Raw genomic sequence first — 56199 nt, 5'->3', positions numbered from 1 at the left:
AATTCTTCAAACTTCTTAGGCTTTGGACGGTTAAGCAGCTGAATAGGTCCTCCGATATTCGTAGAAGAACGCGAGAACAGTTTATCTACACCAGGGTGAGCCATGTCATCTGTTTTAAAGATCTTAATTGCTTCATTTTTTTGATCAACTTTATAGATACTAGTCGCATCCAGTATAGCATATATCACATCATCATCTTCACCAACAAGTGCTACTTGCTCGTCGATAGTGATGGAAGCTGCAACTTCAGGGTCAATAGATAAGGTAACTGGAATGCTCCATACGATTCCATCAGTTAGGCGCATTGTCTCCACAACTGAAGTATAGTTTTTCTCGTCGAGGAATCCAACTAATGGTGAAAATGCACCTACCCCAATCAGATCCAGGTCAGAAATAGTCCAAGAATTGACACGTATTTGTTTCAATAATGCTGCACGTTTCAGAAGCTCTTCTCTTTGTTCTGCTGGAACCAAGCGGTTAATTAACTTCCCACCATGAGGTTTAATCGTTGTCATTACGGAGCACCTCCATAATATCTATTTCTAATTATTATTTATGAAGTCCGCATTCTGTTTTTTCAATACTAGCCCAACGACCCGCACGTGGGTCTTCACCTTCAGCTACAGGACGCGTACAATGTGTACAGCCGATACTCGGGAAGTTACGATCATGTAAAGGATTGTAGATAACATCATTTTCACGAATGTAATTCCACACATCTTCCGAAGTCCAACCAGCAAGAGGATTAAATTTGATCAATCCAAATTTCACGTCATATTCCACTTTTTTAGCATTTGCACGAGTAGGGGCTTGGTCGCGGCGAATTCCTGTGATCCAAGCATCATAATTTTTAAGGATATCCGTTAATGGATCAACTTTTCGAATGTTACAGCATTGGTTAGCATCGCTTTTCCATAGCTCATCGCCGAATTTATCAGCTTGTTCATCAAGTGTAAGCTTTGGCAATACCTGAACAAATTTAGTACCATAATGCTGTTCTAGGCGATCTCTTGTCTCATAGGTTTCAGCGAAATGAACGTTTGTATCCAAGTAAAAGATATCAACATTCGGATTAATTTTTTGCAGCATATCAACAAGCACAACATCTTCTGCACCAAAACTGCATGCAAGTGTTAAGCTTGAGAATGTGTCAACGGCAAGTTTCAAAATCGCTTCTGGTGATTGATTTTCGAATTCTTCAGCGGCTTTCGTTACAAAAGCTTCTTTTTCAAAGAGATTCATATTAAATACCTCCTAAAGTTTATAATCCCGACTGTTATTGTATGATTTATATTTAATTATAGCTGAGTTCTTCTTTGTGTCAATTACTTTTTATCATTTTGGTATTAACTTCGTTAAAATCCATATATTTTATTGGTCTAACTCTTGCAATGACACAAAAATAAAAAGCCTTTCCAGCAAAATGCAGGAAAGGCTTCTCTTGAGCGCCAAAGGCGCACAATCTTAACGTTTGGAGAATTGAGGAGCGCGACGAGCGGCTTTCAATCCATATTTTTTACGCTCTTTCATACGGGAATCACGTGTTAAGAAACCTGCTTTTTTCAGGGATCCACGGTATTCCGGATCAGCTTTCAGCAATGCACGGGAAATCCCGTGACGAATCGCTCCAGCTTGTCCGCTGATTCCACCACCATTTGCAAGAACTAGAACATCGTATTTACCGACAGTCTCAGTTAATGTCAAAGGTTGTTTAACGATCAGCTTCAAAGTTTCTAGACCGAAATACTCGTCTAGATCACGTTTATTGATAATGATGCGTCCTTCACCCGGTACTAAGCGCACGCGCGCTACCGAGTGTTTACGACGACCCGTTCCATAATATTGAACTTGTGCCACGAAACAGTCCTCCTTATATTATCCGCGAAGATTCCAGACTTCTGGTAGTTGTGCTTGATGTGGATGCTCTGCTCCACCGTAGACTTTAAGCTTAGTTTTCAAGCTGTCGCCAAGACGGTTCTTAGGAAGCATACCGTGTACGGCAAACTCGATCATGCGATCAGGTTTGCTGTTCAGCAAATCCTGAGCAGAAGTCACTTTTAAACCACCTTGGTATAAAGAGTGACGGTAGTACATTTTGTTTTGCATTTTCTTACCAGTTAGCTTAATTTGGGAAGCATTGATAACAACAACGAAATCGCCAGTATCTACGTGTGGAGTGAACTCCGGTTTGTGCTTACCGCGGATAATGCTAGCAACTTCACTTGCAAGACGGCCAAGTGTTTGGCCTGCAGCGTCAACAATGTACCATTTACGCTCTACTTCATTTGGCTTAGCCATATATGTGGTGCGCATGCTTAATCCTCCTAAAATATATCTCAATACATAATTATTATTGTTAATTTACATAAATGATGGATGGTTGACGGCCATTTGTGATCAGGGGCTGTGGGGTAGCCGATCACGAAACGCCAAGTTATATTTTACACGAAACATCGATAAGAAGCAAGTAGTGTTTTAAGCTTTTTAATAGTCGACTCTCCATAACGTTAAACCCATAGCTTCGGCCGTAGGACCTGCCTGAGATCGGTCTCTAGCTTCAAGAATTCGCTGCATATCGCTGCTAGGTCTCTTACCTTCTCCAATCTGAATCAGCGTTCCTGCGATGATCCTAACCATGTTATAAAGGAATCCATTACCCGTTACGATTAATCGGATTCGGGCAATTTTCCCCGTCGTAGACAACTCGTCAGCTTCCGTCTCCAGACGAACCTCGTAGAGGGTTCTCACCTTTACTTCCTTATCTGTTCTCACCGTACAAAACGAAGTAAAATCATGCTCACCTAGCAAGCAAGGGAGCGCCTCTCTCATGGCTTCCACATTCAAATGCGTAGGATGATGGTATTCATAGTTGCGGTGAAAGACATCAGGGAAGCGCGCCGAGCGAATTGAAAAGCAGTAAGTTTTGCGTTTCGCGGCTTTGCGAGAATGAAAGGAAGGAAGGACTTCTTCCGCGGTATGAGCGACGATATCTCTGGGTAATCTAGCATTTAGAGCTAAACACCAACGTTCCACTGGAATCTTTGAATTCGTGCTAAAATTAATAACTTGTGCTTTCGCGTGTACACCGGCATCTGTACGCCCGGATGAGATGACTTTTACCTTCTCACCAGTCAACATGAAAACAGCCTGCTCTAAACGGTATTGAATCGTGTCAGCTTTCGGCTGAATCTGAAAACCTGAATAAGCGGTCCCATCATAACTTATGGTAAAGCGTAGATTTCTCAAGGCTTGTTCCTCCATGAGTCATCCTTCCTATCTAGGTGATTAGCCTTTAGCTAAATTCACTTCTAGAGAGCGTACTAAGACTGCAAAAAAAGGGCTTCACCAGAATCAGCGATTCCGTCCACCCTTTCCCAACCGTCTTTATGCGCGATCTACTAGCTCTAGGTAAACCATTGGTGCTGCGTCACCGCGGCGTGGTCCCAGTTTAAGGATACGAGTGTATCCACCTGGACGCTCGGAGTAACGAGTAGCCAAATCGGAGAACAGTTTTTGAATCGCATCTTGATTCTCGTCTGCAGCTTCTCTACGAACAAAAGCAGCAACCTGACGGCGTGCATGAAGATCTCCGCGCTTCGCAAGAGTGATTAACTTCTCAGCGATGGAACGAATTTCTTTTGCTTTTGCTTCTGTAGTTTGGATGCGTTCATGTATGAACAGATCTGTTACCAGATCACGGAATAATGCTTTACGATTACTGGAATCGCGGTTCAACTTTCTGTAGTTCATTGAATTAACCTCCTTCTGACAAGATTATTCCTCAGTACGTAGTCCCAAACCCAGCTCTTCGAGCTTCTCTTGAACTTCTTCAAGTGATTTGCGTCCTAAGTTCCGAACTTTCATCATGTCTTCTTCTGTTTTGGTAATCAGCTCTTGTACGGTGTTAATCCCTGCACGCTTGAGACAGTTGTAAGAACGAACAGATAGATCAAGTTCCTCAATAGTCATCTCCAGAACTTTCTCTTTCTTATCTTCTTCTTTCTCTACCATAATCTCTGCATCTTTCGCTTCATCCGTCAAACCGACGAACAAGTTCAGATGTTCTGTTAAGATTTTGGCACCCAAGCTCACTGCTTCTTCTGGTCGAATACTTCCATCGGTCCACACTTCGAGGGTCAACTTATCATAGTTAGTCACTTGGCCGACGCGAGTATTCTCAATCGCATAGTTTACTCGGGTAATAGGCGTGTAGATCGAATCAATTGGAATCACACCAATTGGTTGTTCTTCATGCTTATTTTTGTCCGATTGGACGTAACCGCGACCTCTGCCCGCATGAATCCTCATATGAAGACGCGCATCAGGAGATAAGGTAGCGATATGCAGATCCGGGTTAAGAATCTCCACATCACTATCACCACGAATATCTGCCGCAGTAATATTACCTTCCCCTTCTGCATCAATTTCAAGCACTTTCTCCTCATCGGAGTGAATTTTCAACGATAGGCCTTTCAAGTTGAGAATAATTTCCGTTACATCCTCAAGCACGCCAGGAATCGTTGAAAACTCATGTAAAACGCCATCGATTTGGACAGAGGTTACTGCTGCCCCCGGTAAAGAGGACAGTAAGATACGACGTAGTGAGTTACCTAAGGTTGTACCATAGCCACGCTCCAACGGCTCGATGATAAATCTACCATAAGCGCCATCTTCACTTAATGCTACGGTTTCTATTTTTGGCTTTTCGATTTCGATCATGAAATGTACCCTCCATTCAATACGTCGTTTCCCTCTGGATACTTCGCCTGAAAATTTCATAGTATTCCTATCCTTCAAACCATTATTCACGATTTTAGAATAATTATACTACAAAGTGATCCTGAATTATACGCGACGACGTTTTGGAGGACGGCAGCCATTATGAGGAACCGGAGTCACGTCTTTAATCAGGTTTACTTCAAGACCTGCTGCTTGCAAAGAACGAATTGCTGCTTCACGGCCAGCACCTGGACCTTTAACCATTACTTCAACAGTTTTCAAGCCATGCTCCATAGCTGCTTTAGCTGCTTTTTCAGCTGCCATTTGCGCCGCAAAAGGTGTGCTTTTACGGGAACCTTTGAATCCAAGGTTTCCTGAACTTGCCCAAGAAATTGCGTTACCATGCGGATCCGTGATCGTTACGATCGTGTTGTTAAATGTTGAACGGATGTGTGCTACACCGCTCTCAATATTTTTCCGGTCACGACGTTTCGTACGGACTACTTTTTTAGGTTTTGCCATTAGCTCTAACCCCCTTTATTATTTCTTCTTATTAGCTACCGTACGACGAGGACCTTTACGTGTACGAGCATTAGTTTTAGTACGTTGTCCACGAACAGGAAGACCACGGCGGTGACGAAGACCACGGTAGGATCCGATTTCGATTAGACGTTTGATGTTTAGAGAAATTTCGCGACGAAGGTCGCCTTCTACTTTAAGGGTTTTGTCAATTACATCACGGATCTTGCTCACTTCATCTTCAGTCAAGTCGCGAACGCGAGTACTAGCGTCGATACCTGTGGAAGCAATGATTTTCTGAGCAGTTGTAGTGCCGATACCGAAAATGTAAGTTAACGCGATTACAACTCGTTTGTCACGAGGTAAGTCAACTCCAGCTAAACGTGCCATCTACAGATTGCACCTCCTTTTAACCTTGTTTTTGTTTGTGCTTAGGATTTTCACAAATAACCATTACATTACCTTTACGGCGAATAACTTTGCATTTCTCGCAAATCGGTTTAACCGACGGTCTAACTTTCATTTTTAAGCCCTCCTTATCATCGTAAGCAACCATGTTGCGTTTTCTGTTAGAAAACTTGCTTCGTAAGCATACGCCTTGAGAGAGTAACTTACATGTAAGCCGAACATTTATTTGAAACGGTAGGTTATACGGCCTCTCGTTAAATCATAAGGCGATAATTCTACGGTAACCTTATCTCCAGGCAAAATGCGGATAAAATGCATTCTGATCTTACCGGATACATGGGCTAGGATTTTATGACCATTTTCCAATTCAACCTTAAACATTGCATTCGGAAGAGGTTCAATCACTGTACCTTCTACTTCAATTACATCTTCTTTGGCCACAGTCATTCTCCTTTCTCTATTGTGCTTCATCTTGCATAAGTTCAACGAATTTGGCAATTGCGAAGCGCAACTTTCCATTAGTAACACGACCTGTTTCCCTAATGCTTGACTCCACTTCACTGCTAATCGTTTCTTGTAACTGAAGATGATTCAGGTTCTTCTTCTTCGGTTGATCGAATTTGCGATTATCACCGTCGGCAAGCCAGACAAATCGATGATCGACAATTCCAATTACGACCGCATATTCTCCGGGATCTCGACCGCGAAGCACCTTTACGATTTGACCCACCTTTGGAATCTTGCTATCCATTCATCATCACCTACGATCTAGGCAAAGTTAATATTTCATAACCAGCTGCCGTAATTGCAATCGTATGTTCAAAATGAGCACATAGGGTACGATCCGCAGTGACAACAGTCCAATCGTCTTCGAGTGTTTGGACAAATCTTTCGCCAACGACCACCATCGGTTCAATGGCTAGGACCATGCCTGGTTTGAGACGAGGACCTTTATCAGGTACACCATAATTCGGAATTTGTGGTTCTTCGTGAAGATCCGTTCCGATACCGTGACCGACATACTCTATAACCACGGAGAAGCCTGCGTCTTCAATACAAGTTTGGATTGCATGCGACAACGTGTAGAGTCTAGCATCCGGTTTAGCTTCTGCTATGCCTCGATACAGTGATTGTTCTGTCACAGCTAACAAACGCCCAGCTGTTTCAGAAATTTCACCGACAGGATACGTCCAAGCAGAATCTCCATGATAACCTTTATACTGAGCACCAATATCTATACTGATAATATCGCCCTCAGTCAGCTTTCTTGGACCAGGAATACCATGAACTAATTCTTCGTTGACTGAAGCACAAATGCTTCCAGGAAAACCGTTGTAACCTTTAAAAGATGGAATCGCTCCCTGACTGCGAATGAATTCCTCTGCGATCTGATCAAGTTCTTTCGTTGTAATGTTCGGACGAATCGCCCTTGCCAATAAGCGGTGCGTTTCGGCTACGATACGACCAGCTTCTCGCATTAGGTCTAGTTCAACCTCGGACTTACAAATGATCATTACGCTAGACCTCGTAGCAGTGAGCTAATTTGTTCGGTTACCGCATGAATGTCTTGTTCCCCGTTAACCTCACGCAATAATTCCCTCTTTTGGTAGTAATCCAGCAGCGGAGCCGTTTTATTGATGTATTCATCCAAACGAGTTCCGACTTTCTCTTCCGTATCATCAGATCGTTGGTACAACTCACCCGAACATTTATCGCATACGCCTTCTTGCTTTGGTGGGTTGAAGATTACATGATACGTAGAACCACAGGATTTACAAATTCTTCGGCCAGTTAGTCTTGCAAGCAAGAAACTGCGATCAACGGAAAGATTGATAACTACTTCAATCTTCTTACCTAATGAATCTACGATTTCAGACAACGCATCTGCTTGAGCAACAGTTCTAGGGAACCCGTCAAGCAAAAACCCTTTATCGCAATCCGGTTGGGCAAGACGCTCTCTCACAATACCGTTCGTTATTTCATCAGGAACCAGAAGTCCCTTATCCACATAACCTTTGGCCTCAACACCAAGCGGTGTTCCTTGACTCATCGCCAAACGAAAAGCATCTCCAGTCGATATATGAGGAATTTGAAATTCGTTTACGATCTTTTCAGCTTGCGTACCTTTGCCTGCACCAGGAGGCCCCATAAAAATTACGTTCACACTTAAAACCTCCCATCGCACTCGGCATTACGAACAGCACAATAGGTGCCGATGTCGCAGATATTGCCCCATCAGAACCTATTAGCTATTTATTGATAAATCCTTTGTAATGACGCTTAATCAATTGGCTCTCGATCTGTTTCATCGTCTCAAGACCAACGCCTACTACGATAAGTAAAGATGTACCACCTATCTGAACCGAACTAGGCAAACCGGCAAGTCCTCCAAATAACATTGGAAGAATTGAGATCGCTGAGAGAAACAGTGCTCCAGAAAGAGTAATTCTAGTCATTACGCGAGTCAGATAAGTCGATGTTGTTTTACCGGGTCTAATACCAGGTATGTAGCCACCATTTTTCTTCATCTGGTCAGCCATTTGAACTGGATTAATTTGTACGAAGGTGTAAAAGTAAGTGAATCCAATAATCAGCAGTACGTATAGTACAATCGCTAGTGGTGCGGTTTGGTTCAAACTAAGATTAGTTATGATCCATTCTGCAACAACATTACCTCTCCAGTAACTAGCAATGGTAGGAGGGAACATCAATAACGAAAGTGCAAAGATTACAGGGATTACACCAGCTGCATTCACTTTAAGAGGAATGTGAGTGGTTTGACCACCATACATTTTACGACCAACTACCCGTTTCGCATATTGTACAGGTATCTTACGAACACCTTGCTGTACGAATATGACCCCGGCAATAATCAGTATAACAACCAAAGCAATAATGATCAGTTTCACGATATTAAGGAACAAAACTCCTTCGGTCGCAAAAAGTGATTTGTAAATTTGTTGAATGGTTGTAGGAATCGCCGCGACGATACCTGCAAAGATGATAATGGAAATACCGTTTCCAATCCCATATTCCGTAATTTGCTCACCGAGCCACATCAAGAAAGCTGTACCAGCAGTCAGTACGAGAGCGATTAGAGCAAAGGTTGTGACACCTGGATCAATCACGAGTCCGCTATACAAACGGTTAAACCCAATGGAAAGACCAAAAGCTTGAATCACGCCTAGAATAATCGTACCGTAACGAGTAACTTGTGTCATTTTCTTTCTTCCGACATCGCCTTCTTTTGCCCATTGCGCAAAGCGTGGAATTACATCCATGGACAAAAGCTGAACAATGATAGAAGCCGTGATGTAAGGCATAATTCCCATCGCAAAGATGGAGAATTGGAAAAGCGCACCGCCAGAAAACGTGTTAAGCAAACCAAAGACATCACTCTGATTCGCTTGGTCTTGAAGTTTCAGAACATCCGTATTAATGTTAGGTACCGGAATAAAGGCACCTAAGCGGTAGACGATTAGCAAGATGAGCGTAAATAGAATTCTTCTGCGTAAATCTTCTACTTTGAAGATGTTGGCTATGGTATTGAACATTAAATCACCTCGGTTTGACCGCCGGCAGCTTGGATTTTCTCAATCGCTGATTGAGAGAACTTATTCGCTTTAACGGTTAATTTTACTGTGATTTCACCGTTTCCTAAAATCTTGATACCATCTTTAGGAGCTTTAACAATACCAGTCTCCATTAATACTTGTGGAGTAACTTCGGTACCAGCTGCGAAATTGTTCAAATCTTCAAGGTTTACGATTGCGTATTCCGTACGGAAACGATTCGTGAAACCACGTTTAGGTAAACGACGGTATAACGGGTTTTGTCCACCCTCGAATCCAGGACGAACGCCTCCACCAGAACGTGCGTTTTGACCTTTATGTCCGCGAGTTGATGTTTTACCCATGCCGCTACTTGTACCACGGCCAACACGTTTACGAGTGTGACGAGAACCAGTAGCAGAACTTAGCTCATGTAACTTCATCGTTGCACACCTCCTCTAGATCTTAATATCTTGCTACTATGCTTCGATTTCTTTAACTTCTACCAAATGGCTCACTTGATTAACCATGCCTCTGATCGCAGCATTATCTTGATGAAGAACAGTTTGGTGCATCTTGCGAAGACCAAGTGTTTTCACTGTAATGCGTTGTGTTTCAGGGCGGCCAATCAGGCTGCGTTTTAGGGTAATTTGTAATTGTTTCGCCATGTTTACCCCTCCTAACCTAATAGCTCTTGAACTGTTTTACCACGAAGCTTTGCAACTTCTTCCGCTTTTTTCAAGCGGCTTAAGCCTTCAAGCGTTGCGTTAACCATGTTCATGGAGTTCGATGAACCAAGGGATTTTGTCAAGATATCGCCGATACCAGCAAGTTCAAGTACTGCACGAACTGGTCCTCCAGCGATAACTCCTGTACCTTGGGAAGCTGGTTTTAACAGAACGCGTCCTGCACCAAACTTACCTGTTACAAGGTGAGGAATCGAAGTGCCTACGATAGGAACATGAATCAAGTTCTTTTTCGCATCTTCAATGCCTTTGCGGATTGCATCAGGAACTTCGGAAGCTTTACCGATTCCTGCGCCAACCCAGCCATTGCCATCGCCAACGACAACAAGTGCGCTGAAGCTGAAACGACGTCCGCCTTTTACTACTTTAGCTACGCGATTAATATTAACAACTTTTTCTGTTAGCTCTAAAGTATTAGGATCTACACGCAAGTCTTTTACCTCCTTATATATGTTTTTCCTAGAATTCAAGTCCAGCTTCACGAGCTGCGTCAGCTAATGCTTGAACACGTCCATGATAAAGGTAGCCACCGCGGTCAAATACCACTCTGTCTAAACCTTTTTCTTTCGCGCGTTGAGCGATTAATGCGCCAACTTTACGAGCAGCTTCAACGTTACCGCCATTACCAATTTCACTTTTCAGTTCTTTATCTTGAGTCGATGCAGCAACGATTGTAATACCCGTTGTATCATCGATAAGTTGAGCATACATGTGTTTGGAAGAGCGGAAAATGTTTAAGCGCGGACGAACAGTTGTACCTTCGATTTTCTTACGAACACGAAGATGTCTTTTCAAACGAGCTTTATTTTTATCGCTTTTAGTAATCATCTATACTTACACTCCTTTCATCATCTTATGATGCGAGGCTTATGCTTACGTAGCAAGTTTTCATTCGAAAACTCTTAGCTATTACCCGCGATCTAACGATCTTATTTCTTCTTACCAGCTTTACCTTCTTTACGAAGAATACGTTCGCCTTCATACTTGATACCTTTACCTTTATACGGCTCTGGCTCACGTACGGAACGAACTTTAGCTGCCATAGCGCCTACTAATTCTTTATCAATACCTTTAACGATGATTTTCGTGTTCGTAGGAACATCGAACTCAATGCCGTTTTCAGGAGTGATTTCAACTGGATGGGAGTACCCAACGTTGAGAACTAATTTGTCGCCGCTCTTGTTAGCACGGTAACCAACGCCAACTAGATCCAAAGATTTCGTGAAACCTTCCGTTACGCCACTTACCATGTTGGCAACAACACTACGTGTTGTACCATGCAGGGAACGGTGGAGTTTGTTATCGGAAGGACGCTCAACGGAAATCTCGTTTTCTAGAACATTTACTTTCATATCTTTATGAAGTTCACGGGACAAAGAACCTTTAGGGCCTTTAACCGTGATTTGAGTATTGTCTAGTGTTACATTTACACCACTTGGAATGGTGATTGGCTTACGACCAATACGAGACATGTTTGCACCTCCATTCAATTACAATTGTATTACCAAACGTAGCAGATAACCTCTCCGCCAGCTTTGGATTGACGAGCATCTTTATCCGTCATAACTCCTTTAGATGTGGAGATGATGGCAATCCCTAATCCGCCCAATACACGAGGGATTTCTTGTGATTTAGTGTAAACGCGTAGACCTGGTTTGGAAATTCTTTTCAAACCGGAGATAACACGCTCATTGTTTGAACCGTATTTCAGGAACAAACGAATGATACCTTGTTTGCTATCTTCAACGTACTCAGCATCACGGATAAATCCCTCTTTTTTAAGGATTTCAGCGATTTCCCTCTTCACTTTTGATGCAGGAATTTCAACTGTTTCATGACGTACGATATTCGCATTACGAATGCGAGTTAGCATATCTGCAATTGGATCTGACATGACCATTTTGTGTAAACCTCCTTCCCGAAAATAGGGTGATTACCAGCTTGCTTTTTTAACGCCTGGAATCTGACCTTTGTGTGCTAATTCGCGGAAACAAATCCGACAAATTTTGAACTTGCGAAGCACTGAATGCGGACGTCCGCAGCGCTCACAACGTGTGTATGCTTGCACTTTAAACTTCGGGGTACGTTGCTGTTTGACTTTCATCGAAGTTTTTGCCACTTAATATAACACCTCCTGATAGGTACGACTGGTAACCTATTTAACGAAAGGCGCTCCGAGTTGTGTTAAAAGCTCGCGAGCTTCCTCGTCGGACTTAGCCGTTGTAACGATAACAATATCCATACCACGAACTTTATCAACTTTATCATACTCAATTTCTGGGAAAATGAGTTGTTCTTTCAGACCAAGTGTGTAGTTTCCACGGCCGTCAAAAGCCTTGTTGGAAATACCACGGAAGTCACGTACACGTGGAAGTGATACGTTGAAAAGTTTATCCAAGAAATGATACATGCGCTCGCCGCGAAGAGTTACTTTCACGCCGATTGGCATATTTTCACGAAGTTTGAAACCCGCGATCGCTTTTTTGGATTTTGTTACAACTGGTTTTTGACCAGAGATCTTTTGAAGATCTTCTACTGCAGTGTCAAGTACTTTGGAGTTCGATACAGCCTCACCAACACCCATGTTGATAACGATTTTCTCGACTTTAGGAACTTGCATGACTGTTGAGTAGTTAAACTTTTGAATTAACGCTGGAGTTATTTCGTTCAAATAACGATCTTTCATTCTTACTGTCATGACTCATTTGCCTCCTTTCCATGCTTGTTTGTATTAATCGATAACTTCGCCGGATTTTTTCGCGATACGAACTTTCGTTCCGTTATCCAATACTTTGTATCCTACGCGAGTAGGTTTGCCGCTCTTAGGATCAATTAGCATCACGTTAGAAACGTGGATTGCAGCTTCTTGATTCAAGATACCGCCTTGTGGATTTTGTTGAGATGGTTTCGCATGTTTCTTAACCATGTTTACACCTTCTACTAGCACACGGTTTTGACGAGGATAAGCAGCGATAACGCGACCCTTCTTACCTTTGTCTTTACCAGTGATTACAAAAACCGTATCGTCTTTTTTCACGTGCAGTTTATTGTTATGAGATTCTAATCTCTTTTTTAATCTTGGCATTAGCTTCTACACCTCCTGAGGTTTCCCGTTAGGAAAACAAACATCGTAACTGTTCTTAGATAACTTCTGGAGCCAAGGATACGATCTTCATGAAGTCTCTGTCACGAAGTTCGCGTGCAACTGGTCCAAAGATACGTGTACCACGTGGACTTTTATCTTCTTTCACGATAACAGCCGCATTCTCATCGAATGAGATATATGATCCGTCTTTACGGCGAGCACCGCTCTTCGTACGAACGATAACTGCTTTAACAACGTCACCTTTTTTGACAACGCCACCTGGTGTTGCTTCTTTTACTGAACAGACGATCAAATCACCAATGTGACCAACGCGACGACCAGTACCACCCAAAACGCGGATACACATTAATTGTTTCGCACCTGAGTTGTCAGCGACAGCCAAACGAGTAAATGGTTGAATCATCGTATTCCCTCCTTTCGGGGTTCATGTCTCGATTATTAGATAACAACAGCAACTTCAATAATTTCAACCAATCTCCAGCTTTTATCTTTGGATAATGGTCTAGTTTCACTGATTCTTACAGTGTCACCAATTTTAGCTTGGTTATTTTCATCATGAGCTTTAAACTTTTTCGTATATTTGATTCTCTTGTGATAGAGATCATGTTTTTTGTAAGTTTCAACAGCAACAACAATGGTTTTATCCATTTTATCACTGACAACTTTACCGACCTGCACTTTACGATCGTTGCGTTCAGCCATCTAAGGAACCCTCCCTTCTAGATTTGGTTACCCAATCCCCAATTCTCTTTCACGCAAAATAGTCTTGGCACGAGCGATCTCTTTACGCAAATCACGAATTTGAGTCGGGTTGTCCAATTGACCAGTAGCTAGTTGAAAACGGAGGTTAAAGAGTTCTTCTTTAAAACCATTAACTTTTTGCTCAATTTCAGCAGTGGTTAAGTTCCGGAATTCACTACCCTTCATTTGCTTCACCGCCTACTTCTTCTCTTTTCACGAATTTCGTTTTGATTGGAAGCTTGTGAGCAGCAAGACGCATCGCTTCACGAGCGACCTCTTCACTAACACCAGCAAGTTCAAACAAAATTTTACCCGGTTTTACTACAGCTACCCATTTCTCCACGTTACCTTTACCACTACCCATACGGACTTCAAGCGGTTTTTGTGTAACTGGTTTAGCTGGGAAGATTTTAATCCAAACTTTACCGCCACGTTTGATGTAACGTGTCATGGCAATACGTGCTGCTTCGATTTGACGGTTGGATACCCAAGCCGGTTCTACCGCTTGCAGACCATATTCGCCAAAAGCAACTTCCGTTCCGCCTTTAGCGCGACCTTTCATGTTACCGCGGTGTTCTTTACGGTGTTTTACACGTTTAGGTACTAACATGATTTAAATTCCTCCTTCCGGCTGAGCCTTTTTCTTAGCTGGCGGAAGCACTTCTCCACGATAAATCCATACTTTTACACCGATACGTCCATAAGTAGTGGCTGCTTCAGCAGTACCATAGTCGATATCCGCACGAAGCGTATGAAGTGGAACTGTTCCTTCGCTATATCCTTCCGTACGAGCAATCTCAGCACCGCCAAGACGTCCGCTAGTTGCTACTTTGATACCTTTAGCGCCGGATCTCATTGTTCTTTGCATAGCTTGTTTCATAGCACGACGGAATGAAACGCGACGTTCCAATTGAAGTGCAATAGCTTCAGCTACGAGAATTGCATCAAGATCTGGGCTTTTGATTTCAGAAATATTAATGTGAACTTTTTTATTGGACATAGCAGCGATGTAGTTGCGAATGACTTCAACTTCAGCTCCGCCTTTACCAATAACCATTCCTGGTTTTGCAGTTTGAATCGTAACGTTCACACGGTTAGCCGCGCGCTCGATTTCGATGTGGGAAACTGCAGCATCTTTAAGTTTATTTTTTAAGTATTCGCGGATTTTGACGTCTTCAAGCAACAGAGTTCCGAAATCTTTCTCTGCGAACCATTTGGACTCCCAATCACGAATAATACCAATTCTAAAGCCTACCGGGTTTACCTTCTGACCCACACGTTACCCCTCCTTATTTTTCAGATACCACGATTGTAATGTGGCTGGTACGTTTTTTGATCGCGCTAGCGCGGCCCATTGCACGTTGTTGGAATCTTTTCATTGTAGGTCCTTGGTTAACAAACGTCTCAGAAACCACAAGTTTATTAGGATCTAATGAATAGTTATGCTCTGCATTGGCAATTGCGGAATTCAGTAGTTTCTCCAAAATTGGAGAAGCTGCTTTAGGCGTGTGACGCAGAATCGCAATCGCTTCACCTACCGCTTTTCCCCGAATCAAGTCAACAACTAGCTTTGCTTTACGAGGAGCAATCCGAGCGTGGTTCAATATTGCTTTTGCTTGCATGGTAGTACCTCCTCTCGGTTAAAAATGAAATTAACGTTTTCCGGTTTTCTTATCGTCATCGTGACCTTTATAAGTACGAGTTGGTGCAAATTCACCAAGCTTGTGTCCAACCATATCTTCGGTTACATACACAGGCACGTGTTTTCTTCCATCATATACTCCGAAAGTGTGACCAACGAATTGCGGGTAAATCGTAGAACGACGGGACCACGTTTTGATAACCAGTTTTTTGCTGGAAGTGTTCAAGTCTTCTACTTTTTTCAGTAAGTATCCATCAATAAATGGACCCTTCTTTAAGCTGCGACCCATGGGTGTTCCTCCCTTCCTTGAACCTCAAGAAAATTCATATATCCTAGATTACTTCGTACGGCGACGTACAATGTATTTATCGGATGCTTTACCTTTTTTACGAGTTTTGAAACCAAGCGTCGGTTTACCCCATGGTGACATAGGTGATTTACGTCCGATTGGTGCACGTCCTTCACCACCACCGTGTGGGTGATCATTCGGGTTCATTACGACCCCACGAACCTGTGGACGATTGCCTTTCCAACGATTACGTCCTGCTTTACCGATTTTCACGAGCTCGTGATCTTCGTTACCTACAGAACCGATTGTTGCGCGGCAAACTTTAAGGACTTTACGAACTTCACCGGATGAAAGACGAATAGTTACGTAAGTTTCTTCTTTACCAAGAAGTTGAGCTTCTGTACCGGCAGCGCGCACTAGTTGTGCACCTTTACCAGGCTTCAACTCGATGTTGTGGATAACTGTACCAACTGGAATGTTTTCCAATGGAAGAGCGTTACCTACTTTGATATCTGCTTGTGGTCCAGAAACGATACGATCGTCCACTTTAAGACCTTTAGGAGCGATGATGTATTTTTTCTCGCCATCAGCATAATGAATCAATGCGATGTTTGCGGAACGGTTAGGATCGTACTCAACTGTAGCAACGCGTCCTGGTATTCCATCTTTAGTACGTTTGAAATCGATGATACGGTATTTACGCTTGTGTCCACCACCATGGTGACGAACCGTAATTTTACCTTGGTTGTTACGACCAGCATGCTTGAACAGAGGAGCAAGCAATGATTTCTCCGGTGTTGATGTTGTGATTTCTTCAAAAGTAGAAACCGACATCGCACGTCGAGCTGGTGAGGTTGGTTTGTATTTTTTAATTGGCACTCTGATTTCCTCCTTACTTCAAGAAATGGGTTATACCGATTCAAAGAATTCCAATTCTTTGCTTTCTGCGCTTAGGGACACGATAGCTTTCTTCCAGATGGAAGTGTAACCGGAGTGTTTGCCATAACGTTTAGGCTTAGCTGGCATTCTCAATGTGTTTACATTTGTAACTTTTACTTTGAAGATAGCTTCAATAGCTTGTTTAATTTCTGTTTTGTTAGCGCGAAGATCCACTTCGAAAACATACTTTTTGTTAGCCATTAGGTCGCTTGTACGCTCAGTGATGATCGGGCGCTTGATAATGTCGCGTGGATTTTTCATTGTGCAAGCACCTCCTCAACTTTCTGTACAGCTTCTTGTGTAAGGATCAATTTGTCATACAACATGACATCAAGAACATTAACTCCATCAGCAGCAACAAATTTCACACCTGGGATATTACGAGCAGATAAAGCAACATTGGAGTCGTTAGCAACGCCTACAACTAATACTTTACGATCTACTTTCAGGTTGTTCAAAATAGCTACGAAGTCTTTCGTTTTTGGAGCGTTCATTTGAAGCTGATCCAATACGATCAAGTTGTTATCGATAAGTTTCGAGGACAAAGCGGATTTGATCGCTAAGCGACGAACTTTTCTAGGCAATTTGAAACCATAGCTACGAGGTGTCGGTCCGAATACGGTACCGCCGCCTTTCCACTGCGGAGCACGAATACTACCTTGACGCGCACGACCTGTACCTTTTTGTTTCCAAGGTTTACGACCACCGCCGCGAACTTCCGAACGACCTTTTGTTTTGTGTGTTCCTTGACGCACAGCTGCTTGTTGCAAAAGAACAGCTTCGTGGATCGCATGAACGTGAGGCTCAATTCCGAAAACAACGTCAGACAGTTCAACTTCTCCTACCTGAGCACCTGTTACATTATATAAAGCTACTTTTGGCATCTGTCTTCCTCCTTTCTTACTTTTTCACAGCAGACTTCACGCTAACGTAGCTGTTTCTAGGACCCGGAATGGAACCTTTAACTAGCAACACGTTACGCTCAGCATCTACTTTAATGATTTGCAGGTTTTGCAAAGTTACTGTTTCGTTACCCATGTGCCCTGGCAATTTCTTACCTTTAGGAACGCGGTTTGCTTGAATGGAACCCATGGAACCTGGTCCGCGGTGATAACGTGATCCGTGAGCCATAGGGCCTGTGGATTGGTTATGTCTTTTGATGTTACCTTGGAAACCTTTACCTTTGGAAGTACCCGTTACATCAACGAATTCGCCCTCTGTAAACAGATCTGCTTTCAGTTCTTGACCAACTTCATAGTCACCCAACTGAATGCCACGAATTTCTTTAACGTAGCGCTTAGGCGTTGCCCCTGCTTTTTTCGCATGGCCAAGCTCTGGTTTAATGATTCTGCTAGCTTTAACATCATCAAAACCGATTTGGATCGACTCATATCCGTCGTTATCCACATCTTTCTTTTGCAGTACCACACATGGTCCCGCTTGAATGACAGTTACCGGAACTACATTACCCTCCGGAGTAAACAACTGTGTCATCCCAAGTTTTTTTCCTAAGATACCTTTCATCGTTGACACCTCATTTCCTTCCTAAACGTTCATTCTATAGTTGTTTTACAGTTTGATCTCAATATCAACGCCAGACGGTAAGTCTAAACGCATTAGAGCATCAACTGTTTGTGGTGTTGGATTCACAATATCGATAAGACGCTTATGCGTACGCATTTCGAATTGCTCACGCGAATCCTTGTACTTGTGCACCGCACGAAGAATCGTGATGATTTGCTTCTCTGTCGGAAGCGGAATCGGACCGGATACACCTGCACCGGAACGCTTGGCAGTTTCCACGATTTTCTCAGCTGATTGATCAATAATTCTGTGATCATAAGCTTTCAAACGGATACGAATTTTTTGCTTTGCCATGATAAGTCCCTCCTTCTATCGCCCAATTTATTATCGGACATACTCCGCGAAAATTCTCCAACAACCATCCCCATGGCAAAGGGGCCAGGTGTGTCGGCAACCTTTCGCATCATCGCAACGTCACAGACCAACGTTTTATATTATATAAAATTTGAAAACGAAAAGCAAGCGAAATTTTAGGCATATGCATAAAAAAAACGTTCATCGTTTAAACGATGAACGTTTCTTCTATATATAGGTACTACTTTTGAATTGTTGCAACCGCGCCCGCACCAACTGTACGTCCGCCTTCACGAATCGCGAAGCGTGTTCCTTCTTCGATTGCGATTGGGTTGATCAGTTCAACAGTAACAGTGATGTTATCACCAGGCATAACCATCTCTGTACCTTCTGGAAGGGAGATGATACCCGTTACGTCAGTTGTACGGAAGTAGAACTGTGGACGGTAACCTGTGAAGAAAGGCTTATGACGGCCACCCTCTTCTTTAGTTAGAACGTAAATTTGTGCTGTGAAGTTCGTGTGTGGTTTAACTGAACCTGGTTTCGCAAGTACTTGTCCACGCTCGATATCTTTACGGTCTACACCACGAAGCAAAGCTCCAATGTTGTCACCAGCTTGAGCGGAATCAAGCAATTTACGGAACATCTCTACACCAGTTACGATGCATTTACGAGTTTCTTCAGCGATACCAACGATTTCAACTTCTTCTTGTACTTTAACAGTACCACGCTCAACACGACCAGTTGCAACTGTTCCACGACCAGTGATTGAGAATACATCCTCAACTGGCATAAGGAAAGGCTTGTCAGTTTGACGCTCAGGAGTTGGGATATAAGTATCAACTTGTTCGAACAACTCGATGATTTTGTCAGCCCAAGGACCTTCTGGGTTAGCAAGAGCTTCACGAGCTGCACCACGGATGATTGGAGTATCATCGCCTGGGAACTCATATTCGTTAAGAAGGTCGCGAACTTCCATCTCAACCAATTCAAGCAACTCTTCGTCTTCAACCATATCACATTTGTTAAGGAATACTACGATGTAAGGTACGCCTACTTGACGGGAAAGAAGGATGTGCTCGCGAGTTTGCGGCATAGGGCCGTCAGCTGCGGATACAACCAGGATCGCTCCGTCCATTTGAGCAGCACCAGTGATCATGTTTTTAACATAGTCAGCATGTCCTGGGCAGTCAACGTGTGCGTAATGACGGTTAGGTGTTTCGTACTCAACGTGAGCTGTGGAGATTGTGATACCGCGCTCGCGCTCTTCTGGTGCTTTATCGATTTGGTCGAATGCTACTGCAGCTCCACCGTATCTTTTGGACAGTACTGTAGTGATAGCAGCTGTCAAAGTTGTTTTACCATGATCGACGTGACCGATAGTACCGATGTTAACATGCGGTTTGTTACGTTCAAATTTAGCTTTTGCCATTTTAAACGATTCCTCCTTAGAGTGACTAATAGTTTTATATTAAGCGCCTTTGCCTTTTGCAATAATTTCTTCTGCAATGGACTTAGGTACTTCTTCATAATGTGAAAGTTCCATGGAGTAAACACCACGGCCTTGTGTTCTCGAACGAAGTGTTGTGGAATATCCAAACATTTCGGACAAAGGCACCTTAGCACGGATGATTTGCGCGCCATGACGGTTATCCATACCTTCAATACGTCCACGACGGGAGTTAAGGTCACCCATAACATCGCCCATGTACTCTTCTGGTACAGTAACTTCAACCTTCATGATTGGCTCAAGAAGAACCGGTTTACATTTTTCTTTAGCTGCTTTAAGTGCCATGGAACCTGCGATTTTGAACGCCATTTCATTGGAGTCAACATCATGGTAAGATCCATCAACAACTGTAGCTTTGATATCCACGAGCGGGAATCCTGCGATTACACCATTCTTCATGGACTCTTCGATACCAGCTTGAATAGGTGCGATATATTCTCTAGGAATAGATCCGCCCACTACTTTGCTTTCGAAAATGAAACCTGTACCAGCTTCTTGAGGTTCAAACTCAACCCAACAATGTCCGTATTGACCACGACCACCGGATTGACGAACGAATTTACCTTCAACTTTAGCTGATGCACGGAACGTTTCACGATAAGCTACTTGCGGTTTACCAACATTGGTTTCTACTTTGAACTCACGAAGCATACGGTCAACGAGGATCTCAAGGTGAAGCTCACCCATACCTGCGATGATCGTTTGTCCTGTTTCTTCGTCTGTGGAAGCACGGAAAGTCGGATCTTCTTCAGCAAGTTTTTGCAATGCGATACCCATTTTATCTTGGTCGGCTTTCGTCTTCGGTTCAACAGCAAGCTGGATAACCGGTTCAGGGAAGACCATTTTCTCAAGAATAACTGGATTTTTCTCATCACAAAGTGTATCACCAGTCGTTGTATCTTTCAATCCAACGGCCGCGGCAATGTCACCAGCGTATACAATGCTGATTTCTTGACGGCTGTTCGCATGCATTTGCAGGATACGACCAACACGCTCACGTTTTCCTTTAGTCGCATTGGACACATAGGAACCGGAGTTCAAGGTACCAGAGTAAACACGGAAGAACGTAAGACGACCAACGAAAGGATCTGTCATGATTTTAAATGCAAGCGCTGAGAAAGGTTGATCATCAGCAGACTTACGAACCACTTCAGTACCATCGTCAAGTACACCTTTAATGTCAGGTACATCAAGAGGTGATGGCAGGTAACTAATTACCGCATCCAACATCAATTGAACACCTTTGTTTCTGTAAGAAGACCCTACGATAACTGGGAAGATTTTCACTTCACAGACACCTTTACGCAGAGCTGCTTTGATTTCGTCAACAGAAATTTCTTCGCCTTCAAGATACTTCATTGTAAGCTCTTCATCGAGCTCAGCAACTTTCTCAATCAATTCCAAACGAAGTTCTGCAACTTGATCTTTGAACTCAGCAGGAATCTCGATTTTCTCGATATCCTTACCAAGGTCGTCTTTGTACATATAAGCAACTTCATCAACCAAGTCGATAATGCCTTTGAATTCATTCTCAGCACCGATTGGAAGTTGAATAGCTACTGCATTTGCACCAAGCTTTTGACGCATGGATTCAACAACTTGCAAGAAGTCAGCACCGATGATATCCATTTTGTTTACGTAAGCAATACGTGGAACGTTGTATTTATCAGCTTGTCTCCAAACTGTTTCCGATTGAGGCTCAACGCCCTCTTTCGCACTAAATACACCAACTGCTCCATCCAACACACGAAGGGAACGCTCTACCTCAACGGTAAAGTCAACGTGTCCCGGGGTATCAATAATATTGATGCGGTGACCTTCCCATTGCGCAGTTGTAGCGGCGGAAGTAATCGTGATTCCGCGCTCTTGTTCCTGCTCCATCCAGTCCATCGTAGCTGCACCTTCGTGCACTTCTCCGATTTTGTGAACTTTACCTGTATAGTACAGAATGCGCTCTGTTGTTGTCGTTTTACCAGCATCGATATGAGCCATGATCCCGATATTACGTGTGTTTTTTAAGGAGAACTCTCTAGCCATAGGTCGTTATGTCTCCTTTCTGAAATTGATTTATAATTCTACCAACGATAGTGAGCGAATGCTTTATTAGCTTCAGCCATTTTGTGTGTATCTTCACGTTTCTTAACGGAAGAGCCTGTGCTGTTGCTAGCATCGATGATTTCATAAGCCAATCTTTCTTCCATCGTCTTCTCACCACGTAGACGTGAGTAGTTAACCAACCAACGCAAGCCTAATGTCGAACGACGATCAGGTCTTACTTCGATAGGCACTTGATAGTTTGCTCCACCAACACGGCGAGCTTTAACTTCTAGTACTGGCATAATGTTTTTGATAGCAGCTTCAAACACTTCCATCGGCTCTTTACCTGTACGATCTTTCACGAGGTTAAAAGCGTTGTATAGAATGGTTTGTGCTACCCCTCTTTTTCCATCAACCATAATGCGATTGATAAGACGAGTAACTAGTTTGCTATTATAAATTGGATCTGGCAATACGTCTCTGCGAGTAACTGGACCTTTACGAGGCATAGTTATCCCCCTTTCTTATAAGAATCATCCCTGATTATTATCTCTTATTTTTTAACTTTCGGACGTTTAGTACCGTATTTGGAACGGGATTGCTTACGGTTGTTAACACCGGAAGTATCCAGCGCACCACGCACGATGTGATAACGTACCCCTGGAAGATCTTTAATTCTACCTCCACGGATCAATACAACACTGTGTTCTTGCAGGTTGTGACCGATACCTGGAATGTAAGCTGTCACCTCTACGCGGTTCGTTAAACGAACACGTGCATATTTACGAAGTGCGGAGTTAGGCTTCTTAGGAGTCATAGTACCTACACGCGTGCAGACACCACGTTTTTGAGGTGCACTCAAATCCGTTGCTTCTCTTTTCAAAGCGTTAAAACCTTTTTGCAAAGCTGGTGATTTAGACTTATCCACCTTCGCTTGACGACCTTTACGTACTAGTTGGTTAATTGTTGGCATATCGCCACCTCCTCCCTACATTCATAACATGATGTTCTTCTTACAAGCCCACAGATCCAGGCGAGTCATAAATGAGCAAAGAGAAAGTCCTTGCCATGGATAGCTGCAAAAGTCACTAGTACTGATTAGGCTATAACCACTAACAAAAACGTCTTTAGCGCTTATTCATTTACAACAGCTGCTACCGCAGCTCCAACTTCAATTCCACATGCTTTACCTAGCAATTTCATAGAATCCACATAGGTAACAGGTACACCCTTCTGCGTACAGAGAGTTACCAGATTTATCGTCAATCGCGGATCTGCATCTTTGGAAACAAAAACTTCGACTGCCTTACCTTGTTCGACTGTTTTTGTAACTTTCTTCGTACCTACACTTATATTCTTTGCCTGTTTGACTTTATCATAAGACATAAGGCACCCCCTTCAAAGAAAGGAAAGAATATCAACTTAGGCACACTCCGATATATTAGCACTTTGAACTTCTGCTGTCAAGGAATAACTTCTAATATTTTATTATTCTTACTAGAATAGTAAAAGTATATCAAAAGGGACAGCACACTTTATTATAAAGTGGCTATCCCTCATGATTACATAGCAAATCTATTCAACAGTGACAGTCTCTTTTTCAAGATCTTCATCTTGTACAAGCACTTCGTTCGGATCCGTAATACGGATATTCCGGTAACGAGGCATACCCGTACCTGCAGGAATAAGCTTACCGATAATAACGTTCTCCTTAAGACCAAGTAATTGGTCAACCTTGCCTTTAATAGCTGCATCCGTCAAGACACGTGTCGTTTCTTGGAAAGACGCTGCAGATAGGAAGGAATCAGTCTCTAGGGACGCTTTCGTAATACCGAGCAAGATAGGTCTTGCAACAGCAGGCTCGCTACCAGCGAACAAGGCAACTCTGTTGGCTGCTTCATATTCATGAATGTCTACGAAGGAACCAGGAAGAAGCGTTGTATCTCCAGCGTCAACAATACGGATTTTCCGCAACATTTGGCGAACCATAACTTCGATATGTTTATCGTTAATTTCTACCCCTTGGTTACGATATACGCGTTGTACTTCTTGCAGAATGTAGTTCTGCACGCCGCGAATACCTTTGATGCGGAGCATCTCTTTCGGATCGATAGATCCGTCTGTCAGCTCATCTCCAGCCTCGACTTGTTGATTCAGTGAGACACGGACACGTGATCCGTAAGGAACCGCATAAACCTTGGATTCCGCTTCCCCTTGGACTTCGATCTCACGACGGTCCTTAGCTTCACGGATTTCTTTGACAGTACCATCAATTTCGGAAATGATCGCTTGACCTTTCGGATTCCGAGCTTCGAAGAGCTCTTGAATACGCGGCAAACCTTGCGTAATATCATCTCCGGCAACACCACCGGTATGGAACGTACGCATCGTCAACTGTGTTCCTGGCTCACCAATGGATTGAGCAGCGATAATACCAACTGCTTCACCAACCTCAACAAACTGGCCAGTAGCTAAGTTACGACCGTAACATTTCTTACATACACCATGATTGGTGCGGCAGCTAAGAACGGAACGAATTTGAAGTTTCTCGATACCTGCTTCAATAATTGTATCCGCAATACCCGATTCGATAAGTTCATTGCGTTGAACAATGACTTCACCAGTTTTCGGATGACGAAGGGTTTCATAAGCATAACGACCTTCAATACGGTCATAGAGATCTTCAATAACCTCTTTACCATCTTGAATTTTGCTAACCATGAAGCCTTTATCTGTTCCACAATCATCTTCGCGAACAATAACATCTTGTGCAACGTCAACGAGACGACGAGTCAGGTAACCGGAGTCAGCTGTACGTAGCGCTGTATCGGCAAGACCTTTACGCGCTCCGTGCGTGGAAATAAAGTACTCCAAGATTGTCAAGCCTTCACGGAAGTTCGATTTAATTGGCAACTCCATAATTTTACCGGATGGATTCGCCATCAAACCACGCATACCGCCAAGCTGTGTAATCTGAGATTTATTACCCCGGGCTTTGGATTCAACCATCATGCTAATAGAGTTGTATTTATCAAGGGATTTCATCAAAATATCTGTGATTTCATCCTTCGCTTTACTCCAGATCGCAATAACACGGTCATAACGCTCTTCATCTGTAATCAAACCACGGCGATATTGGTTCGTAACTACACGTACTTTCTCTTCACATTCTTTGAGGATTGCTACTTTTTCAGTAGGAACGACAACGTCAGAGACAGCTACGGTAATACCCGCTTTGGTGGAGTACGTGAATCCAAGCTCTTTAATTTTATCAAGGATCATGGACGTTTGAGTTGTGTGGTATTTACGGAAACACTCAGCAATGATCGAACCGAGATATTCTTTACCTACCGCTTTGTTCTCTTCACGTTCCAACATAATAGCTCTAAGATCAGCACCTTTTTCGAAAACAAAGTGAGCATCAGGAATTCCGCTCAATAGGTTCGTCTTCGTTGGTTCATTAATGAATGGGAAGTCGCTAGGGAAAATCTCATTCATAATGATTTTACCGATCGTCGTGATCAAAATTGCATTTTGCTGTTTCTCAGTGAAACTAACTTTGTTCAATGCTTTTGCAGGAATAGCAACCCGTGCGTGCAGGGCCATTTTGCCCGATTGGTAGGAAGAAACTGCTTCATGCACTGTTCTAATAATAGAACCAGCACCTTTAGCGAATTTGTTGTCTGTTGTTAAATAGAAGCTCCCCAGAACCATATCCTGTGAAGGCGTAACAACAGGCTTACCGTCTTTCGGATTCAAGATGTTACCTGACGCCAGCATGAGCAAGCGAGCTTCGGCTTGAGCTTCAGAAGACAATGGTACGTGAACGGCCATTTGGTCACCGTCGAAGTCAGCGTTGTAAGCTGTACAAACGAGCGGATGAAGCTTAATAGCGCGGCCTTCAACCAGAATCGGTTCAAAAGCTTGAATACCAAGTCTATGCAGCGTAGGGGCACGGTTCAGAAGAACCGGGTGCTCCTTAATTACTTCTTCAAGAACATCCCAAACATCTGGACTTACGCGCTCAACTTTACGCTTTGCACTCTTGATGTTATGGGCTAAACCTTTATTTACAAGCTCTTTCATCACGAAAGGCTTGAACAACTCAAGTGCCATTTCCTTCGGAAGACCACATTGGTACATCTTCAGGTTAGGACCTACAACGATAACGGAACGACCGGAATAGTCAACACGTTTACCGAGCAAGTTTTGACGGAAACGTCCTTGTTTACCTTTCAGCATGTGGCTGAGGGATTTCAAAGGACGGTTACCAGGGCCTGTTACCGGACGACCGCGACGACCGTTGTCGATAAGAGCATCAACCGCCTCTTGCAGCATCCGTTTCTCATTTTGAACAATGATATCTGGAGCGCCCAGGTCGAGCAATCTTTTTAAACGGTTGTTACGGTTGATAACGCGGCGATACAGATCATTCAAGTCAGAAGTCGCGAAGCGGCCACCATCAAGCTGTACCATCGGACGAAGCTCCGGAGGGATGACAGGAAGTACATCCAGTACCATCCAACCCGGTAAATTTTTCGAGTTACGGAAAGCTTCCATAACTTCCAAACGCTTAATCGCACGATTACGACGTTGACCTTGCGCTGTTTTGAGTTCTTCTTTGAGTGTATCTACTTCACGCTCGATATCAATGTCGATTAGAAGCTTTTTAACGGCTTCCGCACCCATACCCGCTTGGAAAGCATAACCGTACTTCTCGCGATAGCTCCGGTATTCCTTCTCGGAAAGCAGTTGTTTCTTCTCCAAAGGTGTATCCCCTGGATCAGTTACCACATAGGAAGCGAAGTAGATAATTTCCTCCAACGATCTTGGAGACATATCTAGTGCAAGCCCCATACGGCTTGGAATGCCTTTGAAGTACCAAATGTGAGATACCGGAGCGGCAAGTTCAATATGACCCATGCGCTCACGACGTACCTTTTGACGTGTTACTTCAACGCCACAACGGTCACAAACAACGCCTTTATAACGAACTCGTTTGTATTTACCGCAATGACATTCCCAATCTTTGGTAGGTCCGAAGATCTTTTCGCAGAAAAGACCTTCTTTCTCAGGCTTTAAGGTTCTGTAGTTAATCGTTTCCGGCTTCTTTACTTCCCCACGGGACCAAGAGCGAATTTTATCGGGTGATGCCAAGCCGATTTTCATAAACTCGAAGTTGTTAACGTCCATCAAGGAGCAACCCTCCTTTAAGAATTTAAACCCACTATGCAGTGAATCGTTCTCGATCTATTGTGGTGTTCTTTATTCGTTGACTCCTAATTCAGAGCCCTCTAAGTTTAGGTTTAATTTATCGCTAGTGACTTCGTCGTCATCGTCGGCTTCTCTCATTTCGATCTCTTCTTCGTCGCCGGACAGGATTTTAACATCCATACCTAAACTTTGAAGCTCTTTGATCAAAACTTTGAATGATTCAGGAACACCTGGCTCTGGAACATTCTCGCCTTTAACGATAGACTCATATGTTTTCACACGGCCTACAACGTCATCGGACTTCACTGTAAGAATTTCCTGCAGTGTATAAGCAGCTCCATAAGCCTCGAGTGCCCATACCTCCATCTCCCCGAAACGTTGTCCACCGAACTGCGCTTTACCACCCAGCGGCTGCTGAGTAACAAGGGAGTAAGGTCCTGTGGAACGGGCATGGATTTTATCATCAACCATGTGCGCCAGTTTAATCATGTACATGACGCCTACAGTAACTTCGCGTTCGAACGATTCGCCTGTACGACCATCGTACAGAATCGTTTTACCGCTACGCTGCATACCTGCTTCTTCCATCGCATCGAACACGTCATACTCACGCGCTCCATCGAATACTGGCGTTGCAGCATGGATACCCAGGTATTTGGAAGCCATACCTAAGTGAACTTCAAGCACTTGACCGATGTTCATCCGTGAAGGAACCCCTAGTGGATTCAATACAACTTCAACCGGTGTACCATCTGGAAGGAAAGGCATATCTTCTTCCGGAAGAATACGTGCAACTACCCCTTTGTTACCGTGACGTCCTGCCATTTTATCGCCTTCGGAAATTTTCCGTTTTTGTGCGATATAGACACGAACGAGTTGGTTCACACCAGGAGGCAGCTCATCGCCGTTCTCACGAGTAAATACTTTCACGTCTACAACAATACCGTCTGTACCATGCGGTACGCGAAGGGATGTATCACGAACCTCACGGGCCTTCTCACCGAAGATCGCATGCAGCAATCTTTCTTCCGCTGTCAGTTCTGTTACACCTTTAGGTGTTACTTTACCAACAAGGATATCGCCTGCGCCGATTTCGGCACCGACACGGATAATACCACGCTCGTCAAGATTTTTCAGTGCATCTTCCCCAACGTTCGGGATATCACGTGTGATTTCTTCCGGTCCCAGCTTCGTATCACGAGCTTCGGACTCGTATTCCTCGATGTGAATAGAAGTGTATACATCTTCTTTCACAAGCTTTTGGCTAAGCAAGATCGCATCCTCGTAGTTGTAACCTTCCCAAGTCATGAAGGCTACGACAACGTTACGTCCAAGCGCCAATTCACCTTGTTCTGTTGAAGGTCCGTCTGCAAGAATATCGCCTGCTTTAACCAATTGGCCTTTTTTGACAATCGGACGTTGATTGATGCACGTTCCTTGGTTAGAACGCATGAATTTGTGAAGTTTATATTTGACGATGTTGCCGCTAACTAGCTTACCATCGACCAATTCTTGGCGACGCAGCCAAATTTCATTCGCAGCAGCTTTCTCAATAATTCCATCGAATTTGGAGACAATACATACTCCTGAGTCTTTAGCGACCTTATGCTCCATACCTGTTCCTACAAGAGGTGCTTTCGGGATCAAAAGCGGAACCGCTTGACGCTGCATGTTTGAACCCATAAGCGCACGGTTGGAGTCATCATTTTCAAGGAACGGAATTAACGCCGTTGCCACGGAAACAACTTGCTTCGGAGAAACGTCCATGTAATCGACACGTTCAACCGGAAGTGTTAAGTTGTCATCCTTATAACGAACGATAATTGCGTCTTCAACGAATCTATTATCTTCCGTCAATTGTGCATTCGCCTGAGCAATAACATAGTTATCCTCTTCGTCTGCTGTCAGGTAAGCGATTTGGTCAGTTACAAGTCCTGACTTCGGATCTACCCAACGATATGGCGCCTCAATGAAGCCATACTCATTAATACGAGCAAACGTAGACAATGAGTTGATCAAACCAATGTTCGGTCCCTCTGGCGTCTCAATTGGACACATACGGCCATAGTGAGAGTGATGCACGTCACGAACTTCCATACCTGCGCGCTCTCTCGTCAAACCGCCGGGTCCGAGTGCAGACAGACGTCTTTTGTGCGTCAATTCAGCAAGTGGATTCGTTTGGTCCATAAACTGAGAAAGTTGTGAGCTACCGAAGAACTCTTTGATCGATGCGATAACAGGTCGAATGTTGATTAACGCTTGTGGCGTTATCACATTCGCGTCTTGAATCGACATACGCTCACGAACAACACGTTCCATACGGGAAAGACCAATACGGAATTGATTTTGCAGCAATTCACCTACAGAACGAAGTCTACGGTTACCTAAGTGGTCAATATCATCCGTATTTCCGATACCGTGAAGCAAATTGATGAAATAGTTAATGGATGAAATAATATCGGCAGGCGTGATGTTTTTGACAGTTTTATCAATAACACCGTTAGAAATAACTTTAACGACCTTGCCCTCTTCTGTTGGTGAATAAACGTTGATGCACTGAACTGGAATCGTATCCGCGCCCGTTACACCTTTAGGAATCGTAAATTCTTTATACCCTGCACCTTTTTCAATAAAAGGAAGGATTTCATCTAAAACACGACGATCAAGCAATTGCCCTGCTTCAGCAATGATTTCTCCAGTCTCGGAGTCTACCAATGTTTCAGCCAAACGTTGATTGAACAATCTGTTTTTGATGTGAAGTTTTTTGTTAATTTTGTAACGACCTACATTGGCCAAATCGTAACGCTTCGGATCAAAGAAACGAGCAACGATCAAGCTTCTAGCATTATCTAGTGTAGGAGGCTCGCCCGGACGAAGACGCTCATAGATTTCGATTAACGCTTTTTCCGTAGAATCCGTGTTATCTTTATCGAGCGTATTACGGATGTATTCATTGTCACCCAGCAAATCCAAAATCTCAGCATCTGTACCAAATCCTAATGAACGAAGAAGGACAGTTACTGGAATTTTACGCGTACGATCGATACGAACATAGATGATATCTTTCGCATCAGTCTCAAGTTCCAACCAGGCTCCACGGTTCGGAATGACGGTTGCGGTATATGTTTTTTTGCCGTTTTTATCCACTTTCGTGCTATAATAAACACTGGGTGAACGAACGAGCTGGGAGACGATTACACGCTCCGCACCGTTAATAATGAACGTTCCCGTGTCAGTCATGATAGGGAAATCCCCCATGAACACTTCTTGTTCTTTGACCTCACCGGTTTCCTTATTAATCAAACGGACTTTGACTCTTAACGGCGCCGCATAGGTTACGTCGCGTTCTTTGGATTCATCAACTGAATACTTAGGCTCTCCTAAGCTATAGTCAATAAACTCCAGTACTAGGTTACCTGTAAAATCCTGGATCGGAGAGATATCCTGAAACATCTCGCGAAGTCCTTCTTCCAAAAACCACTCATACGATTTTTGCTGGATTTCAATCAGGTTTGGAATGCCCAGCACCTCATTAATTCGTGCATAAGTCCTGCGTTTACGTCGTCCAAATTGAACAAGATGTCCCGCCAACTTTCATTCACCCCTCAACTCTACTCAATAAATAAAAAGAAGAAGAAAAACTTCTACCGACGTACACTCAGGACGCCTCCGTTAGTGGAGCCCGTCCGAATTAAGCGACTGTATGAAGGAAGGTTTTTCCCTGTAATCAATAAGACTTTTCCAAATATTTCTTCCCATCCTGTTAGAGTTTCCTAAAATTCAAACATTATACGTTACAAGTTCAAATTTTATTCATCCAGGAAGAAAAAAACACTTGACATTTTTGTTAACTAAAGACATGTGTCCCATCTTAATACTGACATTTTTTAATAATACCACATGTGAAATGTCAAGTCAAACAAATTCCCTCGATTGTCAACAAAGACTTCATCCCACTTCAATAAGCTTTCGATTACTTCGTGGCTTTGAGAATTTTGTACCCTTTATCTTTGGATACCTCTGTAACTTCACTGTACAAAGACTCGAGTTTTTTCATGGCCGATGGAGCACCCTGCTTTTTCTGAATAACAACCCAGATAGACCCGCCGTCAACTAAGCAATCATAAGCATCCGTAAAGATGCGATGAACGACTTCCTTGCCGGCACGAATCGGCGGATTGGTTAAAATCGCGTCAAATCGCTGCCCCTTCACTTGTTCCAAGAGATCACTTTGGAGGATGGTCACATTCGTAATTCCGTTACGCTTCGCATTATCAGCTGAAAGCTCGATTGCTCTCTCATTGATGTCGACCATTGTCACATGCCCTTTCGGACACATGACAGCAGCGCTTAGCCCAATAGGACCATACCCACACCCTACATCAAGAACCTTAGCATCCTCGCGCAGCTCCATAGTTTCAATTAAATGCTTACTACCATAATCGACACCTTTTTTTGAAAAGACACCCGCATCCGTCAGGAACGTATATGTTTTACCACGCAGCACTTCCTGCGTAGTGTGGACATCTCGTTTAACCGTCGGTCGCTCCGTATAGTAATGCTCTGACACGTTATGAATTCCTCCTTCACTTTTACCTTTAGGAAAATCAAATAACGAGAGCGTTCCTAAGGCTTTCCTAAGGGTAAAAACCTAAACTTATAACGGTTAAAAAAACCTCTTGAAGTCAAGCTTCAAGAGGTTTCCTATTGAAAGATTACTTAACTTCTACGGAAGCGCCAGCTTCAGTAAGCTTAGCTTTAACAGCTTCTGCTTCTTCGGAGCTAACTTTTTCTTTAACTGCTTTAGGAGCTCCATCAACCAAGTCTTTCGCTTCTTTCAGGCCAAGACCTGTGATTTCACGAACTACTTTAATTACGTTGATTTTGGATGCGCCAGCGCTAGTCAAGATAACATCAAACTCAGTTTGAGCTTCTTCAACTGCTACTGCTGCGCCACCGCCAGCTGCTACTGGAGCTGCTGCTGTTACGCCAAACTCTTCTTCAATTGCTTTAACCAGGTCGTTCAATTCCAAGATTGTCATGCCTTTGATTGCTTCTAGGATCGTTGCATTGTTGCTCATGGTTAAACCTCCATTATCATTCATATATTTTGTGGTTGTTGTTGTAAAACAAAATTAAGCTTGACCTTCAGCTTCTTTTTTCTCAGCAACTGCTTTAACAGCAAGTGCAAAGTTACGAACTGGAGCTTGAAGAACGCTAAGCAACATGGAGAGAAGACCATCTCTGGATGGAAGTTCAGCAAGTGCTTTGATTTGATCGTATCCAACTACGCGGCCTTCGACCACGCCGCCTTTTACGCTCAATTGTTCATTCTTTTTCGCAAATTCAGTCAAGATTTTCGCTGGAGCGACTAGATCGTCATTGCTGAAAGCAATAGCAGTTGGACCTGTTAGGTACTCATCCAATGCGCTTAAATCAGCATTTGCCGATGCGCGTCTAGCCAACGAGTTCTTGAGAACTACGAATTCAATACCAGCTTCGCGCAAGGTTTTGCGCAGCTGCGTTACTTGAGCTACGTTCAAACCGCGGTAGTCTGCTATGATTGTAGAAGCACTAGCTTTAAACTTTTCAGTTACTTCAGCTACTGCCTGTTCTTTCTGTGCAAGAATTTTCGCGTTTGCCATAGTACACCTCACTTCTTATGCATTTATCTTTCAAGATCGCAAACAGTAGGAGCATCAGCATTCCTTATCTAAAATAAGAAATGCCTTCGTAGACGCTACGAAGGCATGATGTGTTCACTTTTTCCCTGATGTACAAAGAAATCGCTATATATATCATAACACCTCGGTAGGAAATTAAGCACGTTGGCACCTACTGTCTACGGTTTGCATATTCATTTTTATGACCTTTGATAGAGTATCACGCCCAGCAACCGAAGTCAACTGGAAGCTTTTACTTATCTAAAGGATTGCAGGTTAACACGAACGCTTGGACCCATTGTGGAGGATACAGCAATGTTTTTCAGGTAAACACCTTTAGCAGCTGCTGGTTTCGCTCTTACAAGTGCATCAACCAATGCTTTGAAGTTTTCGTTCAACTTATCAGCATCGAAAGATACTTTGCCAAGTGGAGCATGGATTTGGCCTGCTTTGTCAAGACGGTACTCGATTTTACCTGCTTTGATCTCTTGAACAGCTTTGGTAACGTCGAAAGTAACTGTTCCTGCTTTAGGGTTTGGCATTAAACCTTTACCCCCGAGGATACGACCCAGTTTACCAACTTCGCTCATCATGTCCGGAGTAGCTACGCAAACGTCAAATTCGAACCAACCTTGTTGAATTTTGTTGATCATGTCAGCATCACCAACAAAATCTGCACCAGCTGCTTCAGCTTCTTTCGCTTTCTCGCCTTTAGCAAATACAAGTACACGTTTCGTTTTACCAGTTCCGTGTGGTAGTACAACGACACCACGAACAGCCTGATCTTGTTTTCTTGGGTCAACACCCAGACGAACTGCAACATCTACAGTTTCATCAAATTTAGCAGTAGCTGTTTTCTTAACAAGCTCGATTGCTTCTGACGGATCATACAAAGCTTCAGCATTTACAAGCTGAGATACTTCGCGGTATTTTTTACCGTGTTTAGGCATTTTAAATATCCTCCTTAGTGGTATTAGCGGATAATCCTCCCACCGAGCGGCTGAAGAGTTTTCTCGAAGAAAACCCACTTCGACAGCTTGCGCTTATCGTTTAACCGCATTCCTTGCGGAATTAATCTTCGATGACGATTCCCATGCTGCGAGCAGTACCTTCAACCATACGCATTGCAGCCTCAACGGATGCAGCATTTAAGTCAGGCATTTTTTGTTCAGCGATTTCGCGAACTTTAGCGCGTTTCACAGTTGCAACTTTCTTTTTGTTTGGTTCACCGGATCCTTTTTCGATACCAGCAACGACGCGAAGAAGAACTGCAGCCGGAGGCGTTTTAGTGATGAATGTAAAAGAGCGATCCTCGAATACTGTGATTTCAACCGGAATGATAAGACCAACTTGATCAGCAGTACGAGCGTTAAACTCTTTACAGAAAGCCATGATGTTCACACCTGCTTGACCCAATGCTGGACCGATCGGTGGTGCTGGATTTGCTTTCGCAGCTTGAACTTGAAGCTTCACGATTTTAATAACCTTTTTTGCCATGATAGACACCTCCTTGCTTTTAATATGGGATCTCTTTGCCATCCCACTAACGAAGGTCTATCCCGAGGAATAGACCTGGTAGAAACCCTTGGTTGTCTTGTTTTATAGCTTTTCCACTTGGTCGAAATCGAGCTCAAGCGGGGTTTCTCTACCAAACATGTTGACATGTACCTTAAGTTTACCCTTGTCAGCAATAATTTCTTCAACAGAGCCGACAAAGTTTGCGAAAGGCCCCACCTTGACGCGTACGGTTTCTTTGAGTTCGAAGTCGATTTTCTCCTTCGGTTCTTCCATACCCATATGCTTCAAGATAGATTCAACTTCCTCAGGTAATAATGCAGTCGGTTTAGAGCCGGATCCTGTAGAACCTACAAATCCAGTTACTCCTGGCGTATTACGCACGACATACCAAGAGTCATCCGTCTGAATCATTTCTACGAGGACATAACCTGGATAAACTTTACGCATGACGACTTTTTTCTTGCCGTCTTTGTTTACCAGTTCTTCTTCCATAGGCACAAGCACACGGAAGATCTTGTCCGTCATTTCCATAGATTCAACACGTTTCTCTAGGTTGGCTTTCACTTTGTTCTCATACCCTGAATAGGTATGTACGACGTACCATCTTTTTTCCATGAATAAATTCACCTATAGTCCTGTTTATTTAAAAACAAGGCGCAGCAACTCAGAAATTCCTAGATCCAGCACAAAAAAATAGATGGCAACAAAAGTTACGGTACCAATAACGACAAGCGTATAGGTAATCATCTCTTTGCGACTTGGCCACTTGACCTTTTTGAGTTCTGACCAACTGTCGGTGAAGAAGGAAAAAGTGGATCCGAAGCTTTGTCTCATTCTAGCCAAGAACGCCACAAACTACACCTCCAAAGAACTACCTAGTCTCGCGATGAGCAGTATGTTCATTGCAAAATTTGCAATATTTCTTCAACTCAATACGGTCGGGATTGTTGCGCTTATTTTTAGTGGATGCATAGTTTCTTTGTTTGCAATTTGTGCACGCTAATGTGATGATGACCCGCATGATGTACACCTCCTACAGACACTTTCTAATTAAAGCCCTTCTAAGCGCGTCAAAAAGAAAGCGACTTTTAGGGCTACCTGAAATACTTTATCACAACCCGCAATAGGGTGTCAAGACAGAAGTCTCATAAATACGAGAGTATCACCAGTATAGACTCTCTAGACAATTGTTAAACATTCTCCCAAAGAAAAACACCCGCACAGCTTAAGCGGCGCGGGTACTTCCTACAAATCTCGGACTTCTAGATAACGTTCAAGCTTGCGTTTAACACGTTGAAGAGCATTATCAATAGACTTCACATGACGATCGAGATCAACGGCAATTTCTTGATACGATCTGCCATCGAGATAGAGCATCAGTACCCTGCGCTCTAGGTCACTTAATATCTCTCCCATTTTATCTTCAAGGCCCGTAAACTCTTCTTGATTGATTACAAGCTCCTCAGGATCTGTAACCCGGGAACCGCTAATAACGTCAAGCAGCGTACGATCAGAATCTTCATCATAGATAGGCTTGTCCAGTGACACGTAGGAATTAAGAGGAATGTGCTTCTGACGCGTTGCTGTTTTGATCGCCGTGATGATCTGTCGCGTGATGCACAGTTCAGCAAAGGCTTTGAATGAAGCAAGCTTGTCTCCTCGGAAGTCGCGAATAGATTTATATAAACCTATCATACCTTCCTGCACAATGTCTTCTCGGTCTGCACCTATCAAAAAATAAGAACGTGCTTTGGCACGTACGAAATTCTTATATTTATTGATAAGGTATTCCAACGCTTCGCTACTGCCTTCACGGACTGCTTCGACAATGTCTTCATCTGGCTTGAGGTCATAATCATACATTCTCAGTTCTTTGAGGTCGACACTCACCAACAATCCCTCCGGCCTGCAGGACTACCCAGATTCACAATAAAAGTTTAGGTTAAGTATACATGAAGAAAACTCACAACGTCAACGGGGAACCGCACCATTTCTAGCATTTGGAGGATTCACTCTCCTCTTCGCCACCGTTCAAACTGCTCTTTGAGCTCATTGCTCAGTTTACCTTCGAACGGATTACGCTTAGATGAAGATTCAGGATGAATACGTTCTCGCACTTCTTTGCGATTCTGTTTGATTTTGACTAGCAGTTCACCAGCGGGCATTCGAAGAGCTCCTTTACCGAAAATGACATGCTGCTCTATCATATCCGAGGTGGCTACGTAAATTTGCTTGCGCCTTCCCATCAGATTCGTGACCAGGCGTTCGATCCGTTCATCTGCCGTTTCCTTCTCTTTGGTATAAAGTACAGTTAGCTTGCTCTGCACATACTTCTTACCAAGTCCAGGTACCATATAGGCATCGAAAACAAGGTATACCTTCATACCCGAGTAGGATTGATATTCCGCCAGCATATGAATCAACTGATCCCGAGCGCCCTCCAGATCCGTGTCCTTCAGCTTACTCAGCTCCGGCCAAGCGCCAATAATATTGTAGCCATCAACAATCAGAAACTGTTCCATGCATTTAACTCTTATTTCGCTGTCTAACCACTTCATACATCAATACACCCGCGGCAACGGACGCATTCAAAGAATTCACATGTCCCGCCATCGGAAGCTTTACTAAGAAGTCACATTTCTCTTTAATTAATCGACCAACACCTTTACCTTCATTCCCGATAACAAGAGCTATTGGAATACTAAAGTTGGCTTTATACACATCTTGAGCAGCAGTTACATCCGTTCCAGCGACCCAAACTCCTTGCTCTTTCAATTTCTCAATCGTCTGCGCAATATTCGTCACTCGTGCAACGGGAACATATTCAACGGCGCCAGCTGAAGTCTTCGAAACCGTAGCCGTAAGTCCAACGGAACGGCGCTTAGGGATAATGACGCCATGGACACCTGTGCAATCTGCTGTTCGCAGGATCGAACCTAGATTATGCGGATCCTCGATCTCATCAAGAATCAGAATAAAGGGTTCTTGCCCAAGCTCTTTAGCCTTAGCTAGAATATCTTCTACTTCGACATACTCATAGGCAGCAACTTGCGCTACAACCCCTTGGTGTTGTAGTCCTTCAGCCATTTGGTCCAGCTTGCGCTTGTCCGTAAACTGAACGATGATGCCTACATTTTTGGCTTCCGCTACAATAGGACCTGCGAATTGCTTCTGAGCACTCTCTGCGATCCATATTTTATTAATCGTCCGACCTGCACGAAGCGCCTCCAGAACGGAGTGCTTCCCGCCGATATATTCTTCATCCATTCCTGTTCCTCCTAAAAGTATACAATCCTCGTTAGTTAAAGCTACTTGTTCTGCTTGTAAGCAATTGCAAAGTCTAATATTTCCTTCAATCTCTCAAATGATTGTTTATAGTACAAATATCCAATTAAGCACTCAAACGCGGTGCTGTGCCGGTATTCCAGCACTTCCGCGTTTTTGGCTGTAGTACCTGATTTGGCATTGCGTCCCCGCTTTACCATGTCTACTTCTTCTTCCGATAGCATCGGCATCAAAGCTTCCAACAATTTGGATTGCGCTTTGGCTGAGACGTATCCCGTCGATGCTTTGTGCAAATGGTTCGGCCGATGGTTAAGTCCTGAAATGACATATTGCCTGATGTACACTTCATATACAGCATCCCCTATATAAGCCAATACAAGCGGATTCAGTAAATGGGGACTTTTAGATGGCGGGAAAATAAAAAGGTTGGCAGCATCATGGATGGACTCGCTCATTTACGGCGCCAGCGTATTCCCTGTGGTGTATCCTCAAGGAATATCCCTTTCTCTGTGAGCAGGTCACGAATTTCATCCGCGCGGGCCCAGTTCTTCGACTTACGCGATTCAGTCCGTTCGATAATTAGCTGCTCAATCTCTTCATCTAACAGCTCATCCGTTTGCTGCGAAAGAATCCCTAAGGTTTGATCGAACGCTTGCAGTTGATCTAAGAAAAGCTGCAGCGCGACAGCATTTACCCGCTCCTGTTGCAAGTACAGGTTCGCTTCAGCAACAAGGTCAAATACCGCCGTAATAGCATCCGGAGTATTGAAATCATCGTTCATCTTGTCATCAAACTGGTTCGCAATCGCAGCTAGTCGATCTGTTAATACTGATTCTATTTCACTAGTCGCAGAAGCAGTAGCAAGTCGATGCTTCAAGTTGTCATAAGCATTCTGGATACGTTCTAACGCATTGGAGGCTTGTTTCAAACTCTCATCGCTGAAATTCAGCGGATTGCGATAGTGCGCTGACAACATGAAGAAACGGAATACTTGCGGTTTGATTTGTTTAACTAGATCACGAATAAGTATCCCGTTGCCAAGTGACTTGGACATCTTCTCATTGTCAATGTTTAGGAAGGCATTGTGCAGCCAATAATTAGCCATCGGATGCCCCGTTACAGCTTCCGTCTGAGCGATTTCACATTCATGATGCGGGAATGTCAAATCTTGGCCCCCACCGTGTATATCAATGGTTTCACCCAAATATTTGCGCACCATGGCGGAGCATTCGATATGCCAGCCTGGACGGCCTTGACCCCATGGGCTATCCCAATAGATTTCTCCCGGTTTAGCCGCTTTCCACAGAACAAAATCCTGAGGACTCTCTTTACGATCGTCTACTTCAATACGAATACCGTATTGGAGCTCTTCCAGATTCTGATTGGATAACTTGCCATACTCTGTAAATTTGCTTGTTCGATAATAAACGTCACCGCGGGCCTCGTAGGCGAAATCTTTCTCAACGAGAGCAGCAATGAAATCGATAATTTCCTGGATGTTCTCCGTCACACGCGGATTCAAAGTAGCATCGTGAACGCCTAGCGTTTTGACATCGTCCAAAAAAGCTTGAATGAATGTTTTTGCAAGCTCTGGAACGGTAACAGCCAACTCCTCGGCTTTACGAATCATTTTATCATCCACATCGGTAAAGTTCGTAATATAGGTCACTTCATATTTCTGAGTCTCCAAATAGCGACGGACTACATCGAAGAAAATAACCGGCCTGCCGTTGCCAATATGAATATAGTTATACACAGTAGGCCCGCAAACGTACATCTTCACTTTGCCTGGTTCAATTGGAACGAATTCTTCTTTTTTCCGCGTTAGCGTATTATACACTCTGAGTGTCATGTTCTCTCGTTTCTCCATTCTTAAGGCGTTCTTGTTCAAGTTGCTGTTTTAAATTGTTAATCTGCTGCTGTAATTCCTGAAATATATCAACAATGGGATCAGGTAAGTTCCCGTGGTCCAAGCGATTGACACGAACCCCGTCCCGCTTCACAAGTTTAGCAGGGATAGTCACGACGGTGCTATTTGAAGGAACTTCCTGAATGACTACCGCATTAGAACCAATACGTGAATTTTCGCCTACAAGGAAAGAACCGAGAATTTTGGCACCCGAGCCAATAACTACATTATTGCCAATAGTTGGATGTCTCTTACCTTTTTCTTTACCCGTACCCCCTAAGGTTACGCCTTGGTATAAGATGACATCGTCACCAATCTCACAGGTTTCCCCGATAACAACACCCATGCCATGATCAATAAACAGTCTTTTCCCTATCGTTGCACCCGGATGAATCTCAATCCCTGTCATGAATCGGCTCCACTGCGAAACGATACGAGCGAGGGTATACATCCTCCGCTTGTAAAACCAATGGCCGATTCGATGGGACCAAATCGCATGAAGCCCAGAATACGTAAAAACAACCTCAAACCAGCTGCGTGCAGCCGGGTCGTTATCGAATACGGCGGATATATCAGATTTGATCGTTGCCCACATGTTCTCACCTTCTTCGTAGAAAATCATACAAGTATTCTTATCAACTAAAAAAAGCCCCTGCAGCCATATGGCTGCAGAGGCGTAGTTATCGCGGTTCCACTCTGCTTGGTGACTCGGAAGTCTCCCAACTTAAGATCCCGTAACGTGGGTATTCCGGCTGCGCCTACCTTACTCTTGTGAGTATTCGGCGCGGCAGCTCCTAGGTGCATTTCCGATTACAGGAATTGGATAACTCACAGCCAAAGCCTCACGGCTTCGATTATCCTCTCTGATAAATCCCTAGTTAAACGTACTCTCCTGATCATTGCATTCGATATTGAACTAAGTATAGCGAAAAGAAACCCGTTTTACAATAAGTTCCTTAGACGTGATGCGACTTTTTCTTTGCCAAGTAAGTAAAGGGACACATTTAAGTCTGGTCCGTGTACTTGTCCCGTTAGCGCAGAACGAATCGACATGAACAGTTGTTTCCCTTTGAAGCCCGTATCCTTCTGCACTTGTTTCAGCAAACCAGGGATGGCTTCTACGGTGAAAGCTTCCGCTTGCTCGACTTGCGTCAGGAAGCTAGCTAGCACAACAGGCACATGCTCCTCTTTCAATACAGCAGAAGCTTCCTCATCGATAACCAGCTCTTCTTTGAAGAAAATACTCGATAGCTCGACGATCTCTGCCGCGAAACGCATTCTTTCTTGATTGAGGCCTACGAGTGCCGTTACCCACTCTTGCCCTGCTGCATCCAAATCACCTTGGATGTATCCAGCTTTTTGCAGATGAGGCACACTTAGCTCGACCACACGGGAGAGCGGGGCCTTTTTCAAATAAGCATTGTTCATCCAATTCAATTTATCCATATCAAACACAGCCGGACTTTTGGATACTCGATCCAAATCAAACTGGGCAATAAGTTCTTCCTTCGTGAACATTTCTTCTTCGCCGCCAGGAGACCAACCGAGCAGGGCAATGAAGTTAACGACAGCCTCCGGCAAATAGCCTAGCTCCCTGTACTGTTCAATAAATTGGATGATGGACTCATCGCGTTTACTCATTTTTTTGCGATCTGGATTCAAGATAAGCGCCAAATGAGCAAAGTTAGGTACAGGAAGTCCCAGTGCTTCGTACATGAGAATTTGTCTTGGTGTATTGGACAGATGTTCCTCACCGCGAATAACCAGATTGATTTTCATCAAATGATCATCGACAATGACAGCAAAATTATAGGTTGGAATGCCATCGGCACGCGCAATGATGAAATCGCCAATCCCATTGGATTCAAATTCAACATACTCACGCACCTTGTCCTTAAAGCCGATAATCCGGTCTTCCGGAACACGGAAACGAGTCGAAGGGATACGTCCCTCAGCTTGATAAGCAGCAACCTGCTCAGCGCTCAAATTACGGCATTTGCCAGAGTAACCGCCTATCTCACCACGCGCCTCTTGCTCTGCCCGCTCCTGCTCCAAATCCGCTTCCGAGCAATAGCAATGGTAAGCATGGCCGCTCTGAACCAATTGATCGAGATACGTCTTATAAATATCCAGTCGTTCCATCTGACGATAAGGACCGTACGGCCCCCCGATATCAACGCTCTCATCCCACTCTAAACCAAGCCATCTTAGACCATTCAGCTGATCTTCAATTCCCGACTCTTTGTGACGCGTTTGATCCGTATCTTCAAAACGAACAACGAACGCACCGCCATGACGACGCGCCAATAAATAATCAAACAGTGCTGTACGAGCACCGCCAATATGTAAATGTCCAGTCGGACTAGGTGCATAACGCACACGTAAAGGCTGATTCATGTGTGTACCCTCTTCTCCCCAATATTACCTGCTATTCTAGCACATCTCGAATTAAACAAACAACCGATTGCGCAGCAATACCTTCGCCTCGACCCGTGAAACCAAGCTGTTCCGTCGTCGTAGCTTTCACATTGACTTGATCCGGCTTAGCATCTAGCGCAGCGGCAATAATTTCTACCATCTGCGGGATGTACGGCGCCATTTTGGGCTTCTGTGCAATGATGGTAGAGTCCGTATTCCCAAGGTGATAACCTTTGTCCTTAGCCAACTGCCAAACCTGCTTCAACAATTCCAGACTGTCCGCATCCTTGAACTCTGCAGCCGTATCCGGGAAATGCTTTCCGATATCGCCTAACCCTAGCGCGCCCAGAATAGCATCACTAATAGCGTGCAGCAGTACGTCGGCATCGGAATGACCGAGCAGCCCTTTTTCATAAGGAATTGTCACGCCTCCAATAATGCACTTGCGGCCTTCCACCAACTGATGAACATCAAATCCTTGTCCTACGCGAATCATAGCTGTCCCTCTCCCCTTACGTTGTGTAGTATCCACTCTGCCCATGGCAAATCTTCCGGTGTCGTAATCTTAATATTATAATAGTCCCCTTCGACCACATGCACCGTCGTTCCTATTCGTTCCACTAACATCGCATCGTCCGTCCCCATGAAATCATCCTGAAGAGCCCGTTCATGCGCTTCCTGTAGAAGGGAAAACCGAAAAGCTTGCGGCGTTTGGATCGCCCACAAGCTTCGTCTATCAGGTGTAGATTGAATTCGTTTCTCGGTATCTACGATTTTGATCGTATCCTTAACAGGAACAGCCAGCACAGCTGCATCCTGTTCTTGCGCTTTCACTAGGCAATCGAACACATGTTCTTTTTTCACGAAAGGCCTAACACCGTCATGAACGAGCACCCACGCTGTATCCCTCTGTAAGGAGTCCAGCCCCCGTCTAACGGAATCTTGACGTTCGGCGCCTCCTGCTAGCACATGAGTGACCTTGGAAAGAGCATGGTCCTGTACAAAGCCTCTACAGCGATCTACATCAGTTCCCCCAACAACGAGAATGATTTCATCCACTTCATGTATGTTTTGAAATAATTGCAAGGTATGTACCAGAATTGGCTTGTGTCCCAGTTGTAAGTATTGTTTACTTTCAGCCGTTCCCATTCGCGAGCCCTTGCCCGCTGCCACGATGATAACTCCTAGCTTCCCCATATGACCTCCAACTAAGTGCTTTCTGATAGAAAGCTTTCTCGTAAGCATAGGCCCAAGGATAAACGACTCCGTCGTCCTTTTAGGACGAGCGGTTTGTCAAGGTTGATGCAAAGCAAAAGTATAAAACTTATACTTTCCCATCAACTAGTAAGAGCTATGTTACATCTCCTTATCATACTGGTTTTACTGTGCTTTTTCCAATAGTTTCGGTTTAGCGAAAATCATACGTCCCGCCGATGTCTGAAGGACACTTGTGACCATCACTTCGAGCGTCATCCCGATGAATTCGCGCCCGCCTTCCACCACGATCATCGTACCGTCGTCCAGATAAGCTACACCTTGTCCATGCTCCTTGCCATCCTTAATGACTTGAACTATAATTTCTTCACCAGGCAGGACAACAGGCTTCACTGCATTCGCGAGGTCGTTGATATTGAGCACCGAAACACCTTGCAGTTCACATACTTTGTTTAGATTGAAATCATTCGTAATCACTTTGCCTTGCAGTACTTTTGCAAGCCGGACTAGCTTACTATCTACTTCAGATATTTCCTCGAAATCTCCTTCGTAAATGAGCACTTTCACTTCAAGTTCCTTTTGGATTTTGTTCAAAATGTCCAGACCGCGTCGACCGCGATTCCGCTTGAGTAAATCCGATGAATCGGCAATGTGCTGCAGCTCTTCCAAGACAAATTCCGGAATAACGAGGGTTCCCTCGATAAAGCCTGTTTTGCAAATATCAGCGATCCTGCCATCAATAATGACACTAGTATCGAGAATCTTATGCTCCTCATAAGGACGGTGTGTCTGCTTCTCCGGCCCTGTGGATCGGCTCTTTGCAATGATCTGAACCAGCTCTTCCCGCTTGCTGTAACCGATACGGAACCCCATTACAGCTAGTACTGCAGATACAATGAACGGTAAAAAAGGACCTGCCCACTTCGCCTGCTCTAAAACAGGGAACACCAATACCGATATAAGCAGTCCAATGACTAATCCTAATGTACCTGAGAGTAAATCGGATACCGGGATATCCGCTACATTCTTTTCGCCTCTCATAAGCAGCTTCATTCCCTGACTAGCAACCCATGACGAAAGGAAGAACATACCTACTGCGCATAAACTATTAATCCAGATAACTTGTCCTGCTTCACTCATTAACGCTGTCTTTCGAAGGATTGAATCACTCCAACTATAACCTAAACTACCACCCATGATGGCCAAAATGATTTGTACCCATTTCCTCATCACAGATTCACCCCCTAAATCAAACTTGTTTTAAGCCTTATTACAATTATGTTCCAATTTCTCCAACGTTAATCACTTCTTTACATGGAAAATTGAAATATTAGAGGGCTTCCTTTATAATGAAATTGGAAGTTACCAACACACCCGAGGTGGATGGAATGAGCTCCTTGACTTTAAAGCAGTTTCAGGATCAAGTGTCCGAATTGTTACTCCGTCACCGAAGTCTGCTTGACGTCTTATCCAAGTTTCAACAGTCTGGCGCAGCTACTAATCGTTCCGTGGTCAAATCTATTACGGAATGTGGATGTATTCAGGTTCATGCAGCCAAGCAAGAGTATCATCCAGAGATGACTTTGGATGAGGCCAAGGATGTACTCGGTACTCATGTATCTGGTCACTTATGTGAACAATGCATTGAGGTCGTAAGTACGGAGCTGGGTAGAAATCTCTTCTATATGTCCGCACTTAGTAACATCCTAGACGTTAATTTGGAGCAAGTCGTTGAGAACGAATCGAAGAAATGCACAACACTGGGACTATTCAACATGTCATGAAGACGAAAAAAAAGCATTTATTTTCTCTCTGAATCATCAGAAGAAAATAAATGCTTTTTATTTTCGAAACCTGTGTTAAACGTCCGATTTCACTGAATTCGTGTCGTCCATGCCGCGTCTTTTGTTCTTTCTCCGGAGACGGATGAAGAACCCATCAACGTTTTTTTTTAGGCCATATAGCGCGTACGCTAATAGAGGTACGAAAATCATTTTAGAAATTGATTCCGGCCATTTGATAGCAATCAAAATAGCTACAGCAACGATAATTGGCGTAATCCAGATCGCTGCTTTCGGAATTCCAGCTTTTTTGAAGTTCGGATACTTCACTGTACTTACCATTAAGTAAGACAATAGAATTGTACTGACCAACAGAACATACACGTTAATTTCGTTCACGAACAATGCTAGTGTACAAAGTACACCGCCTGCAGCTGGAATTGGCAAACCGATGAAATAACCAGGCGTACCGGCAACTACATTGAAACGAGCTAGACGAAGAGCTCCACAAATCGGGAAGATTGCGGTAACAATCCAAGCAAATGCAGGACTAATCACATTCGGATCATTAAATGCAACCACATACATGATAAATGCTGGTGCTACACCGAACGAAATGACATCGGACAGCGAATCTAACTCTTTACCAAACTCACTTTGTGCGTTCAAAGCTCTGGCTACACGTCCGTCAAGTCCATCAAGCAACATAGCGACAATGACGAGTACTGCTGCAATTCCATGCTCACCACTGAAAGCGAGAATAATTGACAGTACACCTAGGAATAAGTTCCCTACTGTAAAAAGACTGGGAATTGATTTCGTTAACATATGTTTTTGTCCACCTCTGGATTTACTATACCCTAATCTCGACTTAATAAAACCTCGACTGCATAAAACTGCCTCACCTTAACAAAACCTCAACAATGATACTTTATGATTGTATCTAGTTTAAATATGTCTGTCAATGAACACTTGTTCCTGAATTCTTTTGAGACCTTCCTTAATGGCGCGGGCTCTCACCTCTCCGATTCCGTCAACTTCATCCAATTCTTCAATAGTCGCCATCATCATGTGAGGCAGATAACCAAACTTTTCGACCAGATTGGCAATAATGATAGACGGCAGCCGCGGAATTTTCCCTAGAATTCGGAACCCTCGAGGGGACACCGGTTCTTCGGCAATAGAATTCGTATGCGGATATCCAAGCAATCGGATGATTTGGTGCGGCTCCAGCAGTTCATCCGAGGATAAACGCTTTAAGCCTGCTTGCATTTCTTTGACGCGGTCTTCCGATAAATCACGTACATAATCTTTTACGATCAAACGCGCTTCAAGTTCCGCATTTCCAACAAGTTCTTCAAGCTGCATGCTAATGAGGCGGCCTTCATTCCCTAACTCATTAATGTATCGATTAATCTCGGCCTTAATGCGCAGTACCATCTCAAACCTTGCAATGACATTGGTAACATCGTGCAATGTAACCAACTCCTCAAACTCGGATGCGCTTAGATTAGTCAGCGACTGATCCAGTACGACTTTGTAACGCTCCAATGTCTGGATCGCTTGATTCGCTTTAGTCAGGATAACACCAATATCTTTCAGCGCGTAACGCAAATTACCTTGGTAAAGTGTTATGACATTACGCCGCTGTGAAATCGAAACAACCAACTTATTTGTTTGCTTCGCAACACGTTCGGCTGTCCTATGCCTGATTCCCGTCTCCGATGATGAGATAGAGGAATCTGGGATTAATTGCGTGTTCGCATATAGGATGCGTTTGATGTCCTCACTGAGGATAATCGCGCCATCCATTTTGGCAAGTTCATATAAATAATTGGGGGAAAAATCACAATCTATGGAAAAACCGCCATCCACGATTTCCGTTACTTCTGTACTATATCCAACGACAATAAGTCCACCCGTTTTGGCGCGTAGGACATTCTCTAACCCATCACGGAACGGTGTACCAGGTGCTACCATTTGCAGCAGTTGGCTCATGACGTCTCGCTTTATCTCTTCTTTGCTCATCATTTTCCTCCTGAAGGCTTGCAGGTTGAATGACCACGAGTTAACCCAGCGCCGCTTTCAATGCCTCTGCTACCGTGTTCACTCCGATAATCTCCATACCGGACGGATGAGTCCATCCTTTCAAACTTTTCTCCGGCATAATTAATCTACGGAATCCGAGCTTTTCCGCTTCCTTCACACGTTGATCAATCCGGGATACACCGCTTACTTCCCCGGTCAACCAAATCGATTCTTGACTGCACGCCCAATTCTCAAAAAAATTCTTTTACACGATATAATAGACGATTGGATTAGACAGCATCCCAACCAATGCTCATAACATTTGAAAAAACCATTTGAAGTATATCAAATGAGTCCCGTCTATAATATTCTTCTTAAAACAATCCCTCTACATATATAATACATTTCACATTCGAAAATCATGCTGCTTTGATCCAACCTAACACTCTTAATCCGAACTGTACTACTGGATGTAGTCCAGTTGCTAAATCCTTACAACTAAGTATAACGGAAAATTCATTCCTTTAAAAGAAGTTGTAAATAATGAAAGAATAGTTCTAATTTTCTTACAATAACCAGTTTAGTTTATAGCAGTTCGAAACTTTATCATTCAATTTAATGGTTCAAATTGGCAGGAGTCGATATGTGTAACTTCTTTATGTAGGTCACTCACCGTTTAACTTGAAGTCTTTTACGCTCAACAATAGCCGTTGACTAATTATCTTCCTCATCCCAAGGTGCTTTCTCCTCTTTGCCTTTAGAAGAAGTGCCAAATACAGAGTGGATGACTTGGCTCAATGTCTTACATGGGATTACCTTTATTGTAGAAAACGTAGTTGTGCTTTTCAATCCATTGAGCGCAACATAGACACGTTTGAAACCCATTCTTTCAAGTTCTCTAATTCTTAGTTCTAAAGTAGGTACTTTTTTTAATTCGCCCGTTAATCCAATATCTGCGATAAATACAGTATCATTTGGTATACCTTGATTCTTGCAGGAAGATACAATGCTCATTATCGCGGCTAAATTTGATGATTGTTCTTTTAAACGGATACCGCCTGTCGTTTTAACAACCACGTTCTTATCATGAAGAGGGATATTGGCTCTTTGCTCCATGATGCTGATAAGTGTATTCACATGGTCCTTTTTTAAACACTCAGCAATCCGGCTTGGGTATGGCATGAACGTGGTTGATACCAAACTTTCTATTTCCAAAATGATAGGTCTTGTGCCTTCTTTAACGACTGTCAATGCACTTCCACTAACTACATCATTCTCGTCTCTTTGTGTCATAAAGAACTCTGAGGGATTATCAATAGGTGTCAATCCTTGCTCACCCATTGTGAAAAATCCAAGCTCTCCTGTGCTGGCGTAGCGATTTTTAGTCGAAAATAGCTGTTTTAGCTCCTCGCCTTCCTCCCCCTCGAGAACAAGAACAGCATCTACCAAGTGTTCTAATGCTCTTAATCCAGCTAATTCGTTATCTTTGGTCATCTGCCCAACCATTATAATGGCTCTTGGTCTTTGTGCATCTTTTGCGACCTTTAAGAGAGTATTCGCGCATTCCATCGTCTGCGTGGGTGAACCAGGTCTTTGCGGATATTCTTCTAATACAAAAGTTTGAATACTATCAATAATAATGAGGTCAGGGTCTACTTGGTCAATACAACCTAAGACATTATTCAAACTATTATCAGAATAAACCCAAACGTTTTTATGAATATCTTGCAAGACTCGTTCTGCTCTTCTCTTTATCTGACTATCACTTTCTTCACCTGAAGCATACAGCACTTTCAATCCTTGCTTTGCCACATCATCTGATATTTGCAATAAGAGTGTGGATTTTCCAGCACCTGGAACAGCCGTAATAATCGTAACAGAATCTTTAACGATTCCTCCTCCCATTACACGATTAAATTCATTGTACTTGGTAACAATCCTATCACTGTTTTGGGATACGGTATCTGTAAGACGGTTTATGATAACATTCTTCTTTTTGTTTATGCCCTTCTGACCTCCACTAGGAGCGTTTATAACATCATCTTCTTCAAGGGTATTCCACTCACGACAACTACTGCACGAACCTTGCCATTTTGGATGCTCTTGACCACAACTGGTACATTTATATATGGTTTTCTTTTTCATAGTTAAGATTCACTTCCCCAATTAATCAAATAGTTTTATAAACTCTTCCAATAATTTAATTTTTTTCCAAAGGTTTCATTCTTTTCTCTTTGTTCTTTATTCTTACTTTTATACTCAGCCAACTAGGTGATAACTGTTTGTTTATTTCTGCATCCACGTTCTATCATACATTTTTTTATGCATTTCTTACATATTTATCAACATGGTTAATGCCGTTTGAGATACATTATTTATTTTAACAAACTTTATTACGTTCAAAATAGCAAAGAGCTATTATCTGCTACATATTCAATGCCGCCGATAGACCGCTCTTCTTTGGCAAAACGGCAAGTTCTGTAAAAGATATTTCCCAATTTAGTCTCTTATCAGATTCAAAATATTTATGAATAATGTCAAACAGCTCAATTGATGAGGGCTGTGATAAATAAAAAGCATTTTGCTACATCCTAGGTAGGATGGAGCAAAATGCTTCTTTGCTTTCATTATTTTACGGTTACGCCTTCGCCCTTCAGGACAACAAGTTCGCCATCTTTCTCATCAATGGTTAAGGAGTCGCCTTTGGCAATGTTGCCTCTGAGCAGTTCCTCCGATAAGCGATCCTCAATATGCTTCTGGATGGCTCTGCGCAGCGGTCTCGCTCCGTAAGTCGGATCGAATCCTTCTTTGGCAAGGAACATCTTCGCTTTGTCTGTTAACAAGAAATCAACCTCTTGCTCCTTCAGACGTTTGCGAAGATCATCGGCCATCAGGGTGACAATTTGGGCAATATGTGCTTCATCCAAGGAGTGGAACACGATAATTTCATCAATGCGGTTAAGAAACTCAGGACGGAAGCTTTTCTTGAGCTCGCCCATTACTTTATCCTTCATATTGGTGTAATCTCTACCTGCATCAACAGCAGCAGTAAAGCCAAGCGAAGAATTTTTCTTAATCATATCCGCGCCAACATTGGATGTCATAATAATCAATGTGTTACGGAAATCTACTGTGCGTCCTTTGGAATCAGTTAATCGACCATCTTCCAGCACTTGCAATAGAATATTGAACACTTCTGGATGTGCTTTCTCGATCTCATCGAGCAGTACAACCGAGTATGGCTTACGGCGTACTTTCTCCGTGAGTTGACCACCCTCTTCGTATCCAACGTAACCCGGAGGCGCCCCTACTAATCTAGAAGTCGAGTGCTTCTCCATGTATTCCGACATATCAATTCGGACTACCGCATTATCATCACCGAATAGTGATTCTGCTAATGCGCGTGCTAATTCGGTTTTACCAACACCCGTTGGTCCGAGGAATATGAAGGAGCCCATTGGACGCTTCGGATCTTTCAGACCTGCTCTAGCGCGGCGAATGGCACGGCTTACCGCTTTAACAGCTTCTTCTTGGCCAATGACACGCTCATGAAGAATATCTTCCATTTTGAGCAGACGCTCTGTTTCTTCTTCAGCAAGTTTACTTACCGGAATTCCTGTCCAGCTCGCCACAATTTGTGCGATATCATCTGGCGTTACTTCTGTGTCCAAACGACCTTGCTTCTCTTTCCAATCATTCTTCGTTGTATCCAGCTCTTCGCGAAGCTTCTGCTCCGTATCACGAAGTCCAGCTGCTTTCTCGAATTCTTGACTTTGAACCGCTGCATCTTTCTCCTTACGGATGTTATCTAGCTTGCTCTCAAGCTGTTTCAATGAAGGCGGTGTTGTGTAAGAACGTAGTCTTACTTTGGAGCTTGCCTCATCGATCAAATCGATTGCTTTATCCGGTAAGAAACGGTCCGTAATGTAACGATCGGAAAGTTTTACAGCTTCTTGGATCGCAGCATCCGTAATTTTCACACGGTGATGAGCTTCATAACGATCACGCAACCCATAAAGGATTTGAATAGCTTCTTCAGGAGATGGTTGATCTACTGTGATTGGTTGGAAACGACGCTCTAAAGCCGCATCTTTTTCAATATACTTGCGATATTCATCCAACGTTGTAGCACCAATACATTGCAGCTCGCCTCTAGCAAGCGCCGGTTTCAGGATGTTGGAGGCATCAATTGCACCTTCCGCTCCGCCAGCGCCAATCAAGGTGTGAAGCTCATCAATGAATAGTACGATGTTGCCCGCTTGACGAATTTCGTCCATGATCTTTTTGAGACGATCTTCGAACTCACCGCGATATTTGGTACCTGCTACAACAGAGCCCATATCGAGCGTCATTACCCTTTTATCCTTCAACGTTTCCGGAATTTCATTGTTAATAATTTTCTGTGCGAGGCCTTCAGCAATCGCTGTTTTACCAACGCCTGGTTCACCGATCAGCACCGGATTGTTTTTCGTTCTGCGGCTTAACACTTGAATGACACGCTCAATTTCTTTGCTGCGACCAATCACAGGATCCAGATGACCCTCTTTGGCATACGCCGTCAAATCTCTCGCTAAACCATCCAAAGTAGGTGTGTTCACATTCGGATTACTACCATGGCTTGGTGACACAGATTCGCTGCTTCCAAGCAATTGAAGGACTTGTTGACGTGCTTTATTCAAAGAGACACCTAAGTTATTAAGGACTCTTGCAGCAACACCTTCTCCTTCGCGAATAAGCCCGAGTAGAATATGTTCAGTCCCCACATACGTGTGACCTAATTTTCTCGCTTCATCCATCGAAAGTTCAATAACCTTCTTCGCTCTAGGTGTATACGCAATGTTGGTAGGCTGTTCTTGTCCTCTGCCAATCAACGACTCAACTTCGTCTTGGATTTTCTCAAGACCTAAGCCCAAAGCAACGAGCGCTTTAGCGGCAATACCTTCTCCTTCACGAATAAGACCAAGTAGAATGTGCTCTGTACCAATATTGTTATGCCCTAAACGAACAGCTTCCTCTTGAGCAAGAGAGAGCACCTTTTGCGCACGTTCCGTAAATCTTCCAAACATCATAGAGAACACCTCCAAAATTAGTATATCTATAGAAATCCTAAAGGATGAATCTTATCTTTCTTAAACCCTACCAAATCTTTCGCGAATCAACTCAGCCCTGCGTATATCTCGCTCTTCGGCATTTAATTTCTCACCGGCATATTGTTGAAGAAAACCAGGCTGCGTCATCACCAACAGTTCATTCAAAACATTCGATGAAACGTTGTTGATAATTCCAAGGTCAATACCAAGTCTCACATCTGATAAACGCTGCGCGGCTTCTTTCGAATCCATGATTCCTGCATATGACAGAATACCTAATGAACGGTTCACACGATCTATTATCCGCATTCGGGACTCTTGAATCAGCTTATGTCTCGCAGCACGTTCATGCTCTATAATTTGCCTTGCAACACTGTGTAAATTATCAATAATCTCATCTTCGGACTGGCCCAGCGTAATTTGATTCGATATTTGAAACAGATTTCCTAATGCTTCGCTGCCTTCCCCGTATAATCCTCTAACCGTCAACCCAACTTGCGTAACAGCTGATAAAATCCGATTGATTTGTTGGCTTAGCACTAGCGCCGGTAAATGCATCATCACCGAAGCGCGGATCCCGGTACCGACATTCGTAGGGCAGCTTGTTAAGTAGCCCCTCTTTTCGTCATACCCGTAATCCAGCTGTGTTTCAAAGATATCATCGATTTGGTTCGCCAAATCCCATACTTCTTTAATCTGAAAACCCGGACATAAACATTGTATGCGAAGATGATCCTCTTCGTTGATCATAATACTGATGGATTCATTTTCGCTTAAAATAACGGCGCCATTTCTGGACTCGTTAGCTAAATTAGGACTAATTAAATGCTTTTCTACCAGAACCATTCGCTCAAGCTCATTCAAATCCGATAGAGGAATGAGTGAAAAATTGCTTATCGTCTCCAACTCATCATTTTCAAGCACACCGGACAAATGTTCCAGTACTTCTTGTGATTGTTGATTAGTCGCTAGCATTGGATAGGGGTAGTCCCTAAGGTTACGAGCAATGCGGATCCGACTACTGATGACGATATCCGACTCAGGTCCTTCACCTTTCATCCACTCGCTCAATGCATCTGCTGTAAACCGCTGTAATGTCACTGGATTCACACCTCCTTACAAACTCACATACCCGCAATTTTCTTCTCAATTTCACGAATTTGATCACGAATCTTTGCAGCCTGTTCGAACTCTTCTTGTTCGATACAAGTCATCATATCCTTCTTGAGCGTATCAATTTCCCGCTTACATTGGATGATGCCGCCACTTCGCTTAGGCACTTTCCCAACGTGAACGATATTTCCATGCACCCTTTTAAAGAGAGGATCTAACTTTTCTGAAAAGCTTTGATAGCATGATCCGCAACCAAAACGTCCTAATTTACTAAATTGAGAATACGTAAGGCCACAGCTCTCACAACGGATCGCCTGAGACTTTGCAGCGGATAGAGATGACGGTTCGAAATCAAGTAATCCTGATAACAGATTGTGAATCGAAAATCCGTTGGAAGTTCCGGGAATCATTTCACCCTTCTCACGAGCGCAATTCTCACAAATGTGGAACTCGTTCTTGTCTCCATTCACAATCTTTGTAAAATGAAGAGTCGCCGGTCGTTTACCGCATTCCTGACAAATCATTTCATATGCCTCCTCATCTGCTAAGCAAGGATATCAGCATTGCTTTAAGAATCTTGGCCCGAATTTCATCGCGCAGCGGGAGCTTGAAGGTCAACACATCTCTCGAAATTGCTGCCCGAATCAGGTTAGCTTCTCGTGTTGAAATATAGTGGCCTTCCTGCAGTTGGTATACGAGTCCTTCTGAAGTAACTTGATCAATGTGTGTATGAATCGTGCGAAAAATGTGGTCTAAAATGGACCCGTGACTCTTGAGCTCGATTTTTTGGATACGAATGTATCCACCACCGCCGCGCTTGCTTTCCACAATGTAACCTTTTTCCAAGGTAAACCTTGTACTGATCACATAATTGATTTGGGAAGGCACACATTGGAACTGATCAGCTAAATCATTGCGTTGAATCTCAATGGCCCCTTCGGAACTCTGCTGCAGGACATGTTTTAAATACTGTTCAATAATTTCTGATACGTTGCGCATCAATTCGTCCTCCCAGATTGCCAGAAGTAAATTGACTTTGACTTTCTTTGACCTTAACTAGATTATAATCATTTCCTTTCTTTTTGACAAGTACTGCTCTAAAATCCAATCCTTAATAATCCGACAACCAAAAGTGAACCTTACTATTGTTGACCTTACCTACAGTTTTATTCGAAATAAAAACAAAAAAGCCTTCTTGAGATTTCTCTCAAAAAGGCTTTATCTTTTGCTTGGCAACGTTCTACTCTCCCAGAACCCTGCGGTTCAAGTACCATCGACGCTGGAGGGCTTAACGGTCGTGTTCGAGATGGGAACGCGTGGGTCCCCTCCGCCATCATCACCAAACAGTCAAAGCGTGTTTGCGCCTTGAAAACTAGATACGAAACTTGCGTAAAGTAAGATTACTTAGGAATTTTGGTTAAGCCCTCGACCGATTAGTATTCGTCAGCTGCATGCATTGCTGCACTTCCACCTCGAACCTATCAACCTCGTCGTCTACAAGGGGTCTTACATACTGGGAAATCTCATCTTGAGGGGGGCTTCGCGCTTAGATGCTTTCAGCGCTTATCCCCTCCGTACATAGCTACCCAGCGATGCCTCTGGCGAGACAACTGGTACACCAGCGGTACGTCCATCCCGGTCCTCTCGTACTAAGGACAGCTCCTCTCAAATTTCCTACGCCCGCGACAGATAGGGACCGAACTGTCTCACGACGTTCTGAACCCAGCTCGCGTACCGCTTTAATGGGCGAACAGCCCAACCCTTGGGACCTACTTCAGCCCCAGGATGCGATGAGCCGACATCGAGGTGCCAAACCTCCCCGTCGATGTGGACTCTTGGGGGAGATAAGCCTGTTATCCCCAGGGTAGCTTTTATCCGTTGAGCGATGGCCCTTCCATTCGGTACCACCGGATCACTAAGTCCGACTTTCGTCCCTGCTCGACTTGTAGGTCTCGCAGTCAAGCTCCCTTATGCCTTTGCACTCTGCGAATGATTTCCAACCATTCTGAGGGAACCTTTAAACGCCTCCGTTACATTTTAGGAGGCGACCGCCCCAGTCAAACTGCCCACCTGACACTGTCCCCATACCGGATTACGGTACCAGGTTAGAACTCCGATACGATCAGGGTGGTATCCCAACGATGCCTCCACCCAAGCTGGCGCTCAGGCTTCAAAGGCTCCCACCTATCCTGTACAGATCGTACCAAAGTCCAATATCAAGCTGCAGTAAAGCTCCATGGGGTCTTTCCGTCTTGTCGCGGGTAACCTGCATCTTCACAGGTATTAAAATTTCACCGGATCTCTCGTTGAGACAGCGCCCAAGTCGTTACGCCATTCGTGCGGGTCAGAATTTACCTGACAAGGAATTTCGCTACCTTAGGACCGTTATAGTTACGGCCGCCGTTTACTGGGGCTTCAATTCATAGCTTCGGGCTTGCGCCCTAACCACTCCTCTTAACCTTCCAGCACCGGGCAGGCGTCAGCCCGTATACTTCGCCTTGCGGCTTCGCACAGACCTGTGTTTTTGCTAAACAGTCGCTTGGGCCTTTTCACTGCGGCCCCCTCGGGCTATTCACCCTACCGAGGCACCCCTTCTCCCGAAGTTACGGGGTCATTTTGCCGAGTTCCTTAACGAGAGTTCTTCCGCGCGCCTTAGAATTCTCTTCTCACCCACCTGTGTCGGTTTGCGGTACGGGCACCTTCGCCTGGCTAGAAGCTTTTCTTGGCAGTGTGAACTCATGACCTTCGGTACTTAAATTTCCCTCCCCATCACAGCCCAGCCTTACGATGTGCGGATTTGCCTACACATCAGCCTCACTGCTTGGACGAGCATCCATCAGCTCGCGTCACTATCCTTCTGCGTCACTCCATCGCTCATAA

69 protein-coding genes, 2 rRNA genes, 1 pseudogene and 1 other annotated feature (2 of these 73 cut by a window edge) are annotated in these 56199 nt (G+C 43.8%); of the genes and pseudogenes, 1 reads left to right on the top strand and 71 read right to left on the bottom strand.

Annotated features, from left to right (window positions below):
• The 61 genes from sat to QFZ80_RS35580 all read right to left on the bottom strand — a co-directional run.
• Positions 1-515, bottom strand: partial view of a sulfate adenylyltransferase gene (gene sat / locus QFZ80_RS35880; RefSeq protein WP_307563401.1) — the beginning only. Its footprint begins 658 nt before the window's first position; the window shows 515 of its 1173 coding nt (coding positions 1-515); the start codon lies at positions 513-515; the stop codon falls past the left edge of the window.
• 34 nt (positions 516-549) lie between these two features.
• A complete protein-coding gene (locus tag QFZ80_RS35875; RefSeq protein WP_307550496.1) occupies positions 550-1242 on the bottom strand; it encodes a phosphoadenylyl-sulfate reductase in 693 nt (230 codons plus the stop codon).
• A gap of 222 nt (positions 1243-1464) precedes the next feature.
• Positions 1465-1857 (bottom strand): 30S ribosomal protein S9, encoded by a 393-nt coding sequence (rpsI, locus tag QFZ80_RS35870; protein ID WP_029196439.1) that lies wholly within the window; start codon positions 1855-1857, stop codon positions 1465-1467.
• 18 nt (positions 1858-1875) lie between these two features.
• Positions 1876-2313, bottom strand: coding sequence for a 50S ribosomal protein L13 (rplM, locus tag QFZ80_RS35865; protein ID WP_029196440.1), 438 nt, complete (start codon positions 2311-2313; stop codon positions 1876-1878).
• Positions 2314-2484: 171 nt separating this feature from the next.
• Positions 2485-3246 carry a tRNA pseudouridine(38-40) synthase TruA gene (gene truA, locus QFZ80_RS35860; RefSeq protein WP_307437895.1) on the bottom strand — a complete coding sequence of 254 codons (762 nt, stop codon included), beginning with the start codon at positions 3244-3246 and terminating at the stop codon, positions 2485-2487.
• A gap of 138 nt (positions 3247-3384) precedes the next feature.
• Complete coding sequence (rplQ, locus tag QFZ80_RS35855; RefSeq protein ID WP_029196442.1) at positions 3385-3750, bottom strand: 50S ribosomal protein L17; 366 nt, start codon at positions 3748-3750, stop codon at positions 3385-3387.
• A gap of 24 nt (positions 3751-3774) precedes the next feature.
• Complete coding sequence (locus QFZ80_RS35850) at positions 3775-4719, bottom strand: DNA-directed RNA polymerase subunit alpha (protein WP_028557469.1); 945 nt, start codon at positions 4717-4719, stop codon at positions 3775-3777.
• Positions 4720-4845: 126 nt separating this feature from the next.
• Positions 4846-5241: a 30S ribosomal protein S11 gene (rpsK, locus tag QFZ80_RS35845; protein WP_028557470.1), complete on the bottom strand. Its 396-nt coding sequence runs from the start codon at positions 5239-5241 to the stop codon at positions 4846-4848.
• An 18-nt stretch (positions 5242-5259) separates the two neighbouring features.
• Positions 5260-5628 carry a 30S ribosomal protein S13 gene (gene rpsM, locus QFZ80_RS35840; protein ID WP_028557471.1) on the bottom strand — a complete coding sequence of 123 codons (369 nt, stop codon included), beginning with the start codon at positions 5626-5628 and terminating at the stop codon, positions 5260-5262.
• A 19-nt stretch (positions 5629-5647) separates the two neighbouring features.
• Positions 5648-5761: a 50S ribosomal protein L36 gene (gene rpmJ / locus QFZ80_RS35835; protein ID WP_003333770.1), complete on the bottom strand. Its 114-nt coding sequence runs from the start codon at positions 5759-5761 to the stop codon at positions 5648-5650.
• A gap of 107 nt (positions 5762-5868) precedes the next feature.
• A complete protein-coding gene (gene infA / locus QFZ80_RS35830) occupies positions 5869-6087 on the bottom strand; it encodes a translation initiation factor IF-1 (protein ID WP_009676800.1) in 219 nt (72 codons plus the stop codon).
• Positions 6088-6103: 16 nt separating this feature from the next.
• Positions 6104-6397 carry a KOW domain-containing RNA-binding protein gene (locus QFZ80_RS35825; protein ID WP_307550500.1) on the bottom strand — a complete coding sequence of 98 codons (294 nt, stop codon included), beginning with the start codon at positions 6395-6397 and terminating at the stop codon, positions 6104-6106.
• Between the two features lie 10 nt (positions 6398-6407).
• Positions 6408-7160, bottom strand: a complete 753-nt coding sequence (map, locus tag QFZ80_RS35820; protein WP_047683173.1) for a type I methionyl aminopeptidase — start codon at positions 7158-7160, stop codon at positions 6408-6410.
• Complete coding sequence (locus QFZ80_RS35815; protein ID WP_029196447.1) at positions 7160-7810, bottom strand: adenylate kinase; 651 nt, start codon at positions 7808-7810, stop codon at positions 7160-7162. Before QFZ80_RS35815 ends, map begins: the two co-directional genes overlap by 1 nt.
• A gap of 85 nt (positions 7811-7895) precedes the next feature.
• On the bottom strand, positions 7896-9200 hold the full coding sequence (secY, locus tag QFZ80_RS35810; protein ID WP_307550502.1) for a preprotein translocase subunit SecY: 1305 nt from the start codon (positions 9198-9200) through the stop codon (positions 7896-7898).
• Complete coding sequence (rplO, locus tag QFZ80_RS35805; protein WP_029196449.1) at positions 9200-9640, bottom strand: 50S ribosomal protein L15; 441 nt, start codon at positions 9638-9640, stop codon at positions 9200-9202. The genes secY and rplO overlap by 1 nt, the downstream gene beginning before the upstream one ends.
• 36 nt (positions 9641-9676) lie before the next feature.
• Complete coding sequence (rpmD, locus tag QFZ80_RS35800) at positions 9677-9865, bottom strand: 50S ribosomal protein L30 (protein ID WP_307437864.1); 189 nt, start codon at positions 9863-9865, stop codon at positions 9677-9679.
• Positions 9866-9876: 11 nt separating this feature from the next.
• Positions 9877-10374 carry a 30S ribosomal protein S5 gene (rpsE, locus tag QFZ80_RS35795; RefSeq protein ID WP_029196451.1) on the bottom strand — a complete coding sequence of 166 codons (498 nt, stop codon included), beginning with the start codon at positions 10372-10374 and terminating at the stop codon, positions 9877-9879.
• A gap of 28 nt (positions 10375-10402) precedes the next feature.
• Complete coding sequence (gene rplR, locus QFZ80_RS35790; RefSeq protein WP_307550503.1) at positions 10403-10771, bottom strand: 50S ribosomal protein L18; 369 nt, start codon at positions 10769-10771, stop codon at positions 10403-10405.
• A gap of 101 nt (positions 10772-10872) precedes the next feature.
• Positions 10873-11415 (bottom strand): 50S ribosomal protein L6, encoded by a 543-nt coding sequence (gene rplF, locus QFZ80_RS35785; RefSeq protein WP_047683181.1) that lies wholly within the window; start codon positions 11413-11415, stop codon positions 10873-10875.
• Between the two features lie 29 nt (positions 11416-11444).
• On the bottom strand, positions 11445-11843 hold the full coding sequence (rpsH, locus tag QFZ80_RS35780; RefSeq protein WP_029196454.1) for a 30S ribosomal protein S8: 399 nt from the start codon (positions 11841-11843) through the stop codon (positions 11445-11447).
• A 33-nt stretch (positions 11844-11876) separates the two neighbouring features.
• The gene (locus QFZ80_RS35775; protein ID WP_029196455.1) at positions 11877-12062 is read right to left on the bottom strand and encodes a type Z 30S ribosomal protein S14; all 186 of its coding nucleotides are present in this window, start codon (positions 12060-12062) and stop codon (positions 11877-11879) included.
• Between the two features lie 36 nt (positions 12063-12098).
• Entirely contained in the window at positions 12099-12641 is a 543-nt protein-coding gene (gene rplE, locus QFZ80_RS35770) for a 50S ribosomal protein L5 (RefSeq protein ID WP_307550505.1), read from the bottom strand.
• A gap of 33 nt (positions 12642-12674) precedes the next feature.
• Positions 12675-13028: a 50S ribosomal protein L24 gene (gene rplX, locus QFZ80_RS35765; RefSeq protein WP_079418006.1), complete on the bottom strand. Its 354-nt coding sequence runs from the start codon at positions 13026-13028 to the stop codon at positions 12675-12677.
• Positions 13029-13083: 55 nt separating this feature from the next.
• Positions 13084-13452 carry a 50S ribosomal protein L14 gene (rplN, locus tag QFZ80_RS35760; protein ID WP_028557485.1) on the bottom strand — a complete coding sequence of 123 codons (369 nt, stop codon included), beginning with the start codon at positions 13450-13452 and terminating at the stop codon, positions 13084-13086.
• A gap of 35 nt (positions 13453-13487) precedes the next feature.
• The gene (rpsQ, locus tag QFZ80_RS35755) at positions 13488-13751 is read right to left on the bottom strand and encodes a 30S ribosomal protein S17 (protein WP_307563398.1); all 264 of its coding nucleotides are present in this window, start codon (positions 13749-13751) and stop codon (positions 13488-13490) included.
• 27 nt (positions 13752-13778) lie between these two features.
• Entirely contained in the window at positions 13779-13976 is a 198-nt protein-coding gene (gene rpmC, locus QFZ80_RS35750; RefSeq protein WP_028557487.1) for a 50S ribosomal protein L29, read from the bottom strand.
• Complete coding sequence (gene rplP / locus QFZ80_RS35745; RefSeq protein WP_029196459.1) at positions 13966-14400, bottom strand: 50S ribosomal protein L16; 435 nt, start codon at positions 14398-14400, stop codon at positions 13966-13968. The genes rpmC and rplP overlap by 11 nt, the downstream gene beginning before the upstream one ends.
• 3 nt (positions 14401-14403) lie before the next feature.
• Positions 14404-15066 carry a 30S ribosomal protein S3 gene (gene rpsC, locus QFZ80_RS35740; protein WP_307550507.1) on the bottom strand — a complete coding sequence of 221 codons (663 nt, stop codon included), beginning with the start codon at positions 15064-15066 and terminating at the stop codon, positions 14404-14406.
• Positions 15067-15079: 13 nt separating this feature from the next.
• The gene (gene rplV / locus QFZ80_RS35735) at positions 15080-15412 is read right to left on the bottom strand and encodes a 50S ribosomal protein L22 (protein ID WP_028557490.1); all 333 of its coding nucleotides are present in this window, start codon (positions 15410-15412) and stop codon (positions 15080-15082) included.
• 30 nt (positions 15413-15442) lie between these two features.
• Positions 15443-15721, bottom strand: a complete 279-nt coding sequence (gene rpsS / locus QFZ80_RS35730; RefSeq protein ID WP_029196461.1) for a 30S ribosomal protein S19 — start codon at positions 15719-15721, stop codon at positions 15443-15445.
• A 48-nt stretch (positions 15722-15769) separates the two neighbouring features.
• A complete protein-coding gene (rplB, locus tag QFZ80_RS35725) occupies positions 15770-16600 on the bottom strand; it encodes a 50S ribosomal protein L2 (protein ID WP_028557492.1) in 831 nt (276 codons plus the stop codon).
• Between the two features lie 30 nt (positions 16601-16630).
• Positions 16631-16921 carry a 50S ribosomal protein L23 gene (rplW, locus tag QFZ80_RS35720; protein WP_028557493.1) on the bottom strand — a complete coding sequence of 97 codons (291 nt, stop codon included), beginning with the start codon at positions 16919-16921 and terminating at the stop codon, positions 16631-16633.
• Positions 16918-17544, bottom strand: coding sequence for a 50S ribosomal protein L4 (gene rplD / locus QFZ80_RS35715; RefSeq protein WP_307550508.1), 627 nt, complete (start codon positions 17542-17544; stop codon positions 16918-16920). Before rplD ends, rplW begins: the two co-directional genes overlap by 4 nt.
• Positions 17545-17560: 16 nt before the next feature.
• On the bottom strand, positions 17561-18184 hold the full coding sequence (gene rplC / locus QFZ80_RS35710; protein ID WP_028557495.1) for a 50S ribosomal protein L3: 624 nt from the start codon (positions 18182-18184) through the stop codon (positions 17561-17563).
• Between the two features lie 45 nt (positions 18185-18229).
• Positions 18230-18538 (bottom strand): 30S ribosomal protein S10, encoded by a 309-nt coding sequence (gene rpsJ, locus QFZ80_RS35705; RefSeq protein ID WP_028557496.1) that lies wholly within the window; start codon positions 18536-18538, stop codon positions 18230-18232.
• A 241-nt stretch (positions 18539-18779) separates the two neighbouring features.
• Entirely contained in the window at positions 18780-19970 is a 1191-nt protein-coding gene (gene tuf / locus QFZ80_RS35700; protein WP_047683193.1) for an elongation factor Tu, read from the bottom strand.
• 39 nt (positions 19971-20009) lie between these two features.
• A complete protein-coding gene (gene fusA / locus QFZ80_RS35695) occupies positions 20010-22085 on the bottom strand; it encodes an elongation factor G (RefSeq protein ID WP_307563395.1) in 2076 nt (691 codons plus the stop codon).
• A 38-nt stretch (positions 22086-22123) separates the two neighbouring features.
• Positions 22124-22594, bottom strand: coding sequence for a 30S ribosomal protein S7 (gene rpsG, locus QFZ80_RS35690; protein WP_028557499.1), 471 nt, complete (start codon positions 22592-22594; stop codon positions 22124-22126).
• Between the two features lie 44 nt (positions 22595-22638).
• Complete coding sequence (rpsL, locus tag QFZ80_RS35685; RefSeq protein ID WP_028557500.1) at positions 22639-23058, bottom strand: 30S ribosomal protein S12; 420 nt, start codon at positions 23056-23058, stop codon at positions 22639-22641.
• 161 nt (positions 23059-23219) lie between these two features.
• Positions 23220-23471, bottom strand: coding sequence for a ribosomal L7Ae/L30e/S12e/Gadd45 family protein (locus tag QFZ80_RS35680; RefSeq protein WP_307563393.1), 252 nt, complete (start codon positions 23469-23471; stop codon positions 23220-23222).
• Between the two features lie 189 nt (positions 23472-23660).
• Positions 23661-27281 (bottom strand): DNA-directed RNA polymerase subunit beta', encoded by a 3621-nt coding sequence (rpoC, locus tag QFZ80_RS35675; RefSeq protein ID WP_307550511.1) that lies wholly within the window; start codon positions 27279-27281, stop codon positions 23661-23663.
• A gap of 69 nt (positions 27282-27350) precedes the next feature.
• Complete coding sequence (gene rpoB, locus QFZ80_RS35670; protein ID WP_307563391.1) at positions 27351-30890, bottom strand: DNA-directed RNA polymerase subunit beta; 3540 nt, start codon at positions 30888-30890, stop codon at positions 27351-27353.
• A gap of 382 nt (positions 30891-31272) precedes the next feature.
• Positions 31273-31869 carry a class I SAM-dependent methyltransferase gene (locus QFZ80_RS35665; RefSeq protein ID WP_307550513.1) on the bottom strand — a complete coding sequence of 199 codons (597 nt, stop codon included), beginning with the start codon at positions 31867-31869 and terminating at the stop codon, positions 31273-31275.
• A 145-nt stretch (positions 31870-32014) separates the two neighbouring features.
• Entirely contained in the window at positions 32015-32380 is a 366-nt protein-coding gene (gene rplL / locus QFZ80_RS35660) for a 50S ribosomal protein L7/L12 (protein ID WP_029196469.1), read from the bottom strand.
• Between the two features lie 54 nt (positions 32381-32434).
• Entirely contained in the window at positions 32435-32944 is a 510-nt protein-coding gene (gene rplJ / locus QFZ80_RS35655) for a 50S ribosomal protein L10 (protein WP_307550514.1), read from the bottom strand.
• A gap of 66 nt (positions 32945-33010) precedes the next feature.
• Positions 33011-33165 (bottom strand) — a sequence feature (ribosomal protein L10 leader region).
• A 54-nt stretch (positions 33166-33219) separates the two neighbouring features.
• Positions 33220-33912 carry a 50S ribosomal protein L1 gene (gene rplA / locus QFZ80_RS35650; RefSeq protein ID WP_307550515.1) on the bottom strand — a complete coding sequence of 231 codons (693 nt, stop codon included), beginning with the start codon at positions 33910-33912 and terminating at the stop codon, positions 33220-33222.
• Positions 33913-34033: 121 nt separating this feature from the next.
• The gene (gene rplK / locus QFZ80_RS35645; protein WP_028557508.1) at positions 34034-34459 is read right to left on the bottom strand and encodes a 50S ribosomal protein L11; all 426 of its coding nucleotides are present in this window, start codon (positions 34457-34459) and stop codon (positions 34034-34036) included.
• 102 nt (positions 34460-34561) lie between these two features.
• Complete coding sequence (gene nusG / locus QFZ80_RS35640; RefSeq protein ID WP_057304273.1) at positions 34562-35095, bottom strand: transcription termination/antitermination protein NusG; 534 nt, start codon at positions 35093-35095, stop codon at positions 34562-34564.
• 24 nt (positions 35096-35119) lie between these two features.
• Complete coding sequence (gene secE, locus QFZ80_RS35635) at positions 35120-35332, bottom strand: preprotein translocase subunit SecE (protein ID WP_307563388.1); 213 nt, start codon at positions 35330-35332, stop codon at positions 35120-35122.
• 19 nt (positions 35333-35351) lie between these two features.
• Positions 35352-35501, bottom strand: coding sequence for a 50S ribosomal protein L33 (rpmG, locus tag QFZ80_RS35630; protein ID WP_079418041.1), 150 nt, complete (start codon positions 35499-35501; stop codon positions 35352-35354).
• 224 nt (positions 35502-35725) lie between these two features.
• Positions 35726-36370, bottom strand: coding sequence for an RNA polymerase sporulation sigma factor SigH (sigH, locus tag QFZ80_RS35625; RefSeq protein WP_028557511.1), 645 nt, complete (start codon positions 36368-36370; stop codon positions 35726-35728).
• 119 nt (positions 36371-36489) lie between these two features.
• Positions 36490-37002, bottom strand: coding sequence for an NYN domain-containing protein (locus QFZ80_RS35620; protein WP_307550516.1), 513 nt, complete (start codon positions 37000-37002; stop codon positions 36490-36492).
• A 4-nt stretch (positions 37003-37006) separates the two neighbouring features.
• Positions 37007-37747: a 23S rRNA (guanosine(2251)-2'-O)-methyltransferase RlmB gene (rlmB, locus tag QFZ80_RS35615; RefSeq protein WP_057304275.1), complete on the bottom strand. Its 741-nt coding sequence runs from the start codon at positions 37745-37747 to the stop codon at positions 37007-37009.
• Between the two features lie 41 nt (positions 37748-37788).
• Positions 37789-38220, bottom strand: a complete 432-nt coding sequence (locus QFZ80_RS35610; protein WP_307550517.1) for a Mini-ribonuclease 3 — start codon at positions 38218-38220, stop codon at positions 37789-37791.
• Positions 38217-39617: a cysteine--tRNA ligase gene (cysS, locus tag QFZ80_RS35605; protein ID WP_307563385.1), complete on the bottom strand. Its 1401-nt coding sequence runs from the start codon at positions 39615-39617 to the stop codon at positions 38217-38219. Before cysS ends, QFZ80_RS35610 begins: the two co-directional genes overlap by 4 nt.
• On the bottom strand, positions 39598-40269 hold the full coding sequence (gene cysE, locus QFZ80_RS35600) for a serine O-acetyltransferase (protein ID WP_373460318.1): 672 nt from the start codon (positions 40267-40269) through the stop codon (positions 39598-39600). The genes cysS and cysE overlap by 20 nt, the downstream gene beginning before the upstream one ends.
• 347 nt (positions 40270-40616) lie before the next feature.
• Positions 40617-42071 (bottom strand): glutamate--tRNA ligase, encoded by a 1455-nt coding sequence (gene gltX, locus QFZ80_RS35595; protein WP_307563383.1) that lies wholly within the window; start codon positions 42069-42071, stop codon positions 40617-40619.
• 31 nt (positions 42072-42102) lie between these two features.
• The gene (ispF, locus tag QFZ80_RS35590; RefSeq protein WP_171642867.1) at positions 42103-42588 is read right to left on the bottom strand and encodes a 2-C-methyl-D-erythritol 2,4-cyclodiphosphate synthase; all 486 of its coding nucleotides are present in this window, start codon (positions 42586-42588) and stop codon (positions 42103-42105) included.
• Positions 42585-43289 (bottom strand): 2-C-methyl-D-erythritol 4-phosphate cytidylyltransferase, encoded by a 705-nt coding sequence (ispD, locus tag QFZ80_RS35585; protein WP_307563382.1) that lies wholly within the window; start codon positions 43287-43289, stop codon positions 42585-42587. The genes ispF and ispD overlap by 4 nt, the downstream gene beginning before the upstream one ends.
• Positions 43290-43472: 183 nt before the next feature.
• Complete coding sequence (locus QFZ80_RS35580) at positions 43473-44540, bottom strand: PIN/TRAM domain-containing protein (protein WP_373460317.1); 1068 nt, start codon at positions 44538-44540, stop codon at positions 43473-43475.
• 155 nt (positions 44541-44695) lie between these two features.
• Between QFZ80_RS35580 and QFZ80_RS35575 the strand changes: the two genes are divergently transcribed.
• Complete coding sequence (locus QFZ80_RS35575; protein ID WP_047683251.1) at positions 44696-45091, top strand: hypothetical protein; 396 nt, start codon at positions 44696-44698, stop codon at positions 45089-45091.
• A gap of 75 nt (positions 45092-45166) precedes the next feature.
• Here QFZ80_RS35575 and pssA read toward each other — a convergent pair whose 3' ends face one another.
• From pssA to QFZ80_RS35525, 10 genes and pseudogenes are all read right to left on the bottom strand, one after another.
• Complete coding sequence (gene pssA / locus QFZ80_RS35570; protein WP_029196485.1) at positions 45167-45916, bottom strand: CDP-diacylglycerol--serine O-phosphatidyltransferase; 750 nt, start codon at positions 45914-45916, stop codon at positions 45167-45169.
• A 120-nt stretch (positions 45917-46036) separates the two neighbouring features.
• Positions 46037-47116 carry a DNA integrity scanning diadenylate cyclase DisA gene (disA, locus tag QFZ80_RS35565; protein ID WP_082562248.1) on the bottom strand — a complete coding sequence of 360 codons (1080 nt, stop codon included), beginning with the start codon at positions 47114-47116 and terminating at the stop codon, positions 46037-46039.
• A 40-nt stretch (positions 47117-47156) separates the two neighbouring features.
• Positions 47157-47342, bottom strand: a pseudogene (locus tag QFZ80_RS35560) (DNA repair protein RadA); the annotation flags it as partial.
• Positions 47343-47830: 488 nt separating this feature from the next.
• Entirely contained in the window at positions 47831-49261 is a 1431-nt protein-coding gene (gene radA / locus QFZ80_RS35555; RefSeq protein ID WP_047683235.1) for a DNA repair protein RadA, read from the bottom strand.
• Positions 49262-49743: 482 nt separating this feature from the next.
• A complete protein-coding gene (gene clpC, locus QFZ80_RS35550; protein WP_307563377.1) occupies positions 49744-52185 on the bottom strand; it encodes an ATP-dependent protease ATP-binding subunit ClpC in 2442 nt (813 codons plus the stop codon).
• Between the two features lie 60 nt (positions 52186-52245).
• Positions 52246-53265: a protein-arginine kinase McsB gene (gene mcsB / locus QFZ80_RS35545; protein ID WP_373460454.1), complete on the bottom strand. Its 1020-nt coding sequence runs from the start codon at positions 53263-53265 to the stop codon at positions 52246-52248.
• A 65-nt stretch (positions 53266-53330) separates the two neighbouring features.
• Positions 53331-53843 carry a protein-arginine kinase activator protein McsA gene (gene mcsA, locus QFZ80_RS35540; protein WP_029196491.1) on the bottom strand — a complete coding sequence of 171 codons (513 nt, stop codon included), beginning with the start codon at positions 53841-53843 and terminating at the stop codon, positions 53331-53333.
• A gap of 13 nt (positions 53844-53856) precedes the next feature.
• Positions 53857-54318 carry a CtsR family transcriptional regulator gene (locus QFZ80_RS35535; protein WP_029196492.1) on the bottom strand — a complete coding sequence of 154 codons (462 nt, stop codon included), beginning with the start codon at positions 54316-54318 and terminating at the stop codon, positions 53857-53859.
• A 228-nt stretch (positions 54319-54546) separates the two neighbouring features.
• Positions 54547-54663: ribosomal RNA gene (gene rrf / locus QFZ80_RS35530) — 5S ribosomal RNA — on the bottom strand.
• 69 nt (positions 54664-54732) lie between these two features.
• Positions 54733-56199 (bottom strand): 23S ribosomal RNA (locus QFZ80_RS35525); it runs 1450 nt beyond the window's last position.

Origin of the sequence: Paenibacillus sp. V4I7, assembly GCF_030817275.1 — a bacterium.
Classification (GTDB): domain Bacteria; phylum Bacillota; class Bacilli; order Paenibacillales; family NBRC-103111; genus Paenibacillus_E.
This window is presented reverse-complemented; position numbering and strand designations above follow the sequence as displayed.

Excerpts from the sequence above, each read along its gene's own strand:
- QFZ80_RS35875 (WP_307550496.1), bottom strand. The coding sequence starts at position 1,242 with ATGAATCTCTTTGAAAAAGAAGCTTTTGTAACGAAAGCCGCTGAAGAA.
- rplM (WP_029196440.1), bottom strand. The coding sequence starts at position 2,313 with ATGCGCACCACATATATGGCTAAGCCAAATGAAGTAGAGCGTAAATGG.
- rplQ (WP_029196442.1), bottom strand. The coding sequence starts at position 3,750 with ATGAACTACAGAAAGTTGAACCGCGATTCCAGTAATCGTAAAGCATTA.
- QFZ80_RS35850 (WP_028557469.1), bottom strand. The coding sequence starts at position 4,719 with ATGATCGAAATCGAAAAGCCAAAAATAGAAACCGTAGCATTAAGTGAA.
- rpsK (WP_028557470.1), bottom strand. The coding sequence starts at position 5,241 with ATGGCAAAACCTAAAAAAGTAGTCCGTACGAAACGTCGTGACCGGAAA.
- rpsM (WP_028557471.1), bottom strand. The coding sequence starts at position 5,628 with ATGGCACGTTTAGCTGGAGTTGACTTACCTCGTGACAAACGAGTTGTA.
- rpmJ (WP_003333770.1), bottom strand. The coding sequence starts at position 5,761 with ATGAAAGTTAGACCGTCGGTTAAACCGATTTGCGAGAAATGCAAAGTT.
- QFZ80_RS35825 (WP_307550500.1), bottom strand. The coding sequence starts at position 6,397 with ATGGATAGCAAGATTCCAAAGGTGGGTCAAATCGTAAAGGTGCTTCGC.
- map (WP_047683173.1), bottom strand. The coding sequence starts at position 7,160 with ATGATCATTTGTAAGTCCGAGGTTGAACTAGACCTAATGCGAGAAGCT.
- secY (WP_307550502.1), bottom strand. The coding sequence starts at position 9,200 with ATGTTCAATACCATAGCCAACATCTTCAAAGTAGAAGATTTACGCAGA.
- rplO (WP_029196449.1), bottom strand. The coding sequence starts at position 9,640 with ATGAAGTTACATGAGCTAAGTTCTGCTACTGGTTCTCGTCACACTCGT.
- rpmD (WP_307437864.1), bottom strand. The coding sequence starts at position 9,865 with ATGGCGAAACAATTACAAATTACCCTAAAACGCAGCCTGATTGGCCGC.
- rplR (WP_307550503.1), bottom strand. The coding sequence starts at position 10,771 with ATGATTACTAAAAGCGATAAAAATAAAGCTCGTTTGAAAAGACATCTT.
- rplF (WP_047683181.1), bottom strand. The coding sequence starts at position 11,415 with ATGTCTCGTATTGGTCGTAAGCCAATCACCATTCCAAGTGGTGTAAAT.
- rpsH (WP_029196454.1), bottom strand. The coding sequence starts at position 11,843 with ATGGTCATGTCAGATCCAATTGCAGATATGCTAACTCGCATTCGTAAT.
- rplE (WP_307550505.1), bottom strand. The coding sequence starts at position 12,641 with ATGACAGTAAGAATGAAAGATCGTTATTTGAACGAAATAACTCCAGCG.
- rplX (WP_079418006.1), bottom strand. The coding sequence starts at position 13,028 with ATGCCAAGATTAAAAAAGAGATTAGAATCTCATAACAATAAACTGCAC.
- rplN (WP_028557485.1), bottom strand. The coding sequence starts at position 13,452 with ATGATTCAACCATTTACTCGTTTGGCTGTCGCTGACAACTCAGGTGCG.
- rpsQ (WP_307563398.1), bottom strand. The coding sequence starts at position 13,751 with ATGGCTGAACGCAACGATCGTAAAGTGCAGGTCGGTAAAGTTGTCAGT.
- rpmC (WP_028557487.1), bottom strand. The coding sequence starts at position 13,976 with ATGAAGGGTAGTGAATTCCGGAACTTAACCACTGCTGAAATTGAGCAA.
- rplP (WP_029196459.1), bottom strand. The coding sequence starts at position 14,400 with ATGTTAGTACCTAAACGTGTAAAACACCGTAAAGAACACCGCGGTAAC.
- rplV (WP_028557490.1), bottom strand. The coding sequence starts at position 15,412 with ATGCAAGCAAAAGCAATATTGAACCACGCTCGGATTGCTCCTCGTAAA.
- rpsS (WP_029196461.1), bottom strand. The coding sequence starts at position 15,721 with ATGGGTCGCAGCTTAAAGAAGGGTCCATTTATTGATGGATACTTACTG.
- rplW (WP_028557493.1), bottom strand. The coding sequence starts at position 16,921 with ATGAAAAATCCACGCGACATTATCAAGCGCCCGATCATCACTGAGCGT.
- rplD (WP_307550508.1), bottom strand. The coding sequence starts at position 17,544 with ATGCCAAAAGTAGCTTTATATAATGTAACAGGTGCTCAGGTAGGAGAA.
- rplC (WP_028557495.1), bottom strand. The coding sequence starts at position 18,184 with ATGAAAGGTATCTTAGGAAAAAAACTTGGGATGACACAGTTGTTTACT.
- rpsJ (WP_028557496.1), bottom strand. The coding sequence starts at position 18,538 with ATGGCAAAGCAAAAAATTCGTATCCGTTTGAAAGCTTATGATCACAGA.
- tuf (WP_047683193.1), bottom strand. The coding sequence starts at position 19,970 with ATGGCAAAAGCTAAATTTGAACGTAACAAACCGCATGTTAACATCGGT.
- fusA (WP_307563395.1), bottom strand. The coding sequence starts at position 22,085 with ATGGCTAGAGAGTTCTCCTTAAAAAACACACGTAATATCGGGATCATG.
- rpsG (WP_028557499.1), bottom strand. The coding sequence starts at position 22,594 with ATGCCTCGTAAAGGTCCAGTTACTCGCAGAGACGTATTGCCAGATCCA.
- rpsL (WP_028557500.1), bottom strand. The coding sequence starts at position 23,058 with ATGCCAACAATTAACCAACTAGTACGTAAAGGTCGTCAAGCGAAGGTG.
- QFZ80_RS35680 (WP_307563393.1), bottom strand. The coding sequence starts at position 23,471 with ATGTCTTATGATAAAGTCAAACAGGCAAAGAATATAAGTGTAGGTACG.
- rplL (WP_029196469.1), bottom strand. The coding sequence starts at position 32,380 with ATGAGCAACAATGCAACGATCCTAGAAGCAATCAAAGGCATGACAATC.
- rplJ (WP_307550514.1), bottom strand. The coding sequence starts at position 32,944 with ATGGCAAACGCGAAAATTCTTGCACAGAAAGAACAGGCAGTAGCTGAA.
- rplA (WP_307550515.1), bottom strand. The coding sequence starts at position 33,912 with ATGCCTAAACACGGTAAAAAATACCGCGAAGTATCTCAGCTTGTAAAT.
- rplK (WP_028557508.1), bottom strand. The coding sequence starts at position 34,459 with ATGGCAAAAAAGGTTATTAAAATCGTGAAGCTTCAAGTTCAAGCTGCG.
- nusG (WP_057304273.1), bottom strand. The coding sequence starts at position 35,095 with ATGGAAAAAAGATGGTACGTCGTACATACCTATTCAGGGTATGAGAAC.
- rpmG (WP_079418041.1), bottom strand. The coding sequence starts at position 35,501 with ATGCGGGTCATCATCACATTAGCGTGCACAAATTGCAAACAAAGAAAC.
- QFZ80_RS35620 (WP_307550516.1), bottom strand. The coding sequence starts at position 37,002 with ATGGAACAGTTTCTGATTGTTGATGGCTACAATATTATTGGCGCTTGG.
- rlmB (WP_057304275.1), bottom strand. The coding sequence starts at position 37,747 with ATGGATGAAGAATATATCGGCGGGAAGCACTCCGTTCTGGAGGCGCTT.
- QFZ80_RS35610 (WP_307550517.1), bottom strand. The coding sequence starts at position 38,220 with ATGAGCGAGTCCATCCATGATGCTGCCAACCTTTTTATTTTCCCGCCA.
- cysS (WP_307563385.1), bottom strand. The coding sequence starts at position 39,617 with ATGACACTCAGAGTGTATAATACGCTAACGCGGAAAAAAGAAGAATTC.
- cysE (WP_373460318.1), bottom strand. The coding sequence starts at position 40,269 with ATGTGGGCAACGATCAAATCTGATATATCCGCCGTATTCGATAACGAC.
- gltX (WP_307563383.1), bottom strand. The coding sequence starts at position 42,071 with ATGAATCAGCCTTTACGTGTGCGTTATGCACCTAGTCCGACTGGACAT.
- ispF (WP_171642867.1), bottom strand. The coding sequence starts at position 42,588 with ATGATTCGCGTAGGACAAGGATTTGATGTTCATCAGTTGGTGGAAGGC.
- ispD (WP_307563382.1), bottom strand. The coding sequence starts at position 43,289 with ATGGGGAAGCTAGGAGTTATCATCGTGGCAGCGGGCAAGGGCTCGCGA.
- QFZ80_RS35575 (WP_047683251.1), top strand. The coding sequence starts at position 44,696 with ATGAGCTCCTTGACTTTAAAGCAGTTTCAGGATCAAGTGTCCGAATTG.
- pssA (WP_029196485.1), bottom strand. The coding sequence starts at position 45,916 with ATGTTAACGAAATCAATTCCCAGTCTTTTTACAGTAGGGAACTTATTC.
- disA (WP_082562248.1), bottom strand. The coding sequence starts at position 47,116 with ATGAGCAAAGAAGAGATAAAGCGAGACGTCATGAGCCAACTGCTGCAA.
- radA (WP_047683235.1), bottom strand. The coding sequence starts at position 49,261 with ATGAAAAAGAAAACCATATATAAATGTACCAGTTGTGGTCAAGAGCAT.
- clpC (WP_307563377.1), bottom strand. The coding sequence starts at position 52,185 with ATGATGTTTGGAAGATTTACGGAACGTGCGCAAAAGGTGCTCTCTCTT.
- mcsB (WP_373460454.1), bottom strand. The coding sequence starts at position 53,265 with ATGAAAGGTGAAGGACCTGAGTCGGATATCGTCATCAGTAGTCGGATC.
- mcsA (WP_029196491.1), bottom strand. The coding sequence starts at position 53,843 with ATGATTTGTCAGGAATGCGGTAAACGACCGGCGACTCTTCATTTTACA.
- QFZ80_RS35535 (WP_029196492.1), bottom strand. The coding sequence starts at position 54,318 with ATGCGCAACGTATCAGAAATTATTGAACAGTATTTAAAACATGTCCTG.